This is a genomic window from Kribbella antiqua, from assembly GCF_004345665.1.
Lineage (GTDB): Bacteria > Actinomycetota > Actinomycetes > Propionibacteriales > Kribbellaceae > Kribbella > Kribbella antiqua.
Window position 1 is genome coordinate 224931 of record NZ_SLWR01000008.1, and the last position, 55839, is coordinate 280769.

Below are 55839 nucleotides of genomic sequence, written 5' to 3' on the forward strand. Positions count from 1 at the left end.
GGCGCGCATCACATCGGTCGCGGTCAGGCCGGTCCGGAGCTCCGCTCCGGCTTCCACTGCGGCATCCGCGAGCAGACTGTCGAGCACCTGCCGGCGTGGTGCGACCAGATTGTCGACGCCCGCGCGCGGCTTGATCCGCCGTACTTTCGGCTCACCCTCGAGGTCGAACCTGACGTGCGTGACGGCGGGCGCGCCGCTGGCCAGGACCTTGTCGAGCAGTCCCCAGCGAGACAGCTGGACGACGCCGCCGCGAATGAGCCCGTGCGTCGAGAGCGTGTCGCTCGGCAGCCGCGCCTTGTCGACCATGACGACGTCGTGGCCCATCCTGGCCAGCAACATCGCGGTTGCCGCTCCTGCGCACCGTGCCCCGACCACTACTACGTCGTACATGTCCCCGCCCCCATTTCTCCTGCGACGACTCTGCGCCGGGTACTGCGGTCGATGCTTGGAGGTGGGGTGGAGATCGACCTCCACGATTTCTCCACATTTCCGCCGCCTGCTCGCCAAGCCTGTTTGAAGCGGGCGGCTGACCTTTGGGGCATGAGGTCTCTTCTGGAGCGAACGGCTCCATCAGTCTTGGCGCTGCGCGACACCGCCTCGGTCGCGCTGGGTTTGGTCGCGTTCGGAGTGACGCTGGGGATAACGATTTCGGCGCTCGGTTTCGGCGCTCTGCCTGGCGTGGCCGGCGCGCCGCTTGTGTACGGCGGGAGCGCGCAGCTCACTGCGGTGACGCTGATCCATCAGGGCGCCGGGTTGGTCGCCGTCGTCGCGTCGGCAGCAATCGTCAATTCGCGGCTTCTCTTGTACAGCGCGTCGTTGTCGGAGCGGTTTCGTGATCAGCCGGTCTGGTTCCGCTGGCTGGCTCCGCATTTCATCATTGATCAGACCTACTTGCTGTCGAACGCACGACCCTCGCTCGACGCGCGTTCGTTCCGGCGCTACTGGCTCAGCCTCGGTTCGTTTGTTCTGGTCGTCTGGACTTTGGCTGTCGCCGTCGGCGTACTCGCGGGGCCCGCGCTGCCTGATCTGCCATACCTGGTCTTCGTCGGAACGGCCATGTTCCTGGGCATGCTGGCGCCGCGGTTGGTCAGCCGTCCGGCCGTCGCAGCCGCTGTGGCCGGAGGATTGGTGGCGGCCGTTGTCGGCTTCATCAGCCCAGAGCTCGGCATCGTCTGCGGAGCTGTGGCGGGCGTCCTGGCCGGATCGGCGGAACGACGATGATCGCGATGCTGCTTCTCGGAGCGGTCAGCTGGGTACTGCGGATCGCTTTCATCACGCTGCTGCCGGCTGATCGCTTGCCTGCCCGACTGAAGAGCGGCCTGGAGTACCTGGCGCCCGCGGTGCTCGCGTCGATCGTGGCGGTGGAACTCGTCGCGCTCGTTCGCGACGCTCAGCCCGCGGATGCCGGCGTACTCCTGGCAGCCGGCGCCGCGATCGGCATAGTTGCCTACCGCACCCGCAACGTCTCCATCGCCTGTGCTCTCGGCGTCGGAGTTGTACTCATCTTGGGATTGTGAGGGCCTCGTCTGCCCGGGGCCGGACCGCCAGGCCATCACAATTGTCAGCTGAGGCTGGCCCGGCGCGGAGCGGGTGGACGGATGGTTCGATTGTGATGGCCTGGCGGTCCGGAACTACCGACCACGCTGCCGCTGAGCCAGGTCGCGCAGGTACAGCGCGCTCGCTTTGGGGATGCGGGCCTGGGTTTCGTAGTCGACTCGGATGAGGCCGAAGCGTTTGGTGTAGCCGTAGGACCATTCGAAGTTGTCGAGGAGGGACCAGGCCAAGTAGCCGCGGATGTCGGCGCCTTGGGCGATGGCGGTGGCTACGGCGGTGAGGTGGGTGGTGAAGTAGGCGATGCGGTCTTGATCGTTGACGTAGCCGTGGTCGTCGGGAACGTCGTGGAAGGCGGAGCCGTTTTCGGTGATGACGAGGGGGAGGCCTGGGTACTCGCGGGTGATGGTCAGCAGGAGGTCGGTGAAGCCTTCGGGGACGATCTCCCAGTTCATCGCCGTACAGGGCTTGCCGAGGGGGATGGTGCGGGTGATGGGGAGGCCGGCGTCGTCGGTGGTGCGGCCGTCTTCGGTGTAGCCGGTGAACTTCTGGGAGAAGTAGTAATTGATGCCGAGGACATCGATCGGGGTGGAGATGACGGCCAGATCGCCTTGCAGGACTGGGAGTTCGACACCCTCCAAGGCCAGGTCGGCGATGACGTCGGCGGGGTAGCGGCCGAACTCGATCGGGTCCAGGTACAGCCGCCGGCCCATGCCGTCGGCGCGACGGGCGGCTTCGATGTCGACGGGGTCGTCGCTTGCCGGGTACGCCGTTGCGGCGTTGATGGTGATGCCGATGTCGATCTTGCGGGGTGCCGCCTCGCGCATCCGGAGAGTGGCGAGTCCGTGGCCGAGGAGCAGGTGGTGGACCGCCGCGATTGCTGCCGGGTACTCGCGCCGCCCGGGAGCGTGAGCGCCGTACGCGTAACCGAGCATGGCGGAGCACCACGGTTCGTTGAGGGTGGTCCAGGTGTCGACGCGGTCGCTGAGTGCGTCGAAGACGAGCATCGCGTAGTCGGCGAAGCGGTACGCCGTGTCGCGCAGCGGCCAGCCGCCGGCGTCCTCGAGCTCCTGCGGGAGATCCCAGTGGTACAGGGTCACCCATGGGTCGATGTCGTGGGCAAGTAGTTCATCGACGAGGCGGTCGTAAAAGCCGATACCTGCCGGGTTGACCGGGCCCTTGCCGTGCGGCTGTACGCGCGGCCAGGCGACGGAGAACCGGTAGGTGTCGAGGCCGAGTTCCTTGATCAGGGCAACATCCGACGGCATCCGGCGATAGTGATCGCAGGCAACGTCTCCGGTGTCGCCGTTGTCGATCGCCCCGGGCACCTTGCAGAAGGTGTCCCAGATCGACGGCGTCCGCCCGTCGGCGTCGACCGCACCTTCGATCTGGTACGCCGAGGTCGCCACACCCCAGCGAAATCCGTCCGGCAGCGAGCTGATGTCCATGAGGCTCCTTCAGTGATGCCCCGTTACGTCCGAAGAACTGAGGGCTAGGGCCACACTTCTTCGGACGCAAGGGGTCAAGCGACGGGGGTGCGGCCGGGGAGCCAGCAGGCTACTGAGCGGGTGGGGTCGTTGCGGGAGGACGGGGTGGCCAGCAACGGGATGTCCGTCGAGCAGCGGTCGAAGGCGTGGGGGCAGCGGGGGTGGAAGGAGCAGCCGGTGGGCATGCCGCGGAGGTCTGGGGGTGAGCCGGGGATGCCGGACAGTTCGCGGCGGGGACCACGCAGGGCGGGGAAGGACTTCAGGAGACCTTCGCTGTAGGGGTGGAGGGAGTCCTTGTAGAGGTCCGACGACCGGGCTTCCTCGACGATGCGACCGCCGTACATGATGGCGATGCGGTCGGAGAACTCGACCAGCAAAGACAGGTCGTGGGTGATGAAGAGGACCGAGAAGCCGAGGCGTTCGCGCAATTCGACCAACTGGGCCAGAATCTGCCGCTGCATCACGACGTCGAGCGCGGTCGTCGGTTCGTCCATGATGACGATCTGCGGTTGGAGTACGAGCGCCATCCCGATCATCACCCGCTGCCGCATCCCGCCGGAGAGTTGGTGCGGATATGCGTCCATCCGGTCGGCGGAGATCCCGACCAGCTTGAGCATCTCGGCAGCCCGCGCTGTCCGGGCCTGGGGGCTGAGGTCGGGCTCATGCGCTTTGATCACATCGAGCATCTGAGTGGAGATCTTGTGCACCGGGTTCAGCGAGTTCATCGCGCCCTGGAACACGATCGAGGTTTCCGCCCAGCGGAACTTCCGCAACTCGGCGTCCGTCAGCGTCATCACGTCGTACGAGCCGCCCGGCGAGTGGTAGACGACCGAGCCGCCGCTGATCACTCCGGGCGGCGGGAGCAGCCGGGTGACGCCGTACGCGAGGGTCGACTTCCCGCTGCCGCTCTCGCCGGCCAGCCCAAGTACCTCACCGCGGTGCAACGTCAGGGTCACATCGCGCACGGCCTGTACGGCGTCCGCACCGAGACCGTAGTCGACGTGGAAGTTCTTGATCTCCAGCACCGGCTCTCTCATGCCGCCTCCTCCTTGCGACGACGACGTACGACGGGAGTCGCGGGGACATCTGCAGCCCCGAGAACCGGGGTGAAACCGACCCGCATCCGGACCGAGCGGCCGTCAACCGTCTTGACGCGGGTGTGGCCGCTGCTGCGCAACCGCGGGCTGACGAACTCGTCGATGCCGAAGTTGATCAGTGATAACGCCGTCCCGAGGATCGCGATCGCAAGCCCGGCCGGAACGAACCACCACCAGGCGCCCTGGGCCAACGCCTGCTGGCTCTGCGCCCAGAACAGGATCGTGCCCCAGTTCCACTCGGAGATGGTCGAGATGCCGATGAACGCGAGCGTGATCTCGGACATCACCGCGAAGATCACCGTGCCGACGAAACCGGAGGCGATGATCGCGGTGAGGTTCGGCATGATCTCGAAGGTGATGATTCGCCAGGTGCTCTCACCGGTCGCTCGCGCGGCCTCGACGTAGTCGCGACGCCGTAGCGACAACGTCTGGGCTCGCAGTACTCGCGCACCCCACGCCCACGAGGTGAATCCGATGACCAGGGCAACCATCAGGTCACCGGCCGAAGGGATGGTGGAGGCAACGATGATGATCAACGGCAGCGCCGGGATCACCAGGAAGACGTTCGACAACGCCGACAGACTCTCGTCCGCGGCTCCGCCCAGGAAACCCGCGCTCACTCCGATGAGGACCGACAGAGCCGTCGCCACGATCCCGGCCAGCAGGCCGACGAACATGACGCCGCGGGTGCCGACGAGCACCTGACTGAAGATGTCCTGCCCGAGGTGCGTCGTACCGAACCAGTGCCTGCCCGACGGTGCCTGGATCAGGTCGCTGCTCCGGGCCGACGGGTCGTACGGCGCGATCCACGGGCCGATGATCGCGATCAGGCAGAAGAACCCGAGCACGATCAAGCCGGTCGCGGCCTTGGGGTTGGCGACGAACCGGAGCCGGCGGCGCTTGGCCGGAGTGGCCTCGACCTCGGGACCTTCCGGAGTGACCGCGGTGATGGTGCTGGCTGGTGCTGACATCAGCCTTCCTTCCGGGTGCGCGGGTCGAGGAGCAGATAGGCGATGTCCGCGAGCAGGTTGGCCACCAGCACCGACAGCGTGATGACGAGGAAGACGCCCTGCATCAGCGGGTAGTCCTTGGCGCCGACCGCCTGGAAGAGGTTGTAGCCGATGCCGGGGTAGGAGAAAACGATCTCTACCAGCAGCGTGCCGCCGACGATGAAGCCGAGGGAGAGGGCGAAGCCGGAGACATTCGGCAACAAGGCGTTCCGGGCGGCGTAGCTGACCATCACCCGGCGTACGGGCAGACCCTTGGCATGGGCAACGGTGATGTAGTCCTCGGAGGCAACGGTCACCATCATGTTCCGCATGCTGAGGATCCAGCCGCTGACCGACGAGATCAGGATGGTGATTGCCGGCAGCAAGCTGTGCTGGATCGCGCTGCCAAAGAACGCTCCGTTCCACGACGGCACCAACCCCGGCTCGTACCCGCCGGATGACGGGAAGAAGCTGCCCGGGCCGGCCAGCAGCGTGATCGCCAGCAGCCCGAGCCAGAAGTACGGGATCGACGACAGGAAGGTTGTCACCGGCAACAACCCGTCGAGCCAGGAGCCACGACGCCAGCCGGCCAGGACGCCGAGCGACGTACCGATCATGAAGCTGGCGAACGTGGTGATGCCGACCAGGGCGATCGTCCACGGCAGGCTCTGGCTGAGGATCTCCGACACCGGCGTCGGGAAAAAGGTGAACGATAACCCCAGGTCACCACGGAAGACCTGGCCCCAGTAGTCGACGTACTGGCTCCAGAGCGAAGCGTTCTTGTCCAGGCCGAAGAGAACGTAGAGCGAGTTGATCGCGTCGGTGCTCAGTTGGCCCTGGAACTTGTTGATCAACGACGTCACCGGGTCGCCGGGGATCAGCCGCGGGATGAAGAAGTTGATGGTCAGCGCGGCCCACGCGGTGAAGAGGTAGAACGCGATCCGCTGCAGCAGGAACTTCACCGGGCGGCCTCCTCATAGAGCCAGCACGCCGCCCACTGGTTTGACGACAGCTCGAAGCGAGGCGGTAGCTCGGTCGAGCACTTTGGCATCGCGTGAATGCAGCGCGGGTGGAACCGGCAGCCCGAAGGCGGTGCGATCAGGCTCGGCGGCTCACCGCCGGCCTCGTCCTCGGGCGCTTCGCGAGGATCGCCCACCCGGTCGAGCCGATCGGGGTCGGGTGCGCTCTCGATCAGCAAGCGGGTGTAGGGATGAGCCGGATTCTGCGTCACGGTTTCGGATGAGCCGCCCTCGACCATCCGGCCGGCGTACATCACCAGGGTCTCGTCGGCGAAGTACCGCGCGGAGGCGATGTCGTGCGTGATGTAGAGGATCGCGAGGTTCAGCCGCTCCTTCAGATCGCGCAGCAGATTCAGTACGCCGAGCCGGATCGACACGTCCAGCATCGACACCGGCTCGTCCGCCAGCAGCGCTTCCGGGTCGGCCCCGAGCGCACGAGCGATCGATACTCGTTGCCTTTGGCCACCAGACAACTCGTGCGGGAACTTGTCCAGGTACCGCTCGGGCGGCGTGAGCTGCACTCGGAGCAGCAGATCCCGAAGGTTCTCCTCGAGCTCGGCAGCAGAAGTGCCGGCCCGACCGTGGATCTTCAGCGCGCGGGTCAGGTGATACCGCACCGTGTGCGTCGGGTTCAGCGAGGCGAAGGGATCCTGGAAGATCATCTGCACCCGGCGGCAGTACGCGCGGAACCGCCGGCCGCCGCGGACGGTGACCGAATCTCCATGCAGCCGGATGTCACCCGACGTACGCCCGTACAACTGGGCCAGCAGCCGGGCGACGGTCGACTTGCCGGAACCGGATTCGCCGACCAGCGCGGTGACCCGCCCCCGGCGCAGCGTGAGCTGGATGTCGTCGACCGCGTGCACCACCTTGCGGTCCTTGCTGAGCAGGTCGCGGACTCCCCGTCGTACCGGGAAATGCTTGGTGAGGCCCTCAGCCTCGAGGACCACCTCGGTGTCGGTCACCGTCATACAACTCCAATCACGGCTCGCTGCGCTCGCCGGCTGTGGAAGGCGGCTGTGGTTGGTGGCGCCGCGGCGCCGGGGGCTTGGGGGACTCCCGGCGCCGCGGGCCGGCTCACTGGCTGCCGGCGGGCTTGAGGTTGAGGACGATCTGCAGGGCGTTCTGCTGGGTCGGCTGGGCCGGCCCGTACTGGTTCTGCTCGTCCGGCCAGCCGACCCAGTTCTTGGTGCTGTAGAGACCGCCGACGTTCGACGCCGAGGTGGGGATCACCGGCATCTGCTCGACCATGATCTTCTGCAGCGTGTTCAGCGCCGCGGTCCGCGTCGCGCCGTCGGTCGCGTTGGCGTACTGGTCCAGCGCCTTGGTCGCCTCCGGGCTGTTGAAGCGGCCGTAGTTGCCGCTCACCCCACCCTTGCCGACCGGCTTGAGGATCTTGCCGTCCATGATGTTCTGGTAGATGTCGTACGGCGTCGCGCCGCCGTTGGTCCAGTGCATCGCGGCGTCGAAGTTGCCTTCGTCAATGTTCTTGAACCACGCGTCCTGGTTGGCCTTGTCGACCGTTGCCTTGATCCCGATCGTGGACAGGTTGTCCTTGATGATCTCCAGGTCGGTGATGTAGTCGGACCAGCCGGCCGGGTCGGTCAGCGTGATCGTCACCGGCTTGCCGGCCGGGTCCTTGAGTGTGTCGCCCTCGAGCTTGAACCCGGCGTGGGTCAGCTCCTTCTTCGCGCCGTCGACATCGACCGAGTGCAACTTGTCCTTGTAATCCGGCGCGATGAACGACTCACCCGCCGGCGTCGGGATACCGGTGATCGACTCGACCTTCGGGTAGAAGTAGCCGGCCTCACCCTGCAGGAAGATGTCGTCGCGGTTGATCACCTTGTCCATCGCCCGCCGCAGCGCCGGGTTGTCGAACGGCTTGCGGGTGGTGTTGATCCACAGCCCGTGGATGCCCAGGTTCGCCGGGAACCACAGCTTGTGGTGCTCCGGGTCCTTGGCCTGGTAGACCGCCTTCACGTTCGGGACGAAGACGAAGCTCCACTCCGACGCACCGTTCGCCAGCGCGGTGGTCTGCGCGTTGTTGTCGTTGTACGACGTGTAGCGCAGCTCCTTCACCTTCGGCAGGTCCTGCCAGTACGAGTCACGCAGTACGAGCGTCGTCGTCTGCGGCGTGAACGACTTGACCGTGTACGGCCCGGTGCCGATCGGGTTCTTCAGCGTGTCCTGGCTCGGGTCCTTGAGCGTCGACCACTGGTGCTTCGGTACGACGAACGCCGTCAGGATCTTGTTCTGGTTGACGAACTGGGATCGCGTGAAGGTGAGGTCGACCTTGTTGCCGCTTACCGTGATGGCGCCGTACGGGATCGCGTCGGAGTTCAGGCCCTCGTTGTCCTTGCGCAGCTGGAACGAGTAGGCGACGTCCTCGGCCGTCATCGGCTTGCCGTCGGACCAGGTGACGCCGTCGCGGATGGTGAACGACAGCTTGGTGTAGTTGCCGGCCCACTTCCACTCGGTCGCCAGCCAGGGCTTGCCGGGCTCGGTCGGCTTGATCCCGTTGATCATCACCAGCGGCTCGAAGATCATCCACCGGTACCCCAGCGAGGCACCCGATGAGGAGCCGAGGAACGGATTGTGGTTCTCGGTCTGCGGGCCGTTCGGCATGCCGATGTTCAGTACCGTCGCGGCGCTGCCGTTGCCGCCGGTCGTGGTGTTCCCGTCCCCGCTACTACAGGCAGCCAAGGTGGCTGCCGCGAGCAAGCCCGTCAGGGCCAGCGCGACAGTGCGTCGTGCTCGCATGTGGGTTCCTCCTGTGAATCTGTACGGCGCTCGGTGGCGCCGCGGTGGCGGTCGATTCCACGAACCCTGAGCCGGTCGTGGAGTCCGTGCATCCTGGCGTGAAAGCGCTCTCATGGGAAGAGCATGTGCCCAGTTGGATCGGAAATCGGGTGTTCGCCGGCGGCGGGACAGGGGCAGCTGCCCCGCCGCCGGAGCCTGTCAGAGCGGCAACTGGCCTCTTGCGTCCGAAGAAGTGAGGCCCATAGCCCTCACTTCTTCGGACGCAAGGTGTGGTGGGCGGGTTTGGGGGCGGTGGAACTGCGGACGATGAGGGTGGTCGGCAGAACTTGGGGGTCTTCGGGGAGTGGCGTGCCGGCGAAGTAGGCCATCAGCATCCGGGCTGCTGCCTGGCCCATCTGGCGCATCGGCTGGTGCACCGTGGTCAGCGGCGGCTCGGTGTGTTCGGCGTACGGGATGTCGTCGAACCCGATCACCGAGACGTCGTTCGGCACGTTCCGCCCGGTCTCCCGGACGGCCTGGATGGCGCCGCCGGCGGACAGGTCGTTGTGGGCGAAGATCGCGTCGAACTCGAGTCGTTGGTCGAGTGCGTACTGGACGCCGCGGCGTCCGCTCTCGTGGGTGAAGTCGCCCTCGAACACGAGCCGTGGGTCGAGCTCGAGGCCGGCTTCGGCGTAGGTGTCGCGGAAGCCGTCCAGGCGTTCGTGGGTGCAGCCGAATCGCTCGACGCCGGTGATCACCAGTGGCCGGTGGCGGCCGAGCTCGAGCAGGTGCCGGGCGGCGGACTCACCGCCGGCCTTGTTGGTGGTGGCGACGGACGGGAACTGCGGGCGCTTGGCTCGGTCGTCGATCAGGACCACCGGTAGCCCGCGCGCGTGCAGCTGTTCGATGTAGGTGAGGGTGCCTTCGGGCTCGATCACCAGCAGGCCGTCGAACGACTGCGCCGAGACCTGCGAGGCGAACTGCTGCATGGACTCCTCGCCTCGGTTGAAAGTGAAGAGCAGCAGTCCGTAGCCCTCGGTCTCGACCACATCGACGGCGCCCTGCAGCACCTCGCCCATCCAGGGCCAGGTGAGCGACGGCACCAGCATGCCGACGATCCGGGTCCGGCCGCGGGCCAGTCCGACGGCGCGGGCGCTGGGGACGTAGCCGAGTTCGGCGATCACCTGGCGGACCCGCTCGGCGGTGCGCAGGTCGAGCTCGCCCTTGCCGTTGAGGACGCGCGAGACCGTCGTCTTGCTGACTCCGGCGCGCGCCGCGACATCGGCGATCGTGATCGACACTGCACTGCTCCCCTCGGGCGGGTGGGGCTCCGGTGTCGTGGCCGGAACCGGTTTCGGAAGCGGTTCCGTAGAGCTTCACGTAGGCCGCGTACGTCGTCAATCACGAAACGGTAACGACTCACGGCTTAATTCACGACCTGGAAGAAGGTGCCCCTTCCAGGTCGCCGGGACGGCGTGATGAACTCTGGGCGAGCGGCCCACGGGAGGCCAGGACTGAGGGGCACGGCATGGATGTTCGGCGGACCACGGTGCGGGACATGCGGCGGTCCAACCGGTCCGTGATCCTGAGCAGCATCTATCGCGACGGCCCCTTGAGCCGGCACGAGTTGAGCGCCCGTACGTCGCTGAGCGCCGCAAGCGTGAGCAACTTGGTCAGCGAGCTGATCGAGGAAGGTGTGGTCGAGGAGGCCGGGTCGGTCGAGTCCGAGGGCGGCCGGCCGCGGGTGTTGTTGCGGGTGGCACCGACTTTCCGGTACGTCGTCGGCGCGGAGGTCGGCGAGACGCGGATCCGGGTGGAGCTGTTCGATCTCGCGATGACGGTACTCGCGCGAGCCGACTACCCCATCGACGTTCCGCAGCCCGCAGTGGTGGTCAAGCATGTGCTGGAAGGGCTCGCGGCCGTGATCGCCGAGGCCGGCGTGCAGCCTTCGTTGGTGCTCGGGTTGGGGGTTGGCGTCGCCGGGACGGTGGACAGCGATGCCGTTGTCCATGCCCAGACGCTTGGCTGGGACGCCGTACCGCTGGGGGAGATGCTTGCCGAGGGCACCGAGATCCCGATCCATCTGGACAACGGGGCGAACATGCTCGGCCAGGCGGAGATGTGGTTCGGCGCCGGGCGCGGTGCGAGCGATGCGGTGATCGCATTGGTCGGATCAGGTGTCGGCGCCGCGTTGGTCGCCGATGGGTCGACGTACCGCGGCACCCGCAGCAGCGCGGGCGAGTGGGGCCACATGACGATCGCCTACGGCGGTCTGCGGTGCCGCTGCGGCGCCGAGGGATGCCTGGAGGCGTACGTCGGTGCGGAGGGTGTGCTCGAGCGATACCGGCAGGCCGGTGGATCCGGTTCCGCGGTCGACGAAGAAGCGGCTTTCGTGGAGTTGCTCGACGCAGTCGGTACGTCGGGGGTCGCGGCAACCATCGTGGACGACACGATCGGGTATCTGGCCGCCGGGTTCGCGAATCTGGTGAACCTGGTCAACCCCGAGCGGATCGTGCTCGGCGGCTGGGCCGGGTTGCTGCTGGGGGAGCGGTATCTGCCTCAGCTACGCGAGGCCGTCGGCAAGCATGCGTTGCGCCAGCCGTATGCCCAGGTGTCGATCGAGTTGTGCGAGCTCGGCCGGGATGCGGTCGCGCTCGGTGCGGCGACATTGCCGGTACTGCGGTTGCTCCGCGACGGCGGCGTTGTGCCGCCGCGGAGCAACCGTTAGCCGCTTGCCGGAACTAAGTTTGCGCCTGGCGCAGATTTGTTTCCGAAGAGGTGGTCAGACGGTCCACTTCTGGTTGGCGGCGCCGGTGCAGGTCCAGGTTTGGAGTGGGGTTGCGTTGGCGGAGTTGTTGCCGGTGACATCGAGGCACTTGTTGGCCTGCGGGTTCACCAGGTCGCGGCCGGAGGTGTAAACCCATTGCTGGGCAGGGGTTCCGTTACAGGTCCAGAGTTGGACTTTGGCGCCGTCGGCAACCGATCCGGCGTTCACGTCGAGACACTTGCCCAGGGCACGGATCGTGCCGTCGCCGGGTCGGGTCCACTGCTGCGCGTTCGTACCGTTGCAGTCGTACAGCTGGACCTGGGTCCCGTCGGCGGTGTTCGCCGCGGCGACGTCGACGCACTTGCCGGCCAGTCCGGTGATCGCCGTACCGCCTGAGCTGCTGCCGAGGGTGGAGACCCGGACGTAGTCGACGGTCATCGTTTGCGGCATCACCGTCGTACCGTCGGGATAGCCCGGCCAGTTGCCGCCGACGGCGACGTTCATGATCATGAAGAACGGGTGGTTGAAGACCCAGGTGTTGCCGCCGAGGTCGGCCGGCGTGCGGCGCTGGTATTGGATGCCGTCGACGTACCAGGTGATGGAGTCCGGTGCCCAGTCCACCGTGAAGGTGTGGAACGCGTCGGCGAACTGCTGGCCGCCGGACAAGGTGTAGGCGGCGCCGATACCGGCGCCGCCGGAGTAGCCCGGGCCGTGGATGGTCCCGTGCACCGTGGACGGCTCGCGGCCGATGTTCTCCATGATGTCGATCTCGCCGTCGTTCGGCCAGTTACCGCCGCCAAGCATCCAGAACGCGGGCCAGATCCCTTGTGTCCTGGGGATCTTGATGCGTGCCTCGAAGCGCCCGTAGGTCTGGGTGAAGGTCTGTGCCGTGAGCAACCGTGCCGAGGTGTACTCGCAGGTGCCGTAGTGGCACTGGAATCCGCCGCTCTCGCGACGGGCGGTGATGACCAGATTGCCGTTGCCGTCGAGGGCTGAGTTGCGCGTGCTGTTGGTGTAGTACTGGCGTTCGTTGTTGCCCCAGCCGGAGCCGCCGATGTCGTACTTCCACTTGTTCGGGTCAGGGGCCTGGCCGGCCGGGCCGTCGAAGTTGTCCTCCCAGATCGTCGCCGTTGGCGCGGCGGCGGTGTCTGGGACGGCCCTGGCTGGGGCTTGCAGGAGGGCGGCGCCGAGCAGGATGGCGCCGGCTGCCATGAGGGAGCGCTTCATGGATGCCTCGTTTCTCACGGGGGCGGTCGGAGATGGCCCGCAGCTTGGTGTGAGAACGCTTTCACGTCAAGGCCGCGACTAAATAAAAGACGTGAAAAAAGTCTGGGTACGCCGTTGACACGGCTGTATACGGATGGTTACCTCTTGCTGACCACCTGTTGCGGCGCGGGCAGACGCCGGCAACGTCCGCTGTCCCCGAAAAACCCTTCCATACAAGGGAGATCCGCCCATGCCCGCGAACAGGACCCTTCGTCGCGCCCGCCCCTGGCGACAACGCCTCCTGCCGGCCGCGGTTGCCGCTGCGTGCGTCGCCGCCGGACTGAGTGTCGGCAATCCGCCACCTGCCCAGGCCGCCGGTGAGCAGGTGAACATCTGGCTGACCACCACGAACGACTCGGCCGGTCGCAACGTCACCCGCGGCCTGCAACAGCAGACCCCGGTGAACTTCGGTCCGGCCGGAGGTACGGCGAACCAGACGATCACGGTCAACGAGAACACGACGTACCAGTCCTTCGAAGGCGGTGGAGCGTCGTTCACCGACAGCGCCGCCTGGTTGCTGAACAGCAGCAACACGATCAGCGCCGCGACCCGCGACCAGGTGATGCGCGACCTGTTCGACCCGGTGAACGGAATCGGCTTGGCGTTCGTCCGCAACCCGATGGGCGCGTCGGACCTGGCCCGCTTCAACTACTCGTACGACGACACGTGCTGCGACCTCAACGACTTCAGCATCGGCCATGACCTGGCGGACGTCGTACCGCTGACCAAGCAGGCGCGGCAGCTGAACCCGGCGCTGAAGGTGAAGGGGGCGCCGTGGAGCTCGCCGGCCTGGATGAAGGACAACAACAAATTCACCAACCGGGGCTGGTTGAAGTGGGAGTACTACCCGATGTACGCGCAGTACTTCGTGAAGTACATCCAGCAGAACGAGGCCCAGGGCAACCACATCGACTACGTGTCGGTGCAGAACGAGCCGACCTGCTGCGGCACCGACGACACCGGCTACGCGTCGATGAACTGGAACGGATCAGGGCTGCTCGAGTTCACCAAGAACCACCTGCTGCCCGCGTTCCGCGCCGCCGGGATCACCACGAAGGTGCTGATCCTCGACTACAACTGGGGCAACTACAACGACCTCGGCTCGGTGCCGTTGGCGGACAGTGCCTTGCGCAACGATCCGCTCTTCGGCGGGATCGCCTGGCACGGGTACGGCGGTGACGTCAACCTGCAGACGCAGATCCACAACCAGTATCCGCCGGTCAACCACTACATGACCGAGCACTCCGGCGGGACCTGGATCTCGAACCAGCAGGTCGAGGACATGAACAACCTGATCGACTACACCCGCAACTGGAGCAAGTCCTGGGTGAAGTGGAGTCTCGCGCTCGACCAGAACCATCTGCCGTACGTCGGTGCCGGGTGCAACGTCTGCACGGGCCTCGTGACGGTGCATCGCGGCGACAGCCGGGCCGGTCAGGTGGACAAGACGATCGAGTACTACACCATGGGTCACCTGACCAAGTTCGTGAAGCCGGGCGCGGTCCGGATCGACTCGACCGCGAACAGCTCGGTGAAGAACGTGGCATGGAAGAACCCGGACGGGTCGAAGTCGCTGATCGCGTTCAACACCACCGGGAGCTCGCAATCGGTGCGGGTGAACTGGGGCTCACAGTCGTTCGTCTACACGCTGCCGACGAAGACCTCCGCGACCTTCACCTGGTCCGGCTCGCAGAGCGGCGGCGGCTCCGGTACGCCGATCACCGGTCTGGCCGGCAAGTGCATCGATGTTGCCGGAGCCAACAGTGCCGACGGAACCGCCGTACAGCTGTATGACTGCAACGGTACGACGGCTCAGCAGTGGAACCGGCCTGGTGACGGAACGATCCGTGCCCTCGGCAAATGTCTCGACGTGAGCGGGGGATCCGTCTCCGACGGTGCTCGCGTGCAGCTGTATTCGTGCAACGGCAGTGCCGCCCAGCAATGGACATACACGAGTGGGAGAGATCTGGTGAACCCTGCCGCCAACAAGTGTCTTGATGTCACGGGCAACAATTCGGCGAACGCGACGCCGTTGCAGATCTGGACCTGCACGGGCGCGGCGAACCAGAAGTGGACCGTCTGATGCGCCGGGCAGCGGCGGTTGCCGCGGCGGTGCTGGTTGCCGCTGGGTACTTGGTGACGGCGCCGCCGGCTCAGGCAGCGACGGGCACGATCACGGGACTCGCCGGGAAATGCGCGGATGTTGCCGGAGCCAACAATGCGGACGGGACCGTCGTGCAGCTGTACGACTGCAACGGGACAGCCGCCCAGTCGTGGACCCGGTCGACGGACGGCACGTTGCGTGCTCTGGGCAAATGTCTTGACGTCAGCGGCGGCTCGACTGCTGACGGTGCTCGCGTCCAGCTGTGGACCTGCAACGGGACGGCGGCGCAGCAGTGGACCTATACGTCTGGTCGCGACCTGGTGAACCCTGCTGCCAACAAGTGTCTTGATGTCACGGGCAACAATTCGGCCAATGCCACTCCGTTGCAGTTGTGGACCTGCACCGGTGGGGCGAATCAGAAGTGGAACGTGCCGGCTGCCGACGGGCCGCCGCCGACCGGTGGTGCGCCGATGGCGGCAGCGCCGTACCTCTATCAAGGGTGGGGGAGTCCGCCGAACCCGGCGACGGTGATGAGCGCGACCGGGGTGAAGTGGTTCACGATGGCGTTCATCCTGTCCAACGGATACTGCAACCCGATGTGGGACGGGTCGCGGCCGTTGACTGGCGGCGTTGATCAGCAGGCGATCAACACGATCCGGTCGAACGGCGGGGACGTTGTCGTGTCGGTCGGTGGATGGTCCGGCAACAAACTCGGTGAGAGTTGCGGGAGTGCCGGCGAGTTGGCGGCGGCGTACCAGAAGGTGATCAACGCGCTGTCGCTGAAGGCGTTCGACGTCGACATCGAGGCGGCCGAGTTCAGCAACGCGACCGTGCGGCAGCGGGTGATCGACGCGCTCAAGATCGTCGAGGAGAACAATCCGGGGATCGCGACGTACCTGACCTTCGGTACGACGACCTCCGGGCCGGACGGGAACGGGCAGGACCTGATCCGGCGGGGTGCGGCATCGGGGCTGAACCTGGACGGCTGGGTGATCATGCCGTTCGACTTCGGTGGCGGGTCGACGAACATGGGTACGCTGACGCGGCAGGCGGCGGACGGGTTGAAGAACCAGGTGAAGGCCGCGTACGGGTTGAGCGACGACGCGGCGTACCGGAAGATCGGCATCTCGTCGATGAACGGGATCACCGACGTCGCCGGGGAGCGGGTCAACCTGTCCGACTTCGAGTCGATGCTGTCGTACGCCTCGGAGCACCACCTGGCGCGGTTCACGTTCTGGTCGGTGAACCGGGACCGCCCGTGCACCGGTGGTCCGGCGGACAGTTGCAGCGGTGTCGCCCAGCAACCCTGGGACTACACCAAGGTCATCGCTCGCTACCGCGGCTGACCTCTGTCGCGGCACGGCAGCCCGGCTGCCGTGCCGTTTGACCCTCCGGTTACCGGAGGGTGGAAGCTTGTCGCATGACGGCAACGGTGACGGTCGGTGAGTTCTCCCGCCTGACACATCTCAGTGTGAAGACTCTGCATCATTACCACGAGATCGGTCTGCTGGCACCGGCTTCCATCGACCCGTCGTCCGGGTATCGGCGCTACTCGACCTCGCAGGTCGAGACCGCGCAACTCATCAGGCGGCTGCGGGAGCTCCGGATGCCGTTGCCGGAGGTCCGCGAACTGGTGGAGACGACCGACGGCGGCAAACGTGAAGAGACGCTGCGGGCGCACCTCGAGCGGATGGAGCAGGAGCTCGCGCACACCCGCGAGGTCGTCGCCTCCCTGCGCGAACTGCTGACGCCTGGTCAACCGGTGGTGGACGTCGAGTACCGGTTCATTCCGCCGTTCCGTGCGTACGGCGTGCGCGACCGGGTGGAACGATCCGGGATCGGGCCGTGGTGCGGGTACGCCTTCGGGAAGCTCAACGCGGTCGCCGGCGACATCCGGGCCACGGCTGGAGCGACGTACAGTGACGAGTTCTTCGCTGAGGACGCCGGTGAGGTGGTGGCCTTTCTACCGGTCGCACCCGATCAACCGCCGGCCGACGGAGTCGAGCTGGTCGATCTTCCGGGTGGCTTCTTCGCGATCGCCGTACACACCGGGCCGTTGACCGACTTCGACCGCAGCTACGGCGCTCTCGGCAGTCATGTCGCCGAGCACTGCGAGGTCGCGCCAGGGCCGATCCGTGAGTTGTACGTCGTCAGCCCGGGCGACGACGCCGATCCCTCCGCTTACCGAACCGAGATCTGCTGGCCGATCCGGCAGATTCCTACGCTGAAAGGCTGAACCGATGTCGATCACCCTCGAGCACGTCACCTTCGACTGCGCCGACGCGACCGCCCTGGCGACCTTCTGGGCCGGCGTACTGCAACAGCAGGTCGATGCTGGCGGCAACCAGTTCTTCGCGACCGTGAACAAGGGCGGCGACGGGCCGGCGCTGATGTTCATCCAGGTACCGGAAGGCCGGAACGGAAAGAACCGGCTGCACCTCGACCTGGCCACCGCCGACTGGGCCGCCGAGATCGACCGGCTCGTCGGCCTGGGCGCGAAGCGCCTCGACGAGTACGACGAGTACGGCGCTCACTGGGTCACCCTCGCCGACCCAGAAGGCAACGTTTTCGATCTCGCCGAGATCCGCTAGCTCTTGCGGTACTGACGTCCGTCGTACGTCGCCTGACCTGCGTCGACCAGGTCATCCAGGCGGGCTCGTGCCTGTGCCACCGGCCAGCGGTAGGTGCGGGCGAGCTCGCCTGGCGTGGTGACGAGCATGGTGTCCAGGAACCGGCCGGTCGCGAACGTGTGGTCCGTCGTACCGCCGACGTCGAACTGACTGCACGTCAGTGCGATCAGCGCCGCCGGCCAGCCCGAGCCGGTCTCCTGAACACCGGCCGTGGTGACGAGCAGGTTGCGCTGGAGCTCGACGATCGCGCGCTGGTAGCGGCTCCGGTCGCCGATCAGTGCGCGGAGGGTCGCACTCGGCAACGGTTCGTTGGTGATGGCGCCCGCGATCTCGTGTGCTGCGGGCGACAGATCCAAGAACTTGTGGTCGGTGGGTTCGCCCGCGGCCGGGTAGAGCGCCTTGAGCAGGGTGGGCGAGAGGAAGGAGCCGCGGCCACCGAGATAGGCGCCGTACCAGGCAAGGCCGCGACGGGGCAGCTCGTCCTTCCAGGTCCAGACGCGTTGCTCATTCTTGCCCATGCCGGTGCCGAACGGTTCCTCGTCCTCGCCGGCGACGGCCTCCCACAGTGACGGTACGACGGCTCGCGGTGCCGGAAAGAGCAACGCGAAACCGACGTCGTCGACGAAGGCGGCGGCGCGCTCGATCGAACCGATCCGCCGGCCGCGGACCCACCAGCGGGTGGCGCGGGCCTGGCCCAGCTCTGCGTCCATCGGGTCAGTCAATCATTGGTTATTGCCTGGGTGCGGACGGCGGAGGAATGTGGGAAGCGACCGGTGGCGCCACCGGGGCGCTGCCTCAAGCCAAGGGGGTGTGGATCGTGTACGCGCGTTCCACCACGATCATGGCTAGGCCGGAGTCGATCGACTCCGGTATCGCGCAGGTACGAGACGAAGTGATGCCCAGGCTCCTGGAGATGGACGGCTGTATCGGGCTGTCCATGATCGTCGACCGGGAGTCCGGCCGGTGCATCGCCACGAGTGCCTGGCAGTCGGAGGAGGCGATGCGGGCCACCGACGAAGCGCTCCGCCCCGACCGCGAGCGGGTCGCGCGGTCGATCGGTGATGGCAGCCCCAAGGTGGAGGAGTGGGAGATCGCCGTACTGCACCGCGACCACCGCTCGGCCGAGGGCGCCTGCGTCCGGGCGACCTGGGTGAAGGTCGACCCCGCGGGGCTGGACCGGGCGATCGACGTCTACAAGATGGCGTCGTTGCCGAGGCTCGAGGACCTGGCCGGCTTCTGCAGCGCCAGCCTGCTGGTCGACCGGGCCTCCGGCCGGGCGGTCTCGTCCGTGACGTACGACAGCCAGGAGGCGATGGACGAGAATCGCGAGGCCGCCGCATCGATGCGGTCCGCGACCGCTAAGGACGCCGGTGCCGAAGTCCTCGACGTCTGCGAGTTCGAACTCGCCATCGCGCACCTGCGTGTCCCTGAACTCACCTGAGGCTTCATCGGAGGAATGACGGCCCGTTGTCGCGGGCCGTCACTCCATTTGGTCGAGGTGGGCTTCGAGGGCGTCGAGGCGGGTGCGCCAGAGGTCGCGGTAGGGCTCGAGCCAGGCGTCGATCTCGGCCAGGGGTGCGGGGCGGAGGCGGTACCACCGGCGCTGGGCGTCCTGACGGACCTCCACCAGGCCGGCGTCCCGCAGTACTTTCAGATGCTTCGAGACGGCCGGCTGGCTCAGCTCGAGCTGCTCGACCAACTCCCCGACCGGGCGCTCACCGGCCCGCAGCAGGTCGAGAATCTCCCGCCGCCGCGGCTCGGCAAGCACCTCGAACGTAGTTGCCATACCAGGAATATACGTCGTCGCCGGGGGCTTTCCGTAGGTCTGTACTGTGGACAATCCCACCCCGAAGACGGCGGTTTGCCCCAATGTGTGGAGAGGGTTCGCGGGCCTAGCGTCGTCGCCATGTTGACGACGAAGCAGGTGATGATGACCGCGCTGCAAGCGACGCAGGAGCCGACCGGTGGAGTGGCCGGCTGGGCGATCGGGCTGATGGAGAAGCTCGGTGCACCAGGGGCCGGACTGGCGGTGGCGCTGGAGAACCTGTTTCCACCGCTGCCGAGTGAGGTGATCCTGCCGCTGGCCGGGTTCGCCGCCAGTCGCGGCGACCTCGGGCTGATCAGCGCGATCGTCTTCACCACTCTCGGCTCGATCGTCGGCGCGCTTGCCTTGTACGGCGTGGGCGCAGGGCTCGGGCGTGATCGGACCAGGGCGGTCGCCGGGCGGCTGCCGTTGGTCAAGGTCGAGGATGTCGACAAGGCCGAGTCCTGGTTCACCCGGCACGGGCCGAAGGCGGTGCTGATCGGGCGCCTGGTGCCGGTGGTGCGCAGTTTGATCTCGGTGCCAGCTGGGGTGGAGCGGATGCCAGTGGCGCTGTTCCTGATGCTGACGGCGGTGGGCAGCCTGATCTGGAACTCGCTGCTGATCGTCGCCGGCTATCAGCTCGGTGAGCGATGGCATGTGGTGGAGTCGTCGGTGGGCGTCTTCCAGTGGGCTGTCGTCGCGGGTGCGCTGGCCGCGGTGGTGTGGTTCGTCGTGGTCAAGATCCGGGCCCGGCGATCGGGGGCTGGGCGGCGGGATCCGGAGGGGTGTTCGGATTCTGAGAAAGTGAAGTGAGGCGCTCGACTTTGATTACGCTCGACCCATCACTGCCGAACTCAGGAGATGGGTCAGATGCCCTCAGTTGCCTTCGAACCGCAGATCGTGCCGGATCCGCCGGTCTGGCCGCAGTCTGTCGTCACCGTGGTGGGCAACCCGAAGGCGGGTTCCCGGACGGCCGCGGCGGCCGCGTCCGTCGCGGAACTGCTTGCCTCTGAGCTCGGTACGCCGTACCGGATCGACGAGCTGGTCGACCTGGTGACGCTGGCGCCGGCGATCTTCCAAGGCGACCAGGCCGGCGAGGAGGACCAAGCGGCGCTGGAGCACGCGATCGACCTGGTCTCGTCGGCGTCCGTGATCGTGGTCGCGACCCCTGTCTACAAGGGGAGTTACACGGGATTGCTGAAGAGCTTCCTGGACATTCTGCGTCCGCAGGCGATGGGTGGGGCAGTGGTGGTCCCGGTGACGGTGTCCGCCGCTCCGAGCCACAAGCTGCTTGCGGACCAGCACCTGCGCCCGGTCCTCGCGGAGCTCGGCGCCAGCGTGCCAGTCCCCGGCGTCATCCTGGAGGAACGCGACCTCGAGGATCTCCAGGTCGTCCTCTCCACCTGGATCCGCAACAACGCCGGCATAGTCCAAGCCACCACCATCGCCCTCCAACCAGTAGCCGAACCCACCCCGGCGAAGTAGGTATGGCCCCGCCCGGTATCGGTAAAGCTTGGCGGGCGAGTCACGGGCGTCCGGCGAGGCAGGTCAGCAGCAACTGGATCGGATCGCCGGGGATCCGCCACAAGCCGTCCGAACCCTCCACCACGCGCGGATGCCGCCCGCGGAGATCCACCGGCAACTCGGCCAAGCGCTCGACCCGCAGCCCCGCCAGCCGATTCCCCGCCATCCGCCCCACGTCGCGCGGCTCCATGCCGCGACCATACGAGTCCGGCTGCTTTGCGGAAACTAACTTGTGCCCACTGGCAGTGATGTTCCCGAAACCGTCAGCGGACTGGGCAGGAAGCGCCACAGGGCTTGGCGGTCAGGACGGGCTGGCGCCGCCGTAGTACGTGGAGAACCTGTACGGCGGCCTGACACGGCCGGCCGGTGACGTCGAGCCACCCATATCGGAGCGTCGACTCCGCGCGCAGCGTGGCGCAGTTGTCGCGGTCGAGATCGCGCCAGCGCTGATCCGGGACGAGATGAAGGCGGCCGTCGAGCTCGACGATCAGATCGAACCCTTTGTAGAAGACATCCGTGAACTCGCTGTCCACGGCGCGTTGCCGCAGGCCGGCCGGCAGTCCATGCCGGCGCTCGACGTCTCGCAGGTAGCGCAGCTCAAGGAGTGAGTGTGACCCAGCGGCGACATCGCCGAGGATCGGACGCAATGACGCGCGGTGCCGGAGCCGGGGCCGATCCGCCAGCGCTGTCGCCAGGCCAGCGGGGCTGACCCGGCCGCTTTGGCACGCCTCAGCGATGACCGCTGCGGCCTGGTCGAGCGAGGAGGTGATACCGATGATGTCCAGAACGGCGTCGGCCGGAGTTCGCCGCGGCGGGATCCCGGGGGCGAGGCGGTCGGCCCAGTGCTCGTCGCGGTGAATGACGAGGTTCGGCCGAGCCTTGACTCGGCGGAGTCTGGGAATTGTCACGTACACCGGACGGTTGTGGCGGGGCTTGAGCAGCCCAAGCTGCTCTGCTGCGGTGTAATGGCTCCAGGCGGCGTCGGGTCCGGCGTACAAGAGGGCCGCCAGCAACTGCTCGTCGTACCCGATCGGTCCGGTGTGGGTGGCGTAGACGCCGGGGTGAACGATCTGCCAGCGTCTGTTGCGCAGATGGCGCCTGATCTGGGGCTCTGACCAGCCGGCGGCCTGCAGTTGCGCGCGGGACACGATTTGCTGCTGGTCGTGGATGAGTACGGCGATACCTTCGTCGGCAAGCTGCCGCTTCCACCACCAATCCATCCGAACAAGGATCCCGGATTTCCGCGCCCTCCGCCGGATGCCCTGTGGATAACCCCAGCCCCGCCTCGGCAGGTCTGCTTTGTGGAACTTCATTTGCGCACAGAGCAAATTAAGTTCCACAAATGCCCGAGACGGTAAGCCGGAGGTCCTGGGTGGTGCGTGGAGGGCTAGTCGGTGTGGGTGGGTTGGGTGGGGGAGTGGCGGAGGGTGGTGGTGGCGGGGAGGAGGGTTGAGGTGAAGGTCAGGAGGGTGGCGGTGGTGATGATGACCAGGTAGATCCAGAGGGGGCCGGTGGGGAGGGCCGTGGTGGAGACGGTGGCGGCGTAGGGGAGTAGGCAGGCTAGGGCTACCAAGGTTCCTAGGAGGATGCCGGTGAGGGCGATCAGGGTGCTTTCGGTGGTTAGCATGCGGAGGACTTGGGTGCGGGTGGAGCCGGTGAGGCGTTGGAGGGCGAACTCGCGGCGGCGGCGGAGGGTGGTCGAGACGAGGGTGTTGACGACCGAGACCGCGGTGTAGGCGATCAGCATGCCGACGAGCATGTAGTTGATCCAGGCCTGGGTTTGCAGGTCTTCGATGTTGGAGGCAACGAGTGCGTCGCGATCAGCTACCTGTACGCCGGGATGTGCGGCGGCCAGTTTGGTGAGGGCCGGGCGTACGTCGGTTCCGGGATCGGAGCGGACCAGGATCTGCTTGGTCAACCCGTCGGTGGTGTGCGCGGCAACGAGTTCGGCCGGCAGGATGATGGTTTCGTAGCCGCGTTCGGCCGCGAAGGTCGCGACCACGCGCAGCTTGACCGCGGTTCCGTCGCCCAACGTCATGGTGATCTCCGAGCCGATACGCCGGCCGATCTTCGAGGCGACGTAGTCCGGCAATGCGACCGTCGATCCGGTGAGGCCGGTCAGCGAGCCGCCAGTCAGCCGGACCGGCGCCGTACCGTCATGGCCTTGTGCGTTCACGCCGAGCAGAGGCGCGCCTTCCTCGTCGAAGGGAGCGTTGCGCGGTTCGTCGATGACGCCAGTACTGCGGACAAACGCCGAGGCGCTGGCGACACCAGGCACGGATCGCACCTGATCGAGCAGCTTCAAAGACAGGCCTGCAGGCGAGACCAGTACGGCGTCCGCACGGAGATCTCTGGTGAATGCCTCGGAGGCGGCGTGGACTTGCGTGGTCTGCATGTAGAGGTTCGCGGTCGAGATGCCGACGGCAAGCATCACCGGCATCGCCGCGGCCGACATCGCCACCGAACGCGCCGACACATTGAGGATCGCGAGCCGTCCGTTGACGCCGGTCAGTGCCTGAACAGGCCAGCGAAGAACCAGGAGCACGGCCTTGGTCCAGAACGGGCCAAGCAGTGCAACGCCAATTGCCCAGCAGAGCACCGACGGCCCGGCGGTCGCGCCGGCAAGCGGGCCACTCATCACAGTAGCGGTGACGATCAGCAGCGCGAGGCCGCCGCCGAGGAACAGCAGCCCGAACAGCAACCGCACCCAGCTGAACCACTTCCGCTGCAGCGAAGCCTCCATCAGCGCCTCGAGCGGCCGGATCTTCGCAGACTTGCGAGCCGCGATCAGCGCGGCGCCGATGGCAGCCAGTACGGCGGCTCCCGCGCCGGCCGCGAACGGGATCGGGCCCTGGCTGAACTCGACCACGGGTGACGCGACGCCGTGCGAGCCGAGCTGGTCGAAGAGGAACCGGCCGAGGAAGATGCCCGGTACGCAGCCGAGCAGGACGGCCGGGATCGAGACGAGCAGCGATTCGCCGAGGATCATCCGCCGGACCTGGCCGGGCGTCGTACCGATGCCGCGCAGCAGCGCGAACTCGCGCTCGCGGTGCTGAGCCGACAACGCCAGCGTCGAGGCGACGACGAACATCATCGTCATGGTGGCGATACCGCCGAAGGAGCCGGCGATCGCGATCAGCGCGGTCCGTTGCGCCTCGGTGCCAGGGTGCTCGGCCGTCCCGCGGTCGACCCCGGTGCTGACGGTGATGTTTGCGTCGAGCGCCTGCAGACGGTCCTTCACGGCGTCGATATCGGTGCCGGAAGCAACGAGTACGCCGATGTCCGCGAAGCGGCCCGGACGACCGGCGAGCTGTGCGGCATCCCGGTCGGAGAAGAAGGCGTGACCGGCCGGCCCGGCGGCCACTCCGCTGACGACGAGGTGAGCAGGTTCGCCGTTGATCAGGAAGGTGACGCGATCGCCGGGACGGTGCCCAGGACCAGTGACGACCTGACCGTCGGCCGGTGCGTGCCCTGAAGTCAGCCGGTACGGCGCCAGCCGCGCACTCGACCAGTTGTGGCCTTCAGCAACATCGGGCGCAATCGCCGGAAACGTGAGATCGCCGATCGCGGCCGAAACACCTTCTACAGAACGGATCTTGGCGACCAGCGAAGCCGGTACGCCGACACGCTCAGGCAACGGTGTCGCGTCCTCCGCGCCCGGGCGGAGGTGCGACTGCTTGCCGGTGACAACGATCGGAGCACCGGCGAGGCGGGAAGGTTCGACGTTGGAGCGGATGCCGGTCTCCATCAGGCCGCCGCAGGCCATCACGATCGCCGTACCGAAGACGACCGCGACGAACGTGGCGATGAAGCCGCCCTTGCGGAAGCGCAACGTGCGGACAGCCAGGCGCATCATCGGGCCACCGCCATGGAAAGCTTGGAGCGCGCGCCGAGGTGGGTCATCCGGTCGGCGACCTGTTCCGCGGTCGGGGCGGTGAGGCTGCCGGCCAGTACTCCGTCGGCGAGGAAGACGACCTGGTCGGCGTACGACGCGGCGACCGGATCGTGGGTGACCATCACGACCGTCTGGCCCTGGCTGCGGACCGGCTCGCGGAGCAGCTCGAGGACGTCGGCCGCGGTCTGGGTGTCGAGGGCGCCGGTGGGCTCGTCGGCGAAGATGACCGCCGGACGGGCGACGAGGGCGCGGGCGATGGCGACCCGCTGTTGCTGGCCGCCGGAGAGTTCACCCGGGCGGTTCTTGTGACGGTCGCCGAGGCCGACACGGTCGAGGACCGCGCGTACGGCGGCTCGCTGCGGGCGGCGGCCGTCGAGTTCCTGCGGCAGGCAGACGTTCTGCCAGACCGTCAACGCAGGAAGGAGATTGAACGACTGGAAGACGAAGCCGATGCGCTCGCGGCGGAGCTCGGTGAGCCGGCGTTCGTTGAGCTCGGCAAGCGGTTGGTCGTCGATGGTGACACTGCCTGAGGTCGGGCGGTCGAGACCGGCGGCGCAGTGCAGGAAGGTGCTCTTGCCGGAGCCGGACGGGCCCATGATCGCGGTGAACGTGCCGCGGGCGAAGGCGATGCTGATGCCGTCGAGGGCGGTGACGGCGTTGGAGCCGCGGCCGTAGACCCGTCGTACGTCGTGCAGGACGACTGAATGCTCGGTCCTGCTGACAATTTCCTGCTTGCGCCTCATGGCGTGGCTCCTCGGCGTCTTCAAGTGGGGACGTGAATGACGCTACGGAGCTGAAGCCCCGGCTCCCATGGTGCTGGGACGCCGATGAAGGTGGGGGTAAGTCCCCTACGAACGGAACAGGGCCTTGAGGCCGGCGAGGTAGGTCTCGGGGGTGACGTCGCCGAGGATCAGGCGCTGAAGGATGAAGCCGGGCAGGAAGCCGAAGAGGACCTGGCCGATGTAGCGAGGGTCGGCGTCGGGGTCCACCGTGCCGTCGGCCTGGGCGCGGCGGGCCACCGCCTCGAAGTTGTCCCGGAGCTGGTGGTACTTGCCTTGAGCCGTCGCCATGATCGCCGGGTTGCGGAGGGCTTCGGCCCAGGCCTGGATGGCGACCCGGGTCACGTCACCATCGGGGCGTTCGGCGACCGTGACGACGTGGTTGAGCGCCATCTCCAGCGCGGCCACCGGCGTCAGCGGCGCCTCGGTCGCGAGGACCTTCTGGAAGAGCTCGTCGACCGCGCTGAGTGCGTCGTCGGCGATGGCCGCGACGATCTCCTCCTTGCTCTTGAAGTAGCCGTACACCGCGCCCGCGGACAGGCCGGACTCGCGGATCACCTCGGCCATCGTCGTCTTGTGGAAACCCTGCTCGATCACGCACCGCCGCGCCGCCGCGACGATCTGCTGGCGGCGGGCGAGTCGATGTTCCTCGGTGACCTTCGGCATGACTGGAACATAAAACGAATGTCCGTTCTTGACAAGCCGGGCAGTCGTGACGCAGTCTCGAGGTGATAAAGAACGGTCATTCGGTTTTCTCGCCAAGGAGTCCCCATCATGTCCGCTCAGGTGTCCGAGCATCCCACCGAACACGTTGCGGAACACCGCGCCGATGCCGCTGCCCGCGAGCGCCGGCGGCCGCCGCTGCTGGTTGTCGTCACCCTGCTCACCGCGATCCTCACGGTGTTGCTGATCGCCTTCGCCTGGCCGGCCGCGCGGTCGGAACCACGCGACGTTCCCTTGGCTGTCGTCGGTCCCGAGCAGGCCGTTGCCCAGGTCAAGGCCGGTCTGGAGCAGGCGATGCCCGGCGGTTTCGAGCTGACCGCCGTACCGGATCGGGCTGCCGCCGAGCAGCGGATCAAGGATCGGGATGCGTACGGCGCGATCGTGCTCGGCCCGCAGCAGCCTGAGGTGCTGACCGCCTCGGCCGGTGGCCCCGCGGTTGCGCAGATCCTCACCCAGCTGTCGGCTCGGTTGTCCCCCGAGAACCCGGCGAAGGTGACGGACGTCGTACCGCTGCCGAAGGATGACCCGCGAGGTGCCGGGCTTGCCGCCGGCGCATTGCCACTGGTGCTCGGCGGAATCATGGCCGCCGGACTGCTGACGCAACTGGTGAAGTCCGGGTCGAAACGGATGATCGGCGCGATCACCTTCGCGGTCACCGGTGGTCTGGCGCTGGCCGCCGTACTGCAGTTCTGGCTCGGCTCGTTCGAGGGCAGCTACCTGGGCAACGCCGGCGTGATCGCGATGTCGATCGCGGCGATCAGTCTCACGCTGCTCGGCCTGGAGTGGTTGCTCGGTACGGCGGGACTCGCGCTCGGCGCGGCTGTGATGATGCTGCTCGGCAACCCGCTGTCCGGCCTGACGAGTGCGCCCGAGATGCTGCCAAGCGGTTGGGGTGCGCTGGGTCAGCTGCTGCCGCCGGGAGCAGCCGGTACGGCGCTCCGGTCGGTGAGCTTCTTCGACGGAGCCGGAGCCGGCCGCCCACTCGTCGTACTCACCTGCTGGCTCGTCGCCGGCCTGGCCCTCTGTGCACTGGGAGCGATCAAGTCGCAGCGCGTCGTACACCCCCGTCACGAGGCGCAGGCCGCTACTGTCTGAATGTCATGACAACGCGGTGACCGGATCGTTACGTGCCGGTCACCGCGTAACCACGTACCAGCGGGGACAACGTTGTCTGTCAAGCATTGACTTCGGCGGCCTGGGACTCCTACGGTCGCGGGAGACCCGCCGGGATCGGGTCGGAGTACCGGGATGACAACGATTGCCCGAAGGTGGACGTGATGGTGAAGAGGAAACGTTTCCAAGCAGTGGCCGCGGCAGCCGCGCTGCTGCTGGCGGTCTCGGCCTGCAGCCAGGGGTCGACGACCAAGCAGCCCGACGCCGGCGGCTCGCAGAGCTCCGGTCCGGCAAACATCAAGATCGCCTACCAGCAGTGGGGCCCGGGCACGGTGATGAAGAACTTCCTCACCGGCGTGAAGGCCGAGTACGAGGCGGCCAACCCCGGCTCGAAGGTCGAGATCCTGCCGATCGTGGCCAGTGAGAACGACTACTACACCAAGCTCCAGCTGATGATGCGGTCGCCGAACACCGCGCCGGACGTGGTCTACGAGGACACCTTCCTGATCAACTCCGACATCACCGCCGGCTACCTGCGGCCGCTCGACGACTACATCAAGAACTGGGACCAGTGGAGCCAGTTCGAGGAGACCGCGAAGGGCGCGGCGAAGGCGCTGGACGGCAAGACGTACGGCGTTCCGGACGGAACCGACACCCGTGCGCTGTGGTACAACAAGCAGCTGTTCGCCAAGGCCGGACTGCCGGCCGACTGGCAGCCGAAGACCTGGGACGACGTACTCAACGCTGCTCGCACCATCAAGCAGAAGCTCCCCGGCGTCACCCCGCTGAACGTGTACTCCGGCAAGCCGATGGGTGAAGCCTCGGCCATGCAGGGCTTCGAGATGCTGCTCTACGGCACCAAGGACACGCTCTACAACTACGACCAGCAGAAGTGGGTCGTCGGCAGCCAGGGCTTCAAGGACTCGCTGAACTTCATCAAGACCATCTACTCCGACGGCCTGGCGCCGTCGCCGAAGCAGGCGCTGGACCCGAATATGGGCAGCAAGGTCAGCACCGAACTGCTGCCCGGCGGCAAGCTGGCGATCGCGCTGGACGGCTCCTGGAAATACGGGGACTGGCAGAAGACCGGTGCGAAGCCGTGGCCGCAGTGGAGCGAGGTGATGGGCCAGACCGCGATGCCGACGCAGGACGGCAGCGGCAAGGGCAAGGTGAGCCTCTCCGGCGGCTGGACCTGGGCGATCCCGGCCAAGTCGAAGAACCCGGACGCCGCCTGGAACCTGATCAAGACCCTGCAGACGCAGAAGAACGCGACCAAGTACGCCACCGAGGGTGCGCAGATCGCGGTCCGCAAGGACGTCGCCGCCGACCCGACCTACAAGAACTCCGCGAAGAGCACCCAGTTCTTCACCGACCTGGTCTCCGTCACCGTGTACCGGCCGGCGTTCGCCGAGTACCCGAAGGTCTCCAACGAGATCATCACCGCGATGGAAGCGGTGATGACCGGGCAGGCGGCACCGGACAAGGCGGCGAAGAACTACGACGAAGCGGTCGAAGGGATCGTCGGCAAGGACAAGACGACCACGGCCAGCACCGGGCAGTAGCCTCCGACTCCCCAGTCACGTAGCCCCCTGCTGACGAAGGAACTGCCCCTGTGACCTCGACTGTCGCTCCTACCGCGGCCGCTCCCGCTCCGTCCGGCAAGTCAACCGGACGGAGCGGGAAACCGCGCGCTGCCAAGCTGGTCCGGATGCTGCCGCTCTCGCCGGCGATCGGACTGATGCTGGTCTTCCTGGCCGGCCCGATCCTCTACTGCCTGTACGCCGCGTTCACCAACATGGCGCTGACCGGAACCGGCGCCGCGAACGTGCAGTTCGTCGGCCTGGACAACTTCCGCAAGGCGTTCAGCAGCGGTGCGTTCACCAACGCGATCTGGCTGACCCTGGTGTTCACGCTGATCTCCGCGATCATCGGCCAGAACACCCTCGGCCTCGGCCTGGCGCTGCTGATGCGCCGCTCCACCAAGGTGGTCCGCAACTTCGTCGGCACCGCGGTGATCGGTGCCTGGGTGCTGCCCGAGGTGGTGGCGGCGTACCTGCTGAGCGCGTTCTTCAACGACGACGGCACGCTGAACGTGATGCTGCGCGCCGTCGGCCTGCCCGGCCAGGATTGGTTGTACGGGGCACCGATCATCGCGGTGTCGCTGGCCAACATCTGGCGCGGTACGGCATTCTCGATGCTGGTCTACTCGGCCGCGCTGAGCGAGATCCCGAAGGAGATCGAGGAGTCGGCCGAGATGGACGGCGCGAGCGGCGGCCGGCGGCTGCTGTTCGTGACGGTGCCAATGATCAGCCGGGCGATCATGACCAACCTGATGCTGATCACGCTGCAGACGCTGAGCGTGTTCGGCCTGATCTTCGCGATGACCCGCGGCGGACCGGGCACCAAGAGCCAGACGCTGCCGCTGTACATGTACGAGCAGGCGTTCAGCTTCTCCCAGATCGGCTACGGCACGGCGATCGCGCTGGTGATGCTGGCGATCGGCGCGATCTTCTCGCTGATCTACCTGCGTGGACTGAACTCGGAGGCCGCCGCATGATTGCTCGCGACCGGATCAGCAAGCTGACCGCCAACCTCATCTTGCTGGCGATCGGTGTGCTGTTCGTGCTGCCGCTGCTGTGGGTGCTGTTCGCGTCGATCAACCGGACGGCCGGTCTGCGGGTGGAGTTCCCGACGCATCCGACGCTGGGCAACTTCAAGGCGGTGCTGAACACCGATACGACGTACCGGCCGGTGCTGAACGGCGTCATCCTGTGTGGTGGTTCGGCGCTGCTGACGATGGTGTGCGCCGTACTCGCGGCGTACCCGCTGTCGCGGTTCCGGTCGAAGTTCAACCGGCCGTTCCTGCTGACCGTGCTGTTCTGCACCGGGTTGCCGATCACCGCGGTCATGGTGCCGGTGTACGGCCTGTTCGTGCAGCTCAACCTGGTCGACACGATCGGCGGCACGATCATGTTCATGGCGACCAGCGCGCTGCCGTTCGCGATCTGGCTGACCAAGACGTTCATGGACGGCGTGCCGATCTCGCTCGAGGAGGCCGCCTGGGTGGACGGCGCCGGCAACATGCAGGCGCTGCGGCGGATCGTGCTGCCGCTGATGTGGCCGGGGATCGCGGTGGTGCTGATCTTCACCTTCATCGGCATGTGGGGCAACTTCTTCGTCCCGTTCATGCTGCTGCTGTCACCGGAGCGGCTGCCGGCCTCGGTCAGCATCTTCACGTTCTTCGGCCAGTACGGCGAGCCGAACTACGGCCAACTGGCGGCGTACTCGCTCATCTACACGACGCCGGTGCTGCTGCTCTACCTGTTGCTGAGCCGGAAACTAGGCGGTGCCTTCGCCCTCGGCGGCGCGATCAAGGGCTGACAGAGTACGGCGGGACTCCTGCCAGAACTCGAGCTTTCGGTCGAACGTCCAGTCCCACTGGAAGTCGGGCTCGGCCCTGGCGAACCGATCCAGAGCGATCGGCGCCAGGGCCGCAGTCGCCTCCGGGACGCTGTCGACCACCACGGCGAGCCGGACGACGAAGGTGACCAACCGGGTGAGCCGCGAGTGGTCGTGGGAGGTCTCGAGCTCCTTCAGCTGACCGTGGAGCTCCTTGATCGTCCGCAGCGCCGTACGGCGTTCGCCCCTGCCTGACGGCGGGTTGTCGCTTGGGATCCCGAGCAGCTCCGCCACGTCGCCGAACGAAGCGTCGGCCGGTGCCGCGCTGGACCTGCGCAGTAGGCGCGGTTTGCCGGCTTGGAGCTGGTCGGCGACCAGGTCGAGCAGTTCTCCCAGGCCGTGGACGAGGTCGGGGAGAACGAGGTCCGCGGTCTTGCGGCGGTTGGCGGAGAGCGCGGTGACGCGTTGGTGGTCGGCCTCGATCACCGCCCGCAGCGGCTGCGGCCAGTCGTCGAGTCCGGTGAGCTGCACCTGCCGCGGCGCCGACGGGTTGAGGTCCCCCACACTGAGCGGCTTACCACCCGCGCGAGCCGCGCTGATCTCTTCCTCAAGCTTCTTCCGCGGACCCGGAACAATAGAACTCACCCACCCACCCTACGCAGGTCGGCGAGACCCGGGTGAGCAAGTCGTGCGGCTCGCGTGGGGAAGAACTGGTTGGTGAGGGCAGCGTCCCTCCTCGCTGCCCTCGCCCAACTGCTGCCCCGAGAGCCTTTGGCCGCCGCCCCGCGAGCCTCAGGCTGCCAGTCACGCTATGTAGCGGGCGGCGGTCGTCGCTAGGGACCAAAGTCCTTTGTCTGAGTACTCAAGTACTGGCGTTCGTTGTCAGGCGAGAGCGGTCTGCCGCAACGGCGCGGTTTTCGCTACCTTTGGGTATTGGTTCTCCGACTTGCAGGAGGCTCCGTGAAGATCAACGACGTACTGCGCGGCAAGGGCAACCAGGTCGTCACCATCTCCCCAGAAGCCACTGTCACCGAATTACTCAGCCTGCTCGCCGAACACAACATCGGCGCGGTAGTGGTCAGTCCCGATGGGTCATCCGTGGCCGGCATCGTCTCAGAGCGTGACATCGTCCGGCTCTGGAACGGCACCCCGGACGCGGGAGAGGTCCGGGTCAGCTCGATCATGACGTCCGAGGTCGCCACCTGCAGTCCGGACGAGCACATCGACGACCTGATGCGGCTGATGACGGATCGCCGGATCCGGCACGTCCCGGTGGTCGTCGACGGCGCCCTGTCCGGCCTGGTCAGCATCGGGGACGTGGTCAAGTCCCGGATCGGCGAGCTCGAGTTCGAGCGCGAGCAGCTGTCGAACTACATCACGCGCTGACGTTCCAGAGGACGCCGGCGTACGGCAGGATCATCGCGCCGATGAACAAAATGGCGAGCGCGAGCAGGATCGTGCGACAGCATCAGCAGGCGGCCGTTCCGGGAACGACATGGTGCTGCTCCTCTGCTCAGTCCCGCGGGATCCTGAGCAGAGGATGGCAGACCTCAGCTCAGTTCGATCAGTTCGCCCAGGTCGAGTGCGGTGAGCTGGTCGCGGACGTCCTTGGCTTCCCCTACGACGACGACGAGGAGGCCGTTGATTCCGACGTACCGGCGATAGGCCTCGGAGGCGGCCTCGGCCGTGGTGGCGGCGATCTGGGTGAGGTACGTGTCGGCGAAGTCGACCGGCACGCCGTTGGCGATGTTGCTGCCGACCTGCTGGGCGACCGAGTCGGCCTGCTCGTACCGCAGCGGTGCCGTCCGGATCAGGCTGTCCTTCGCCTCCTGAACCTCCTGCTCGGTCAGGCCGTCCCGCGCCTCCCGGAGGATCCGCAGCGCGTCCCCGATCGCGGCCCCGGTCACTTCCGTGCGTACGGCGCCGCCGAGGCTGAAGGTGCCGCCCTTGCGCGGAGCAGTGAAGCTGGTGCGGGTGCCGTACGTGTAGCCCTTCTCCTCGCGCAGCACGGTGTCCACGCGGGAGGTGATCGTCCCGCCGACGACGTGGTTCGCGACCGCGGCCGCACCCCAGGCGGGATCGCGCCGGTCCGGCCCCGCGCACCCGATCAGCAGCTGGCTCTGAACCGAACCCGGTCGATCCACCAGTACGACGCGATCACCCGGAACGTACAGCGGCTCGGGCGTCTCGAGCGCCGGCCCGGCGGCGGACGTCCAGCCACCGAAGGCGTCGTCGATGATGCCGGCGACATCCACGCCGGTCGCATCACCCGCGAACAGGATCTGCGCCCGGCCCGGACCGATGTTGTCCCGGTAAAACGAAGCCACCTGCACGTTGGTCAACGGGCGGATCGTGTCTGGCGTCCCGGCGGTCGGGCGGGAGCGCCGCGTCGACGGGTCGAACAGGTGCGCCGCGAACGCCTCGCGCGCCCGGTAGCCGGCGTTGGCGCGCTCCTGGTTGATCTCGCCGAGCCGGATCGTCACGTGCCGGCCGACGTCGGCCTGGTTGAACGCGGGCTGGGTGACGGCCTCCGCGAGCAGCTTCACCGCGGGAGCCAGGTGCGACACCGGGACCGAGATCTCCACGTGCAACGCGTCCGAGCTGACGTCCACGCCGTACGCCGCTCCGTGTCGCTCCAAGGCGGCCGCGAACTCGTTGGCGGAGCGGAGCTGGGTGCCCTCGTCGAGCGTCCGCGACATGATCGTCGCGACGCCTTCGAGCTCACGCGGCTCGGCGATCAGCGGCATCGCGATCGTCACCCGGACCGTGGCGACGTACTGGCCTGGCCGGTCGAAGACGTGCACCGGCGTACCAGCGCTGGTCGTCGTGGTCGTCGCGGCGGGGAAGGACCACGGGCGGGGAGCGCCGACGGCCGGTGGGGTGGTCAGAACCTGGTTCATGCCTGCTCTCCTGCCGTTTCGGTACGGCGGTAGGTCACCTGGACCCGGCCTTCGGCGCGGATCCACTTGGCGGCGGCCGCCTGGACCTGCTCGGTGGTGATCGCGCGGACCTGGTCGATCCGGGTGTTGATCCGGTTCGGGTCGCCGAACAGCAGCGCGTGGTGGGAGATCTCGTCGGCCCGCCCGGCGCAGGTCGCCAGCTGCTCGAGCCAGTCCCGCTCGGCCTGCGCCTGTACGGTCGCCAGTTCGTCGTCGGTGATGCCGTCGACGGCCAGCTTCTCGACCTCCTCGACCAGGGCGTCCTCGACCTTCTGCAGGTCGAGGCCGTCCGAGGCGATGCCGGTCAGGGTGCCGAACGAGACCCCGCCGATCAGCGGCAGCGCGCCGCCGGACACCGACTGCGCGATCTGCTCGTCGCGGACCAGGCGGCGGTTCAGCCGGCCGCTCTGACCGGCCGCGAGGATGTCGAGCGCGAGCCCGGCCGCGTCCAGTTCCGGCGTACCGTCGACCGGCAGGCGGAACATCATCGTGATCAGGTCGGACGGTACGTCGGAGACGACGTCGTCGCGGAGCACCTCGGTCAGCGGCCCGATCGTGCCGTCCGCCGCGGGCGGCGGTGTGGGGATCGCCGGCAGGTGGCCGAAGTACCGCTTGGCCGCGTCGAACGCGTCCTCCTCGCCCACGTCACCGACGATCGTCAGTACGGCGTTGTTCGGGCCGTAGTACTTGCGGAAGAACGCGTGCACGTCCTCCACCGAGGCGGCGTCGAGGTCGGCCATCGAGCCGATCGTCATGTGCGCGTACGGGTGATCCGCGGGGAAGGCGAGCTTCACCAGTCGCTCGTACGAATCGCCGTACGGGCGGTTGTCGTAGGACTGCCGCTTCTCCTCCTTCACCACGTCCCGCTGGTTGTCGAGGTTCTCCTGGTTGACCGCGTCGAGCAGGTAGCCCATCCGGTCCGCCTCGAGCCACAGGGCCAGGTCGAGGCCGCCGCTGGGCAGCGACTCGAAGTAGTTGGTGCGGTCGAAGAACGTACTCGCGTTCAGGCTGGCACCGGCGGTCTCCAGCAGGCTGAAGTGCTGACCGGACGCGACGTTGCGCGACCCCTGGAACATCAAGTGCTCGAACAGGTGCGCGAACCCGGTCAGACCCGGCGGCTCGTGGCGCGACCCGACGTCGTACCAGAGGTTCACGGCGACGATCGGGACGGCGCGGTCCGAGCTGACGACAACCCGTAAGCCGTTGTCCAGCGTCTGCTCCGCGATGGGGTAGGTCAAGGGCATGCCAGCCACCCTACGTGGTCCCGAAATTCTTCGGGTGAGATGTCGATCTCGGCCCGGGTCGCGCATCGGAGTGGTGAATGCTGGAACAGGACCTGGACGAGAGAGGTGACATCAGTGGGCAAGTACCTGGTGATGATTTACGACAACGAGGCGGCGTGGGCGGCGGCGGATCCGTCGGTCGCCGAGACGAACCACAAGAACCATCAGGCGTTCGCCGAGGCGAACGGAGCGGCGCTGCGCGGCGGCGCACAGTTGGGCGAGAGCAGTACGGCGACCTCGATCCGCTCCGACGGCAGCGGCGGCTTCGTCGTCACCGACGGGACGTTCGTCGAGACCAAGGAAGTGATGGGTGGTTACTACCTGATCGAGGCGGCCGACCTGGACGAGGCGTTGTCCATCGCCAAGCAGGTGCCGTCGCCGATGGGTGGGGTCGAGGTACGGCCCATCATCAACGGTGGATGACGCAGTAGCCGCAGCGGTGGCGGAGGCTCACTCGTCGGAGTGGGCCTTCGTCCTCGCCGCCACGGCCCGGGTCGCGGCCGATCTGGACCTGGCCGAGGACTGCGTACAGGACGCGTATGCCAAGGCCCTGGTGCACTGGCGGGAGCAAGGCGTCCCACGACGTCCGGGCGCCTGGCTGACGACGGTCGCGACGCGACGCGCGCTCGAGCTTCGGCGCCGCGCCGATGTCGCACAGCGGAAGCTCCCGTTGCTCGTGCCGGAACCTGCGGAGGACTCGGTCGAGGTCTTCCCGGACGACCGGTTGCGGCTGGTGTTCACCTGCTGTCATCCGGCGCTCGCGCAGGAGGCACAGATCGCGCTGACGCTCCGGCTCGTCTGCGGGCTGTCGTCGGCGGAGATCGCGAAGGCCTTCCTGGTGAAGGAAGCCACCATGCAGGCGCGGATCACGCGGGCGAAACACAAGATCTCCCGCTCGGGGATCGCTTACCGGATCCCACGGCTGGCCGATCTCCCTGAGCGCATCGACGCTGTGCTGGACGTCGTGCACCTGGTCTACACGGCTGGGCACACGGCTGCGGATGGTGCGGAGCTCACTCGGCCGGATCTGGCGCGGCGTGGACTCGATCTCGCGAGGATGGTGCGGTTGTTGCTGCCTGACAGCGGGGAGGCGGCAGCCTTGCTCGCACTGCTTCTGCTGACGCAGGCGCGGCAGGCTGCACGGGTCGACGACGCTGGGCAGTTGGTGCTGATGGAGGACCAGGATCGTTCTGTGTGGGATCGGTCGCTGATCGACGAGGGCCTGGCGCTGATACATGAGGCCTTGGGATGGCCGGCCGGCCGGTTCGGCTTGATGGCGGCCATTGCCGCCGTACACGCCGAGGCGGAGCGCTGGGAGGACACCGACTGGTCCGAGATCCTCGGGCTGTACGACCTCCTGCTCGCCCGCTGGCCGTCGCCGGTGGTCGCGTTGAACCGCGTGGTGGCGCTCAGCTACGTCGAGGGTCCCTCGGCGGGCCTCGAGGCGTTGCGGTCGCTCGCCGACGACCCTGCGCTGGCGACCTATCCCTATCTCGCATCCACCCGGGCCGAGCTGCTTCGTCGAACCGGGCGCTGGGATGAGGCTGCGGCGGCGTACGAGGAGGCGTTGGCGTTTACCAGCAATGCGGTGGAGGCGGAGTTCCTCACGCGGCGGCTCAGACGAGGCGCTTGAGGACTTCGTCGTGGAGGCGGCCGTTGGTGGCTACGGCGTTCGGGCCGTTGGGGCCCGGGGTGCCGTCGACGGAGGTGAACTTGCCGCCGGCCTCGTCCACGATGATGGCGAGGGCGGCCATGTCGTACAGGTTGAGCTCCGGCTCGGCAGCGATGTCGACGGCGCCTTCGGCGACCAGCATGTAAGACCAGAAGTCGCCGTACGCGCGGGTGCGCCAGCAGGAGTCCATCAGGTCGGCCCACTGGTTCTTCTTGCCGATCTTCTCCCAGCCCTTGAGCGAGGCGTAGGACAGCGAGGCGTCCTCGATCTTGCTGACGTCGCTGACCCGGCAGGGCTGAGAGGAGTGCAGCGCACGGCCGGTCCAGGCGCCATCGCCGTACGACGCCCACCAGCGCTTGCCCAGCGCCGGAGCGGAGACGACGCCGACGACGACCTGGTCCTCGATCATCAGGCTGATCAGGGTCGCCCAGACGGGAACGCCGCGGATGTAGTTCTTGGTGCCGTCGATCGGGTCGACCACCCAGCGGCGGACGCCCCAGCCGGTGGTGCCTTCTTCCTCGCCGACGAACGCGTCCCGCGGCCGGGCCCGGGCCAGCGTTTTGCGCATCACGTCCTCGACCTTCTTGTCGGACTCGCTCACCGGGGTGAGGTCCGGCTTGGTGGCCACGTGCAGGTCGAGCGCCTTGTAGCGGTCCATCGTGGTCGAGTCCGCGTCATCGGCCAGGATGTGGGCGAGCCGCAGGTCATCCGTGTGCGAAGGCATGCCGGAAGGCTAGCCTGAACGGCCGCTCAGGTGACCAGGTGTCCCGAAACGTTGCGGATCGGTTGCGGCCGGGATTGAACCGAATCGGGTCGTTGAACGTGCAGTTAGTGTCTGACCACGATCTACGACCGCCATGGAGGCGTCAATGTTCGAGCGCTTCGGGGACCTCCCGTTGCACGTGCTGGTGATTCACGCCGCGGTGGTGGTGTTGCCGGTGTCCGCGCTCACCGCGATCGTCTTCGCCGTGTGGGCCCGGTCGCGCTGGCTGCTGCGCTGGCCGACGCTGCTGCTCGGCCTCGGGACGCTCGTACTCGCGTACGTCGCCAAGCAGAGCGGCGAGGCGTTCGTCGCCGCGGTTCCGTCGCTGGAGAAGGCGGTGCAGCTGCACGAGGACCGCGGCAACCTGCTGTTCTGGTATTGCCTGGTCTTCGCGGTGGTCGCCGTGGCCGCCTTCCTCCTTCTCGGCGGATCCTCCCCGCTGGCCACCGGCAAGGGTGCGAAGGCTACGAAGAGCAAGCCCCTTGAGCTGGTCACCAGCGCAGCCGTCGTGGTGATCGGCGTACTGGTGATCTGGCAGACCATCCGCACGGGTGACGCGGGCGCCAAGGCCGTGTGGGACGGGCAGCTGCCTAAGTAGGCTCCTGCTCCGCTACAGCGGTAGTGGTGCGACCTTCGCGGCTCGCCAGCAGGCGCCGGAAGGAGGCGACCCGGTCGGCGTCCGCCCGGCCCTCGCTGACTGCCTCGTCCAGAGCGCAGTCTGGTGCGCTTTCGGTGTGGGTGCAGCCGCGCGGACAGTCCTCGGAGATCTCGGCCAGGTCCGGGAACGCGTGGATCAGGTGGTCGGGGTCCACGTGGGCGAGGCCGAACGAGCGGATGCCGGGGGTGTCGATGATCCAGCCGCCGGCGGGCAAGCGCAGTACCAGGGCAGTGACCGACGTGTGACGCCCACGGCCTGTCACCTCGTTGACCACGCCGATCGCCCGGTCTGCGCCTGGGATAAGGCCGTTGACCAGAGTGGACTTGCCGACGCCGGAGTGGCCGACGAGGACGCTGGTGCGGTTGTCCAGCTGCTCGCGGAGTGCGCTGAGGTCGCCGCCTTGCTGGGTCGCGACCGACTCCACACCGAGCGGGCGATAGATCGACAGCAACGGGTCCGGGTCGGCGAGGTCGGTTTTGGTGAGGCAGAGCAGGGGGCGCATTCCGGCGTCGTACGCGGCGACGAGGAAGCGATCGATGAGGCCGGTCCGGGGCTCGGGGTTGGCGACGGCGACGACGATGACGAGCTGGTCCGCGTTCGCCACCAGGGGACGTTCGACCGGGTCGTCGTCATCGGCCGAGCGGCGCAGGAGCGTCGTACGGGGGAGGACTTCGACGATCCGGGCCAGGGTGCCTTCGTCGCCGCTCGCGTCTCCGTCGAGTTTGACCTGGTCGCCGACGATCACGCCCTTGCGGCCGAGCTGCCGGGCCTTCATCGCGGTGACGACCCGATCGCCGGGCTCGACCCAGCAGGTGTAGCGGCCGCGGTCGCGGGTGATGACGAACCCGGTGACGGCGTCGTCGTACGAGGGGCGGTCCTTGGTCCGTGGCCGGGTCCGGCGCTTGGGCCGGTCGTACCGGGCCTCCTCGTCGTACCGCGACATCAGCCGGCGAGCCCCGACCACATCTCGGGGAACTCCGGCAGTGTCTTCGCCGTGGTCCCGATGTTCTCGATCTCGAGGCCGTCGACGAGCAGCCCGAGTACGGCGGCCGCGTGCGCCATCCGGTGGTCGCCGTACGTGCCGAAAAGCCCACCGTGCAAAGGCTTTGGCCGAATCTCGAGACCGTCGTCCAGTTGTGTCACGTCTCCGCCGAGCGCGTTGAACTCGTGCTCCAACGCCGCCAACCGGTCCGTCTCGTGGAAGCGCAAGTGAGCGATCCCCCGCAAGTACGACGGACCGTCCGCGAACGCAGCCACTGCCGCGATGACCGGAGTCAGCTCGCCGACCTCGCTCAGGTCGAGGTCGACGCCCTGCACCCGGCCGGTCCCGCGCACGGTCAGACCGTCGTCGGTCCGGGTCACCTCGGCGCCGAAGCGGGTGAAGATGTCTTTCAGTTGGTCGCCGGGCTGGGTGGTCATGGCCGGCCAGCCCGTCACGGTGACCTCCCCGCCGGTGAGTACGGCAGCGGCCAGGAACGGTGCGGCGTTGGACAGGTCCGGCTCGATCGCGGTGTCCAGCGCCCGAATGGGGCCGGGGGCAACGACCCAGCGGTTCGGTTCGCTGTCGTCGACGTGGACGCCGCGCTCGCGCAGCATCGCCACCGACATGTCCAGGTGTGGCTGCGACGGCACCGGCTTCCCGTCGTGCCGGATGTCGACGCCTTCGTCGTACCGGGCACCGGCGAGCAGCAGCGCGGAGACGAACTGGCTGGAGCCGGACGCGTCCAGGGTGACCTTGCCGCCGCGGACCGAGCCCGCGCCGGAGACGGCGTACGGCATCCGCCCGGTGCCGTGGTCGTCGATCTGTACGCCGAGAGTGCGGAGGGCGCCGAGGATGACGTTCATCGGGCGCTCCCGGGCGTACGGGTCGCCGTCGAACTCGATCACGCCGTCGGCCAGCGCGGCGACCGGCGGGACGAACCGCATCACGGTCCCGGCCAAGCCACAGTCGACACTCGCCGGACCCTTGAGCGAGCCAGGGGTGACGGTGACTGTGTGCTGCTCGTTTTCGGTGATGCCGACTCCGAGTGCGGTGAGCGCCCCGCGCATCAGCGAGGTGTCGCGGGCGGCGAGCAGGCCGGTCAGGTGCGACGGACCGTCCGCGATCGCGGCAAGGATGAGCGCACGGTTACTGATCGACTTCGACCCAGGCACCGTGACCCGGCCATTGACCGGTCCTTGCGCCCGCGGTGCCGCCCAGCCCTGCTCCGTGCTCATCCCACTCCTTCAGCTCGTTTTCCAGCTCTGAGCCTAGGGCATGGGCGCTAGTGGACCTTCCAGCCTTGCGGGAGCGTGAGACTGTGCGTGTTGGGTGGTCACCTCACGGTCAGCCGATGTGTAGCTCGGCCTTCGCGAGTTTCGCCGCCTGCTTGGCCTCGTGGGCGAACTGCTTCGCCTCCCGCTTGGCCGCCTTGGCGCCGCGCTTGGTCTCCCGCTTCGCGGCCTTCGCGCCGTGCGAGGCCCGCCAGGCCAGACCAGGCTGACCCTCCGTGTCGACCGCTGCAAGCAGCAGTCCGCCGAGCAGGCCGAGGTTCTTCATGAACTGGATCCGCTGGACGGCCCGGGTCTCCTTGTCCTTCACCTGCCAGAACGGATGCCCGGCCACGGTCACCGGGACCAGCGTGGTCGCCAGCACCGCTGCGCCCAGCCGCCGGCCCTTGCCGGTCGCCAGCGCGAGGCCGCCGAGCACCTGGACGGCGCCGTTCAGCCGGACCAGGTTGACCGTGGTCTCCGGGATGCGGTCGCCGAGCTGCGGCGGCGCGACCTTCTTCACCATCGGCACCAGGCGGTCGGTCACCGGCTGGGCCTTGGGCACCAGCGGCTCCGGGTTCCGGATCGAATTCGCACCTTGTACGACGAAGATCATCGAGAGCAACGGCCTGGCCAGTGCGCGCACGACAGTCATGCCTCCTTCATACACCACGTTCCGTAAGACTCCCGGTACCCAGCCACGCAATCCTGCAACACCCACTCCCATCTCATGGGTGAGCCCACGAACCGGTGGGTTCCCCGTCCGCATGACGGCGGGGGACCCGCAAGCTGATGGGTGAACCCACCAAATGCGGGTGTCAGATGGGGCAGCCGTCGGGGCCGCAGGTGGGGTCCTCGGCCGAGGCGGTGGGTGGCGTGTTGACGAGGGTGATGGGCTTGCGGTCGGCGTTGGCGCGGCGGAGGGCCTCGCGGAAGACCTCGACCGGCTGGGCGCCGCTGACGCCGTACTTCTCGTCGATGACGAAGAACGGCACCCCGTTGGCGCCGTACGCCAGCGCCTGCGCCTGATCCGCCGCCACCTCGTCGGCGTACGTCGTACTCGCCAGAACCTCGGCGACACGGTCGGACGGCAGACCGACCTCAAGAGCCAGGCCCTGAAGCGTGGCGTGGTCGCCGACTGGGAGGCCGTCGGTGAAGTAGGCCTTGAGCAGGCGCTCCTTGAGCCGGTCCTGCGTGTCGGCCGGTACCTCACCGGCGTCGACCAGCGAGCGGGCCAGGTGCAGCAGCCGGTGTGCGTCGACGGTGTTGGCGGACTTCGCCTGGTCGAGGTGGTACTCGAGCCCGAGCTCGGCCGCGATCGACGTCACGTGCGCGTTCGCCTCCAGGCCCCACTCGCGGCCGCGGCCGTACTTCTCACCGAGCCGGGTCGGGAGGTCCCTCGGATCGTCGTTGGTGGAGGACGGGTCCAACTGGAAGCTGTGCCAGACGATCTCGGCCTGGTCGCCGGTCTCTGCCAGCGCCTGCTCCAGCCGGCGCTTGCCGATGTAGCACCACGGACAGACCACGTCGGACCACACATCAATACGCATGTACGTCGGCAACTCGCCGCTTCCTGGTGCTATTCCCAACCGGGCCCGGCTGTGACGCGTCTGACGCGACATGATCGACGACATGGACGAAGTCCTCGTACGGACCCTGTTGCAGGAGCAGCATCCCGATCTGGCGCACCTGGAGCTGAAGGAGGTCCCTGGCGGCTGGGGCAACCAGATGTGGCGGCTCGGCGACGAGCTGGCGGTCCGGATGCCCCGCTTCGACCAGGCCCTCGAACCGCTCCGCAGAGAGCACCGTTGGATGACCGAGCTCGCCGCCCGTTTTCCCGTCCCCGTCCCGACCCCACTGCGCCTCTGCGAACCGTCGGACCGCTTCCCGAGGACCTGGCTGATCACCACCTGGGTCGCCGGCGAACCCGCGGACCACGCACCGATCACGGACCCGGCCGCCGCTGACGTCCTGGCCGGCTTCCTCCAGGAGCTGCACACCGAGGCACCGGCGGACGCGCCCGTGAGCGACCGATCCGGTGTGCCGCGCGGCCTGGGGTTCGAAGATATTCACGAGTACGTCGGCCGCCTCGACGAGATCCGCGCGGTCTGGGAGGACGCGATCGCGGCGCCGGCCTGGGACGGGCCCCCGGTGTGGCTGCACGGCGACCTGCACCCGGCGAACGTGGTCGTTGCCGACGGCACGCTTGCCGGTGTCGTCGACTTCGAGGAGATCGGCACCGGCGATCCGGCCAGCGACCTCGCAGCCGCGTGGATCCTGCTCCCGGCAGGTGCCGCTGACCGGTTCTTCGAGCGCTATCCGGTGGACGAGGCAACGATCCGGCGAGCCCGCGGCTGGGCCGCGACCCGGGCACTGTTCCTGATCGCGATGGGAATCAGCGGCGAGAAGGGCCTGCCCGGCGGAAAGCCGCACTGGGGACCGATTGGGCAAGCGGCTCTCGATCGACTCTTGTAGTCCACGTCCGGCCGGTGGGCCGTGGTGGATTTCGATCACTCAGGCACAGCGGCGGAGGGCCAGGAGGGCGTAGGCGCGGGCAGCGTGGAGGACCTCCGCCAGTACGACGTGTTCGTCGGTGGCGTGGGCGTAGCGGACGTCACCGGGGCCGTACTGAAGGGTGGGGATGCCGGCAGCGGCGTACTGGCGGAGGTCCGAGCCGTAGGGAGCGCCCTTGACCGCCGGGGCGTCCGACTGGGCAGGGCTGGTGGTTGCGTCCGCGACGGCTTGGAGGGCGTCGTCGAGGAGCGGGTCGTCGGTGGGGAGGAGACCCGAAGCGAACGCGCCGCCGGGCCAGGTGACCTTGACAGGGTGCTCGCGCAGCCAGTCGTCCTTGGCGCAAGCCTCCGCGATCGCGCACTCGAACACGGCACGGGCGTCGTCGAGCGCTTCGCCCAGGCGTACGCCGTACCTGCCCTCGGCAACGAGTACGTCGGGAACGGTGCTGGCCCAGTCGCCGGACTGGACCGTGCCGACGGACAGTGGGTTCGCCAGGTCCAGGTGAGCGAGCAGTGGGTGCGGATCGCGGTTGCGCTCGGCCTCCAGCGCCTGCAACGCCGATTGAATGACGACGAACTTCTCGATCGCGCTGACCCCGCGGGACCGGGTCGAGCCGTGCGTCGCCAGCCCCGGGACCTCCAGCCGGAACGTCAGCGATCCCGCGTTGGCCGGGATGACACAGCCAGCGGTCGGCTCGGCGATCAGGCACGCCTCGCCGCTGTGACCACGCCGCAGCGTGGCGAAGGTGCCGACCCCGCCGTCCTCCTCGCCGATCACGGTGTGGACGGCCAGCGGCTTGCGCAATCGGATGCCCGAGGCAACGATCGCCGCGACCGCGCCGAAGATCGCCGCCACGCCACCCTTCATGTCGCAGGTCCCGCGACCCCACATGACCCCGTCCTCGATCCGCGCCGAGAACGGATCGCCGCCCGGCCACCCACCCGCCGGCACCACATCCACATGCCCGTTCAGGATCAGACCCGGGGTCGTGGAGCCGCCGAGCACGCCCACACATCCCCACGCCTCGTCTCGCTCGACCTCCATCCCCGGAAACTCCGGATCCGCCGTCACCGTCGGCAGGTCGATCTGCCAGTGATCAACAGCGAGGCCGAGCTCAGTCAGCCGCCGCGCACACCACTCCTGTACGTCGCTCTCCGCCGCCGTACCGTCGACGCTCGGTATCCGCACCAGCTCCCGCAGGTCCTCGATCACCCGCGCGTCGTCGATCGCTGTCATCACGGCCTGCTCGGTCTCGAAATCCACAGCACAGGGATATCACCGAACGGACGACAAAGACTGACCGTTCAGCCGACAGCGCGAACGTCGCGACGCTGTCAATCTTCCTGGAGACGGCCCGACCGGGGTCGTCAGGGGAGGGGAAACCACCATGCACATCAAGAAGAAGATCGTCATCGCCGCGGCAGCCGTCGTCGCCATCGGGGCCGGCACCGCGTTCGCGTACTGGAGCACCACGGGTTCCGGCACCGGCTCCGGCGCCAACGCGAGCTCGAACGGCACGGTCGTCCTGCACGCCAGCTTCGCCGACGGCCTGACGCCGGGCGCCAGTACGCCGGTCACCTTCAGCGCGGACAACGCCGGTACGTCGAGCCTGCAGGTCGGCACGGTCACCTCGGTCGTGTCCGCGTCGGGCACCTGTGACGCCTCCTGGTTCACCATCGCGCCGGTGGCCGAGAACCAGACCATCGCGGCCGGTGCGACCGGCGTCGAGCTGACGAACAAGGGCACGCTCGCCTTCGCCGACACCGCCACCAACCAGGACTCCTGCAAGGGCGCGACGATCACGCTGACGCTGTCCAGCAACTGATTCCGGTCGTGGTGGGTCCCCAGGTCCGGGCGGCTCGTCCGTCCGGACCGGGCCGGCCCATCGCACGCATTCGAAAGGAGTGAGCACCAGATGCCATCCAGGCGAGCTGCAACCCAACTGCTGATCGCAGGGCTTCTGCTGCTGCTCACCGCCGCCGGTCTGGCGTACGCCGCGCAGCCGCCGAAGCCAGGGATCACCCTCGGGGTGTCACCGGCCGGCCAGTCGGTCACGCGGGGGCAGTCGGCCGGCTACACCGTCACGGTGACGTCGACTGGGGGATTCACTGGCGCCGTGTCCCTGAGCGCCAGCGGCCTTCCGAGCGGCGCATCGGCGGCCTTCAGCCCTGCCTCCGTGACGCTCACCGCCGGCAGTACGGCGAGTACGGCGCTGACCGTGAGTACCTCGTCCACGACACCGATCGGCTCGGTGACGATCACCATCAAGGGCGTCAGCGGAAAGCTGAGCGAAACCGTGAATGCCGGCCTGACCGTGAACGCGCCGTTGTCGAGCACGCTGGCGATGACCGCGACGCCGGCCTCGGTGACGCTGGCGCCGGGATCGACCGCCGTCTTCACCGTCCAGCTGACCCGCACCAACTTCCCGGGGCCGGTCACCTTCGGCATCGTCGGCGGACTGCCGCCGGGTGCCACCGCCGCCTTCACGCCGAATCCGACCACGGGCAACTCGTCGACGCTGCAGATCACCACCTCAGCCACCACCAACGACGGGACCTACCCGCTCTCCCTGGTGGGATCGGGCCAGAATCCCGCAGGCGTGACCCAGTACGCCTACGCGAACGTCCAGCTCGTTCTGGTGACCAGCGGCAAACCGTTCAGCATCAGCGGCAACCTGTCCGGTCCGCTGGCACCTGGAGTCACCCGGCCACTGGACCTCATGCTGACCAACCCGAACAAGAAGCAGATCTCCGTGACGAACCTGACTGTCACCATCCAGTCCGTCGTACGTACGTCGTACGCGGTCAGCCACAACCAGCCCTGTGGCCTGGCGGACTACAAGGTCACGCAGTACGGCGGCTCGTATCCGCTGACCGTTCCCGGTAGCGGCAGTGCATCGCTGTCTGGTCTCGGCATCCCGTCGGCCGGCTGGCCGAAGGTCGCGATGCTCGACACGGCCACGAACCAGGACGGCTGCAAGGGCGCCACCCTCACGCTCGCCTACTCCGGCTCAGGACAGGGGAGCTGACCATGACCGCTCGACGCTTGCTTCTCATGTTCGGTGTCGTCGTACTCGCGCTGACCGCAGGTGGAGTCGCCTGGGGCTTCTGGACTGGAGCCGGCGCCGGCACTGCATCCGGGACCACGGGGACACTTGACCCGCCAAACCATGTCGCCGCAGTGGCAACACCCGGCAGCGGTACGGTCGCCATCAGCTGGACGGCCTCCGCGCAGGCCACCGGCTACTACGTCACCCGCGTCCGGAACGCCGACAGTACAACGGCAGCCGCTTGCGGACCGACTCCGACGACCAGCACCGCCTGCGACGACCTCAGCGTGGCAGACGGGACGTACCACTACCTGGTCACCGCGGTCTACGCCACCTGGACGGCCACGGGCTCTCCGAGCGCGAACGTGACGGTGAACAACCACCGGCCCTCGGTCACCGTCAACCAGGCCGCCGGCCAGGCTGACCCGACCGCTACGGCGCCGGTCAACTTCACCGCCGTCTTCAGCGACCCGGTCGCGGACTTCACCAGCACAGACGTGACTGTGTCTCCGGCTAGTGCGACTGTGGTCGTCACTGGCAGCGGTACGACGTACAACGTCGCCGTCAGCGGTCTGACGAACAGCGGCCCAGTCACTGCCTCAATCGCCGCGAACGCCGTGCACGACAGTGCGGGCGCGCCTAACACTGCTTCCACCAGCACGGACAACTCAGTGCTGTACGACGTGACCACGCCCACGGCACCGGCTCCGACTGCGACCGCGGCCGTGCAGTACCTGACCTACGTCAACAACGAGGTCGTCACGCTCACCGATGCCCCCACGGATGCGCACTCCGGTGTCGCGTCGGTCGGTTACTACTACTGCGCCGGCTCCACCGGAAGCTGCACCAGCGCGAACTGGACCGCGATCGGATCGTCGACAACCTCGGCAACCGGCTTCGCAGTCACCACCAACGCGCCACTCGCGGCGGACGGGCCCTACCGGATCGTGGCCGTCGCCACCGATGCCGCAGGCAACAACAGCGGACCGAGCGCGGCCACTCTCGTGACCGTGGACACCACACCACCGACCGTCTCCCGGCCGACTGTGAACGGACATTCCTGATGAGCACCTTACGATCCAAGCGCGCCTGGCTGATCGCGCTCGTCGCCCTGCTGATCGGCGTCGGCATCCTCGAAGGCCCCGCAGCCTTCGCGGCGTCGGGCGTCACGGGGGTCACCTTCAGTGGCTCCAACCAAGCGGGCGGGGCGCCGGCCAACTGGACTGTCGGGTTCACCACCACCAACGGTGCCTCCGGCCAACTGAGTGCCGGCGACAAGATCACGGTCACGTTCAACACCGGCTTCACCGTTCCGGCCGGCCCGGCCATTACCCTCGGCAGCGGATTCACCAGCTGTACGGCGACCGCGACAACCGCGTCGACCACTGTCACCATCACCCTCGCGGGCGCTGGTTGCGTGCACACGAAAGCCACCGCCGCCGTCCTCACTATCGCCGGAATCACCAACGCGCCGGTCGGCACGTACGGGGCGAGCACCTTCACTATCGCGACCACAGGTGACACCAATGCGGTCTCGCCAGGCAGCTCTGTCGTCCTAACGGCCGCGCGGTTGGTCTACACCACCCAGCCGCCGTCGACGGGCACAGCCGGTTCGCCGCTGGCCACTTTCCGCGTGGCTATCCAGGACGGCAACAGCAACACCGTCACCGGCTGGAACGACACCATCTCGCTCTCGATCGCGAGCGGGCCATCCGGCGGCACGTTCAGTTCGGCCCCCTCGACGTACACGAACGTCGCGACCTCAGCCGGCGTGGCGGCCTTCACCGGTGTCGCATTCGGGGCCGCGGGCACCTACACACTGACCGCCGCCGACACGACGGCCGGCCACACGGGCTTCGCGACCGCGACCAGTACCGCGATCGTCATCAGCGCGGGCGGGGCAAGCAAGCTGGCGTTCGTCCAAGGTCCGTCCAACGGCTTCGCCGGTACGGCGTTGACGCCGGCCATCACCGTGCAGGTCCAGGACCAGAACGGCAACGCGGTCGCAGCATCCGGAATCGGCGTCACGCTGACCCCATCCGCCGGGGTGATCAACTCCGGCGCCACCGCCACCACGAACAGCGCGGGCCGAGCCACCTTCAGCAGCGTCGTCATCGAGACGGCCGCTGTCGGTCTCACCCTCACCGCATCCGCGACCGGTCTGACGTCAACCGGCGCATCCTCGGCCTTCAACGTCACCGTCGCGGTCAGCACCGGAGCGACGCTCACGAACACCGCGACCGACGGCACCGGCTCTGGTGTGAAGACCGTCGCGTACTACTACTGCGCGGGCTACTCCGGTGCCTGCACCAGCTCCAACTGGACCGCGATCGGCTCGTCCACCGCGTCGGCAACCAACTATTCGGTCACCTGGAACAGCCAACCCGCGAACGGCGCCTACCGCCTCGTTGCCGCCGGCACCGACAACATCACCAACACCAGCCAGCCCAGCGCCTCGATACCGATCACCATCGCGAACTGAACAGGCCGGACTCGGGCAAACCCCTGTCTGGGCCCGGCGGGCGACCTCAGTCGCCCGCCGGACCCTTCTACGGGGTGAGCCGGTGCAGGTCGCGGGGGAACAGCGTGACCTCGCGGACGTTCTCCGCGCCGGTCAGCCGCGCGACGAACCGCTCCAGGCCGATCGCGAAGCCGCCGTGCGGCGGCATCCCGTGCTTGAAGGCCTGCAGGTAGGAGCTGTACGACTCCGGCGACTCGCCTCGGGCCTCGATGGCGGCGACGTAGTCGCTGTAGCGGTGCAGACGCTGCCCTCCGGTCACGAGCTCCACGCCCCTGAACAGCAGGTCGAACGAGTTGGACCAGCGCGGGTCCGACGGCTGCGGATGGGTGTAGAACGGCCGCTTCACCATCGGATAGCCCTCGACCGCGACGAAGTCGCTGCCGTGCTCCCGCAACGCCCACTCGCCGATCGTCCGTTCGTCGGCCGGCGCGAGGTCCGGCTCGTCCGGGTCCGCACCGGCGATTTTCAACGCCTCGCTGAAGTGCAGAACCGGTACGTCCAGAGGCATCTCGGGCAACCGTACGTCGAGCCGCTCCAGCGCCGGAGCCGCGCGCTCGCCCACCGACGACAGCATCCCGGCAATCGTCGTTCGCAGTACGGCGAGAACGTCGCGATGGTCCCGGATGAACCCGAACTCCGCGTCCAGCGAGACGTACTCGGCCAGGTGCCGAACGGTGTCGTGCGGCTCGGCCCGGAACACCGGCCCGACCTCGAAGACACGCTCGAACACGCCGACCATCGTTTGCTTGTAGAACTGCGGCGACTGCGCCAGATACGCCGGACCGCCGAAGTAGTCCAGCGCGAACACGTTGGCGCCCGACTCGGTCGCCGTACCGACGATCTTCGGCGTCTGGATCTCGGTGAACCCCTGACCGTCCAGCGCCGTACGGAACCCGTGCAGCGCGGCCGCCGCGATCTCCCAACCGGCCCGAACAGCCGGATGCCGCAGCGCGACAGGAGCGTTGTCCAGTACGACGGGCAGCCCGGCGCCGACCGACGGTCGCCAGAGCTCGATCGGCGGCGTCTGTGCCGGTTGGGTGAGCGGCTCGACGACCGGGTCGACGATCTCGGCACCGCCCGGCGCCTGCGGGTTGGCGGCGACCGTACCGGTCACCTGGACGACGGTCTCCTCACCGAGTTCGTCCAACTGGGCTTGGGCTTCCGGGCTCTTCACGACGATCTGGCTCAGGCCGGACCGGTCGCGCAGGATCAGGAAGCTGACGGCGGCGAGCCGGCGTCTTCGGTGCACCCAGCCGGCCACCGTGACGGTCTGGCCCACTGCTGAGGGGATCTCATGGCTGAGAATGCGCATTGCTGTTTCACCTCCAGGTCGTTTCTCGTACCCCGGAGGTGTGGGCGAAGGGGAATCTCGCGGTGCCACCACACCTTCACCGGGCCTGACGGCCCGGCCTCTTGCACAGCATTCGCTCGGGAGTGTCTTCGCCACCGCTCCACGCATCGCCTTCACAGCTGCCGGCGACTCTCTCGGACGTGGTGTACGGCGCTACTCGGTTCCGTCCACGCGAACAGTTCCAGGATACGGCAGCCGGCAACCCCATTTCAGCCGTGGGGCACAGTTCACCGGCGGGGATTCGACGGTGGGATCTGCGCGGTGTCCGTGTCCTCGCGGCCACCCACCTGCGCGTGCACTGTGATCTGGTTCGTCGCACCGGTGCCCGGCAGCGCGGCCCACTCGGAGTTGAACGGCTTGTGGTAGTTGTCTGTCCAGCAGGTCGCGCGGCGGACGTCGGTCGAGCGCGAACACGTCCAGCCGAAGTCCAGCACGTTGAGGAATAGCAGGTTGCGGCCCCACGAGATGTCCACGGTGACCCGCCGCCCGGCGTTCCCGTTGATCTTCAGGAAGCGGTTGTAGACCAGCGGGTTCGGGTCGGTCTGCCACGTCGGCGTGATGATCTGCAGCAGCGACTCGTCCTGCTGAATCCCGGCCAGAGTCTCCGAGTCGGTGTCACTCACCAGCCCGGCCGTCGCGGCCACGGTGTACGTCCGCGCCGCCGCCGATCCACCATCCGGTACGACGAAGTCGGCCGGCAGCGGAGCCGGATTAGCCGGGGCGTTCGCCGTACAGGTCTGGGTCTTCTCGGTGCACTTCCAGCCGGCCGGGTTCGCGGCGATCGGCCAGTCGAGCGCGGCGCCGTACGTGATCTTGAGGGTCACGCTCGGGCGGTCGGTGCCGGGGGCAACGGTCAGGATGCGGTGGTGGACGTCCGGGTCCGCCTTGCCGGCGACGAGTTTCAGCAGGTTCTCGTCAGGGCGCGGCGGAGCGGTCAGGGTTTCGGAGTCGTCGTCGTACAGCCGGCCGGTCTTCGCTGACACGGTGAAGGTCCGGTCGGCCGTGGAGCCGCCGTCCGGGGTCGAGAATGTCACCGGCATCGGCTCGGGCTTGGCCGGGTTCGTCGCCGTGCACTTGCCGGCTGCCTTGTCGCAGATCCAGCCCTTGGGGTTCCCGCTGAGCGGCCAGTCGAGGCCGGCGCCGTACTTCATGCCGATGACCACGGGATCCGGGTTCGCGGCCGGGACCTTGATCGTGATGATGAAGTTCACCCCTGCGTCGGCGTCGGCCTCCCGCGTGTGGACGCCCGGAATCGCGTACGCCGGAGCGCCGCCACCGGGCGGCATGGTGATCGTCACCAGGCCCTCGTCCAGGATCGGTGTCGTCGGCACCGGCGGCACCGGCGGCGCGGGCGTCGTCTGCGTCGGCGTCGGAGTCGGCGTGGGTGTCGGCACGGGCTCGGTCGTCGTGGTGGTCGGCGGCGGAACGGTCGGTGCCGTCGTCGGTTGCGTGGCCGTCGGCTTGACCGTCGGCGGCTTCACCGGGGGCACGGTCGGCGGCTGGGCAGGTGGCTGCGTCGGCTTCTGCGCCGGCGGCTTCTGGATCGCCGCCGGGGGAGTTTCGTTGCCGGTGAGCGCAATCGCCGCGAGTACGGCGGCCACTGCCACGACGACGACTGCTCCGGCGCCGACCGCCGTACGGGTGCTGTTCTCGGTGACCTTCTTCCAGCCGGTGACGACGAAGCCGACCAGACCGACCTTCGCTCCGGACGCAGCAGCGAGGTAGCCGAGGCCGGCGGTGCCGAGCAGGGCCGGGGCGAGCAGCGCCGGCAGAGCGCTGTTGACCTCGACCAGCTCGAGGTAGACCGCCGTGCACTTCGCGCAGTCGTCCAGGTGCTCGCGGACGTTGCGGTTCTCCCGCTTGGTCAGGCCACCGCGGACGTACGCACCCAGCCGCTCGGTGGTCCAACGGCAGCGGTCCCCGGCGACGTCGGCCAGGTGCTGCTGGAGGTAGGCCTGCCGCAGACCCTCACGGGCGCGGTAGGCGAGGGCGGAGACGCCGTTGGCGGTCAGACCGAGCAGGGGAGCGATGGCCGCCGGCTTCTCGCCTTCGACCTCGGTGTGCCAGAGCACCGCCTGCCAGCGCTCCGGCAGGCTCGCGAACGCCTTGGCCGCCGCACCGCTCTCGAATCCGGTGACAGTCGGGTCGTCGAAGCCCTCCGGCTCCCGCTCGTACGCCGCGATGTCGTCGGTCGTCTGCACCTTCCGCCCGGACCGGATCCGGTCGACGTGCACCCGCCGTACGGTCGTCAGCAGGTACGCGCGGAAGGAGATGTCCGGGCCGCCGCCGGAGCGCAGCGCGTCGAGGACCTTCGCGAAGGCGTCACTGGCCAGGTCGTCGGCGTCGTTGGCCGAAACCAGCTGACGGGCCATCCGCTCCGCGGCGTGGTGGTGCCGGCCGAACAGTTCGCCGTACGCCTCGAGATCGCCGTTGCGGACACGCGCGATGAGTTCGGCGTCGCTCGGTCCTTCCGGCGTCTCCATCTCTCTCCCCGTGGTGTGTACGGCCTGTGACAGTCCGTCACATCGTTGCCGGGAACAAGGTTCCCACGTGGGACGGCTGTGTGCATCTCCCTGACGCGGAACTGTGCTCCTTTCCTGACGACAACACCAGTGGAGAAGTTACGCGGAAAAAGTTCGGCGAATCCGCGTCATGAACTCTCCCGCCGCCTGTCTCACCTCCAGAACGACGCTTCCGGCCGCCCGGCCGGGAGACTGACGGGGCTATTCGAGGAGGGCCATGTCGCTGTTCGCGGAGTTCCGCCGACGGTTCGACCTGCGTCCGGCCAAGTCCCTGAACCTGGCGGGGTCGCCCGCCCGGACCCGGCCGGAAGCGTCGTCTTTTGATCAACCGTGCGGCGGGAGGGAGCCACACGGCACAGCTGGCATCGACCACAGCGCCTACCTCGCCATCGCCGAGGCGCTGCGGGACGGGGCCGATGTCGTGCCTGCGAGTGACGAGGTCGGGCGCCGGCTGGCGACCGACGGTGTCTCGTTGCTCGAGGCACTTGATGGGCTGAGTGCGCTGTACCGCTCGATCGCCGGGGGCGAGCCGGCTTTCGCCGCGGTACGCGCACTCAGTTCCAGCTGGGCCGAAGCGTCCCTGGTCTATCTCCATTCGCTGTCCTGCGAGGACCCGCTGACCGGGCTGTCCAGCCTGGCCCACCTGCGGTCCCGGCTGGGGGAGCTCTACCGAGAGGCGGAGTTCCGTGGAACTTCCGTACCGAAAACCCACGCACTGGTGGTTGTCGAGCCGCTCAATCCCCCGGGGACGACGCCGTTCGACCGCGAGCTCCGGCTGGTCGACGTGGCGGAATGCCTGCGGATCGTCTTCTACGGCGGTGACGTACTGGGCCGCGTCGGCTCACGCAAGGCGGCGGCGCTCGTCGGCCGCGAGCCGAACCTGCCGGAGCAGGTCGAGACGGTACGAGCCCTGATCACCCAGTGGCGGCTGGACACCGACATACCCCAGCTGGCCCGGATCTGGATCGAAGGCCTGCCGCACACCGACGCGATGGCCGGGCGGGTGCTCGACGAACTCGCCAGACCCTAGGACCTGCGTCCGGACGCCAACAGGGGGGTGCCCGGACGCATCAGCCGGTGAGTGGATCGCCCATCACGGGGTGGGCGATCCGCTCACCGCTTGTCCATGTAACTGTCCATGCTCCTGTCTAAGGTGGAGGCATGTGCGGTAGGTATGCATCGAGCCGGGACCCGTCCGACCTCGTCGTGGAGTTCGAGATCGAGGCCGGGAATGTGCGGGAGTCCGTGCAGGAGGTCGGTGAGAACTACAACGTCGCGCCAACCGACCAGGTGATCGCGGTGGTCGAGCGGAAGAACCGGGACGCGCCGGACGAGACCGTCCGCAAGCTGACCACGGTCAAGTGGGGGCTGGTGCCGTCCTGGGCGAAGGACACCTCGATCGGGTCGCGGCTGATCAACGCGCGGATGGAGACGGTCGCGGAGAAGCCCGCGTTCAAGAAGGCCTTCGCCACCCGCCGCTGCATCCTGCCGGCCGACGGCTATTACGAGTGGTACACCGCCGAGGAGAAGGTGAACGGCAAGCCGGTCAAGCAGCCGTACTTCATCCACCCGCCGGACGGCAGCGTCCTGGCGATGGCCGGCTTGTACGAGATCTGGCGGGACAAGTCCGTCGAGGACCCGGACAAGGACGAGGCGTGGCTGTGGACGTGCACCGTTCTGACCACGAGTGCCACCGACGACCTCGGGCGGATCCACGACCGGATGCCGCTGCTGGTCGAACGCGACCGGTACGACGCTTGGCTCGATCCGCTGAGCTCCGACCCGGACAACCTCCTCGAGCTACTGGTCCCGGCGTCACCCGGCCGACTGGAGGCGTACGCCGTATCGAAGGCGGTCAGCTCGGTGAAGAACAACGGCCCGCACCTGCTCGACCCACTCCCACCCGACGGCACCGACCCGATCGACAAGCCGGAACCGCCGGAAGAGACCACACTCTTCTGATCGTTGACCCACCGAGGGAACACCACAGTTCTGTTCACAGGTGATGACAGGATGGGGCGGTGACCGACGAACGGATTGTGGGGACGCCGCACGGTGAGGCCCGGATCGTGGCGCATCGGGCCCGGCGGCCGGTGGCGACATTGGCCCTCGGTCATGGTGCCGGGGGAGGGATCGAGGCCGGCGACCTGACCGCGCTGGCGGCCCGGCTGCCGAAGCAGGACATCAACGTGTTCCTGATCGAGCAGCCCTGGCGCCGGGCCGGGAAGAAGCTCGCGCCGAGTCCGAAGATCCTCGACGAGGCCTGGATCGCGATCATCGGCCAGCTCCGGATCCGCACCCCGCTGGTGATCGGTGGCCGCAGCGCCGGGGCCCGGGTCGCCTGCCGGACCGCCAGCAGCTTGGGTGCGTCCGGCGTACTGGCGCTGGCGTTTCCGCTGCACGCGCCGGGCAAGCCGGAGAAGTCGCGGGTGGGGGAGTTGCAGAGTGCGGGCTTGCCGACACTCGTCGTACAAGGTGAGCGGGATCCGTTCGGGACGCCCGAAGAATTCCCGCCGCTGACCGAGATGGCCGTCGTACCGGACGCCAATCACGAGTTCAAGGTGCCGAAGCGGGCGGAGCTGAGCCAGCCGGAGGCCTATGACCTGCTGATCGAAGCCGTGTTCGAATGGGTCAGCCGCGAGGTGTCCGGATAGTGGGCAGGCACCTCTAGGACGGCGGATCGCCCGCGCAGGCGGGAATGCCCCCGCGCCCGGGCGTGTTGTGGCGGACATGATGGCGACGAGAGAGGCTCCGGCGCGGGACCGCGGGAAGACCCCGGTATTCTCGATCACGATGCCGACTCCCACCACCACCGAGACACCCGAGCAGCGGACCGCGCGCTTCGAGCGCGAGGCGCTGCCGTTCCTCGACCAGATGTACGCCGCGGCGATGCGGATGACCCGTAATCCGTCGGACGCCGAAGACCTGGTCCAGGACACCTTCGCGAAGGCGTACAGCTCGTTCCACCAGTTCACGCCGGGCACCAACCTGAAGGCGTGGCTGTACCGGATCCTGACGAACACGTTCATCAACGGATACCGCAAGCGGCAGCGCCAGCCGACGCAGTCGCCGACCGAGGAGATCGAGGACTGGCAGCTGACCGCCGCCGAGTCGCACACTCCCGGCGGCCTGAAGTCGGCCGAGGCGGTTGCCCTCGAGCACCTGCCCGACTCCGACATCAAATCGGCCCTGCAGGCCATCCCGGAGGACTTCCGGCTGGCCGTCTACCTGGCCGATGTCGAGGGCTTTGCGTACAAGGAGATCGCGGACATCATGGGTACGCCGGTCGGCACCGTGATGTCGCGACTGCACCGGGGCCGGCGTCAGTTGCGCGAGCTGCTGGCCGACTACGCGCGCGACCGGGGCCTGCTCCCGGCCGACGAGAAGGAAACCGAGGAGGAGTCGTGAGCTGCGGCGAGCACCACGACGTC

General features: G+C 67.8%; 55 protein-coding genes (2 of these 55 running past the window's edge). 28 read left to right on the forward strand and 27 right to left on the reverse strand.

Annotated features, from left to right (window positions below; all coding sequences use genetic code 11):
- A protein-coding gene (locus EV646_RS23395; RefSeq protein ID WP_132151998.1) for an NAD(P)/FAD-dependent oxidoreductase crosses the window boundary here: on the reverse strand, nucleotides 1-390 show its beginning. Its footprint begins 783 nt before the window's first position; only the first 390 of its 1173 coding nucleotides appear in the window; its start codon is at nucleotides 388-390; its stop codon lies beyond the left edge, outside the window.
- 66 nt (nucleotides 391-456) lie between these two features.
- Here EV646_RS23395 and EV646_RS23400 point away from each other — a divergent pair, with 66 nt between their 5' ends.
- Nucleotides 457-1221 carry an AzlC family ABC transporter permease gene (locus EV646_RS23400; RefSeq protein WP_158291005.1) on the forward strand — a complete coding sequence of 255 codons (765 nt, stop codon included), beginning with the start codon at nucleotides 457-459 and terminating at the stop codon, nucleotides 1219-1221.
- A 5-nt stretch (nucleotides 1222-1226) separates the two neighbouring features.
- Nucleotides 1227-1517 carry an AzlD domain-containing protein gene (locus tag EV646_RS23405; protein ID WP_158291006.1) on the forward strand — a complete coding sequence of 97 codons (291 nt, stop codon included), beginning with the start codon at nucleotides 1227-1229 and terminating at the stop codon, nucleotides 1515-1517.
- Nucleotides 1518-1631: 114 nt separating this feature from the next.
- On the opposite strand, the gene EV646_RS23410 is transcribed toward EV646_RS23405, so the two are convergent.
- The 7 genes from EV646_RS23410 to EV646_RS23440 form a co-directional block, all read right to left on the reverse strand.
- A complete protein-coding gene (locus tag EV646_RS23410) occupies nucleotides 1632-2999 on the reverse strand; it encodes a GH1 family beta-glucosidase (protein ID WP_132152004.1) in 1368 nt (455 codons plus the stop codon).
- A 74-nt stretch (nucleotides 3000-3073) separates the two neighbouring features.
- A complete protein-coding gene (locus EV646_RS23415; RefSeq protein WP_132152005.1) occupies nucleotides 3074-4075 on the reverse strand; it encodes an ABC transporter ATP-binding protein in 1002 nt (333 codons plus the stop codon).
- On the reverse strand, nucleotides 4072-5106 hold the full coding sequence (locus EV646_RS23420; RefSeq protein WP_132152007.1) for an ABC transporter permease: 1035 nt from the start codon (nucleotides 5104-5106) through the stop codon (nucleotides 4072-4074). Before EV646_RS23420 ends, EV646_RS23415 begins: the two co-directional genes overlap by 4 nt.
- On the reverse strand, nucleotides 5106-6086 hold the full coding sequence (locus tag EV646_RS23425; RefSeq protein WP_132152009.1) for an ABC transporter permease: 981 nt from the start codon (nucleotides 6084-6086) through the stop codon (nucleotides 5106-5108). Before EV646_RS23425 ends, EV646_RS23420 begins: the two co-directional genes overlap by 1 nt.
- Entirely contained in the window at nucleotides 6083-7114 is a 1032-nt protein-coding gene (locus EV646_RS23430; RefSeq protein ID WP_132152011.1) for an ABC transporter ATP-binding protein, read from the reverse strand. Before EV646_RS23430 ends, EV646_RS23425 begins: the two co-directional genes overlap by 4 nt.
- 106 nt (nucleotides 7115-7220) lie before the next feature.
- The gene (locus tag EV646_RS23435; RefSeq protein ID WP_132152013.1) at nucleotides 7221-8903 is read right to left on the reverse strand and encodes an ABC transporter substrate-binding protein; all 1683 of its coding nucleotides are present in this window, start codon (nucleotides 8901-8903) and stop codon (nucleotides 7221-7223) included.
- Nucleotides 8904-9151: 248 nt separating this feature from the next.
- On the reverse strand, nucleotides 9152-10183 hold the full coding sequence (locus EV646_RS23440) for a LacI family DNA-binding transcriptional regulator (protein ID WP_132152015.1): 1032 nt from the start codon (nucleotides 10181-10183) through the stop codon (nucleotides 9152-9154).
- A 227-nt stretch (nucleotides 10184-10410) separates the two neighbouring features.
- On the opposite strand from EV646_RS23440, the gene EV646_RS23445 reads away from it, so the two are divergent.
- Nucleotides 10411-11610 carry an ROK family transcriptional regulator gene (locus EV646_RS23445; protein WP_132152017.1) on the forward strand — a complete coding sequence of 400 codons (1200 nt, stop codon included), beginning with the start codon at nucleotides 10411-10413 and terminating at the stop codon, nucleotides 11608-11610.
- 54 nt (nucleotides 11611-11664) lie between these two features.
- Here the strand turns inward: EV646_RS23445 and EV646_RS23450 are convergent, their stop codons facing one another.
- Nucleotides 11665-12876, reverse strand: coding sequence for a glycoside hydrolase family 16 protein (locus tag EV646_RS23450; protein ID WP_132152019.1), 1212 nt, complete (start codon nucleotides 12874-12876; stop codon nucleotides 11665-11667).
- Between the two features lie 229 nt (nucleotides 12877-13105).
- Here EV646_RS23450 and EV646_RS23455 point away from each other — a divergent pair, with 229 nt between their 5' ends.
- The 4 genes from EV646_RS23455 to EV646_RS23470 all read left to right on the forward strand — a co-directional run bounded on the left by EV646_RS23455 (nucleotide 13106) and on the right by EV646_RS23470 (nucleotide 17610).
- Entirely contained in the window at nucleotides 13106-14998 is a 1893-nt protein-coding gene (locus EV646_RS23455; protein ID WP_132152021.1) for a ricin-type beta-trefoil lectin domain protein, read from the forward strand.
- Nucleotides 14998-16365 (forward strand): chitinase, encoded by a 1368-nt coding sequence (locus tag EV646_RS40195; protein WP_132152023.1) that lies wholly within the window; start codon nucleotides 14998-15000, stop codon nucleotides 16363-16365. The genes EV646_RS23455 and EV646_RS40195 overlap by 1 nt, the downstream gene beginning before the upstream one ends.
- 74 nt (nucleotides 16366-16439) lie before the next feature.
- A complete protein-coding gene (locus EV646_RS23465; protein ID WP_132152025.1) occupies nucleotides 16440-17255 on the forward strand; it encodes a MerR family transcriptional regulator in 816 nt (271 codons plus the stop codon).
- A 4-nt stretch (nucleotides 17256-17259) separates the two neighbouring features.
- Nucleotides 17260-17610, forward strand: coding sequence for a VOC family protein (locus EV646_RS23470; RefSeq protein WP_132152027.1), 351 nt, complete (start codon nucleotides 17260-17262; stop codon nucleotides 17608-17610).
- On the opposite strand, the gene EV646_RS23475 is transcribed toward EV646_RS23470, so the two are convergent.
- Complete coding sequence (locus EV646_RS23475) at nucleotides 17607-18359, reverse strand: AlkZ-related protein (RefSeq protein ID WP_132152029.1); 753 nt, start codon at nucleotides 18357-18359, stop codon at nucleotides 17607-17609. The genes EV646_RS23470 and EV646_RS23475 overlap by 4 nt on opposite strands.
- 107 nt (nucleotides 18360-18466) lie before the next feature.
- Here EV646_RS23475 and EV646_RS23480 point away from each other — a divergent pair, with 107 nt between their 5' ends.
- Nucleotides 18467-19090 (forward strand): antibiotic biosynthesis monooxygenase, encoded by a 624-nt coding sequence (locus EV646_RS23480; RefSeq protein ID WP_199237140.1) that lies wholly within the window; start codon nucleotides 18467-18469, stop codon nucleotides 19088-19090.
- Nucleotides 19091-19129: 39 nt separating this feature from the next.
- Here the strand turns inward: EV646_RS23480 and EV646_RS23485 are convergent, their stop codons facing one another.
- The gene (locus EV646_RS23485) at nucleotides 19130-19435 is read right to left on the reverse strand and encodes an ArsR/SmtB family transcription factor (protein ID WP_132152033.1); all 306 of its coding nucleotides are present in this window, start codon (nucleotides 19433-19435) and stop codon (nucleotides 19130-19132) included.
- 120 nt (nucleotides 19436-19555) lie between these two features.
- On the opposite strand from EV646_RS23485, the gene EV646_RS23490 reads away from it, so the two are divergent.
- The gene (locus EV646_RS23490) at nucleotides 19556-20266 is read left to right on the forward strand and encodes a DedA family protein (protein ID WP_132152035.1); all 711 of its coding nucleotides are present in this window, start codon (nucleotides 19556-19558) and stop codon (nucleotides 20264-20266) included.
- 57 nt (nucleotides 20267-20323) lie between these two features.
- A complete protein-coding gene (locus tag EV646_RS23495; RefSeq protein ID WP_132152037.1) occupies nucleotides 20324-20938 on the forward strand; it encodes an NADPH-dependent FMN reductase in 615 nt (204 codons plus the stop codon).
- 40 nt (nucleotides 20939-20978) lie between these two features.
- Here EV646_RS23495 and EV646_RS23500 read toward each other — a convergent pair whose 3' ends face one another.
- From EV646_RS23500 to EV646_RS23520, 5 genes are all read right to left on the reverse strand, one after another.
- A complete protein-coding gene (locus EV646_RS23500) occupies nucleotides 20979-21167 on the reverse strand; it encodes a hypothetical protein (RefSeq protein WP_132152039.1) in 189 nt (62 codons plus the stop codon).
- A 73-nt stretch (nucleotides 21168-21240) separates the two neighbouring features.
- Nucleotides 21241-22197 carry a type IV toxin-antitoxin system AbiEi family antitoxin domain-containing protein gene (locus EV646_RS23505; RefSeq protein ID WP_132152041.1) on the reverse strand — a complete coding sequence of 319 codons (957 nt, stop codon included), beginning with the start codon at nucleotides 22195-22197 and terminating at the stop codon, nucleotides 21241-21243.
- 167 nt (nucleotides 22198-22364) lie between these two features.
- Entirely contained in the window at nucleotides 22365-24833 is a 2469-nt protein-coding gene (locus tag EV646_RS23510; protein WP_132152043.1) for an ABC transporter permease, read from the reverse strand.
- Nucleotides 24830-25615: an ABC transporter ATP-binding protein gene (locus EV646_RS23515; protein WP_132152045.1), complete on the reverse strand. Its 786-nt coding sequence runs from the start codon at nucleotides 25613-25615 to the stop codon at nucleotides 24830-24832. Before EV646_RS23515 ends, EV646_RS23510 begins: the two co-directional genes overlap by 4 nt.
- Before the next feature lie 105 nt (nucleotides 25616-25720).
- Nucleotides 25721-26317: a TetR/AcrR family transcriptional regulator gene (locus EV646_RS23520; RefSeq protein ID WP_132152047.1), complete on the reverse strand. Its 597-nt coding sequence runs from the start codon at nucleotides 26315-26317 to the stop codon at nucleotides 25721-25723.
- 108 nt (nucleotides 26318-26425) lie between these two features.
- On the opposite strand from EV646_RS23520, the gene EV646_RS23525 reads away from it, so the two are divergent.
- From EV646_RS23525 to EV646_RS23540, 4 genes are all read left to right on the forward strand, one after another.
- Nucleotides 26426-27469, forward strand: coding sequence for an ABC transporter permease (locus EV646_RS23525; RefSeq protein WP_241996275.1), 1044 nt, complete (start codon nucleotides 26426-26428; stop codon nucleotides 27467-27469).
- A gap of 182 nt (nucleotides 27470-27651) precedes the next feature.
- Nucleotides 27652-29049, forward strand: coding sequence for an extracellular solute-binding protein (locus tag EV646_RS23530; protein ID WP_132152049.1), 1398 nt, complete (start codon nucleotides 27652-27654; stop codon nucleotides 29047-29049).
- A gap of 50 nt (nucleotides 29050-29099) precedes the next feature.
- Nucleotides 29100-30044: a carbohydrate ABC transporter permease gene (locus EV646_RS23535; RefSeq protein ID WP_132152051.1), complete on the forward strand. Its 945-nt coding sequence runs from the start codon at nucleotides 29100-29102 to the stop codon at nucleotides 30042-30044.
- Entirely contained in the window at nucleotides 30041-30868 is an 828-nt protein-coding gene (locus EV646_RS23540; protein WP_132152053.1) for a carbohydrate ABC transporter permease, read from the forward strand. The genes EV646_RS23535 and EV646_RS23540 overlap by 4 nt, the downstream gene beginning before the upstream one ends.
- Here EV646_RS23540 and EV646_RS23545 read toward each other — a convergent pair.
- Nucleotides 30827-31531 carry a hypothetical protein gene (locus EV646_RS23545; protein WP_132152055.1) on the reverse strand — a complete coding sequence of 235 codons (705 nt, stop codon included), beginning with the start codon at nucleotides 31529-31531 and terminating at the stop codon, nucleotides 30827-30829. The genes EV646_RS23540 and EV646_RS23545 overlap by 42 nt on opposite strands.
- Nucleotides 31532-31846: 315 nt before the next feature.
- On the opposite strand from EV646_RS23545, the gene EV646_RS23550 reads away from it, so the two are divergent.
- Entirely contained in the window at nucleotides 31847-32272 is a 426-nt protein-coding gene (locus EV646_RS23550) for a CBS domain-containing protein (RefSeq protein WP_132152057.1), read from the forward strand.
- Between the two features lie 164 nt (nucleotides 32273-32436).
- Here EV646_RS23550 and EV646_RS23555 read toward each other — a convergent pair whose 3' ends face one another.
- Together EV646_RS23555 and EV646_RS23560 are read right to left on the reverse strand one after the other, a co-directional pair.
- Entirely contained in the window at nucleotides 32437-33786 is a 1350-nt protein-coding gene (locus EV646_RS23555; protein WP_132152059.1) for a M16 family metallopeptidase, read from the reverse strand.
- Nucleotides 33783-35069, reverse strand: a complete 1287-nt coding sequence (locus EV646_RS23560; protein ID WP_132152061.1) for a M16 family metallopeptidase — start codon at nucleotides 35067-35069, stop codon at nucleotides 33783-33785. The genes EV646_RS23555 and EV646_RS23560 overlap by 4 nt, the downstream gene beginning before the upstream one ends.
- Nucleotides 35070-35183: 114 nt before the next feature.
- Here EV646_RS23560 and EV646_RS23565 point away from each other — a divergent pair, with 114 nt between their 5' ends.
- Both EV646_RS23565 and EV646_RS23570 read left to right on the forward strand, forming a co-directional pair.
- On the forward strand, nucleotides 35184-35531 hold the full coding sequence (locus tag EV646_RS23565; protein ID WP_132152063.1) for a YciI family protein: 348 nt from the start codon (nucleotides 35184-35186) through the stop codon (nucleotides 35529-35531).
- The gene (locus tag EV646_RS23570; RefSeq protein ID WP_199237141.1) at nucleotides 35524-36741 is read left to right on the forward strand and encodes an RNA polymerase sigma factor; all 1218 of its coding nucleotides are present in this window, start codon (nucleotides 35524-35526) and stop codon (nucleotides 36739-36741) included. The genes EV646_RS23565 and EV646_RS23570 overlap by 8 nt, the downstream gene beginning before the upstream one ends.
- Here the strand turns inward: EV646_RS23570 and hisN are convergent.
- Nucleotides 36725-37504: a histidinol-phosphatase gene (gene hisN / locus EV646_RS23575; RefSeq protein WP_132152067.1), complete on the reverse strand. Its 780-nt coding sequence runs from the start codon at nucleotides 37502-37504 to the stop codon at nucleotides 36725-36727. The genes EV646_RS23570 and hisN overlap by 17 nt on opposite strands.
- A 145-nt stretch (nucleotides 37505-37649) precedes the next feature.
- Between hisN and EV646_RS23580 the strand changes: the two genes are divergently transcribed.
- Complete coding sequence (locus EV646_RS23580) at nucleotides 37650-38141, forward strand: DUF2231 domain-containing protein (RefSeq protein ID WP_132152069.1); 492 nt, start codon at nucleotides 37650-37652, stop codon at nucleotides 38139-38141.
- Here EV646_RS23580 and rsgA read toward each other — a convergent pair.
- From rsgA to EV646_RS23600, 4 genes are all read right to left on the reverse strand, one after another.
- Nucleotides 38134-39144 (reverse strand): ribosome small subunit-dependent GTPase A, encoded by a 1011-nt coding sequence (gene rsgA, locus EV646_RS23585; protein ID WP_132152071.1) that lies wholly within the window; start codon nucleotides 39142-39144, stop codon nucleotides 38134-38136. The two genes, EV646_RS23580 and rsgA, sit on opposite strands and share 8 nt — an antisense overlap.
- Nucleotides 39144-40418, reverse strand: a complete 1275-nt coding sequence (gene aroA, locus EV646_RS23590; RefSeq protein ID WP_132152073.1) for a 3-phosphoshikimate 1-carboxyvinyltransferase — start codon at nucleotides 40416-40418, stop codon at nucleotides 39144-39146. Before aroA ends, rsgA begins: the two co-directional genes overlap by 1 nt.
- 109 nt (nucleotides 40419-40527) lie before the next feature.
- Complete coding sequence (locus tag EV646_RS23595) at nucleotides 40528-41106, reverse strand: DoxX family protein (RefSeq protein WP_132152075.1); 579 nt, start codon at nucleotides 41104-41106, stop codon at nucleotides 40528-40530.
- A gap of 163 nt (nucleotides 41107-41269) precedes the next feature.
- Entirely contained in the window at nucleotides 41270-42001 is a 732-nt protein-coding gene (locus tag EV646_RS23600; RefSeq protein WP_132152077.1) for a DsbA family oxidoreductase, read from the reverse strand.
- Between the two features lie 82 nt (nucleotides 42002-42083).
- Between EV646_RS23600 and EV646_RS23605 the strand changes: the two genes are divergently transcribed.
- The gene (locus EV646_RS23605; RefSeq protein WP_199237142.1) at nucleotides 42084-42926 is read left to right on the forward strand and encodes an aminoglycoside phosphotransferase family protein; all 843 of its coding nucleotides are present in this window, start codon (nucleotides 42084-42086) and stop codon (nucleotides 42924-42926) included.
- A gap of 39 nt (nucleotides 42927-42965) precedes the next feature.
- Here EV646_RS23605 and EV646_RS23610 read toward each other — a convergent pair whose 3' ends face one another.
- Nucleotides 42966-44228, reverse strand: a complete 1263-nt coding sequence (locus EV646_RS23610; protein WP_132152081.1) for an ArgE/DapE family deacylase — start codon at nucleotides 44226-44228, stop codon at nucleotides 42966-42968.
- Nucleotides 44229-44352: 124 nt separating this feature from the next.
- Here EV646_RS23610 and EV646_RS23615 point away from each other — a divergent pair, with 124 nt between their 5' ends.
- The 4 genes from EV646_RS23615 (at nucleotide 44353) to EV646_RS23630 (ending at nucleotide 48496) form a co-directional block, all read left to right on the forward strand.
- Nucleotides 44353-44790, forward strand: a complete 438-nt coding sequence (locus EV646_RS23615) for a hypothetical protein (protein WP_132152083.1) — start codon at nucleotides 44353-44355, stop codon at nucleotides 44788-44790.
- Between the two features lie 90 nt (nucleotides 44791-44880).
- Entirely contained in the window at nucleotides 44881-45993 is a 1113-nt protein-coding gene (locus tag EV646_RS23620) for a COG1470 family protein (RefSeq protein WP_132152085.1), read from the forward strand.
- A 2-nt stretch (nucleotides 45994-45995) separates the two neighbouring features.
- Nucleotides 45996-47078, forward strand: coding sequence for a hypothetical protein (locus EV646_RS23625; RefSeq protein ID WP_132152087.1), 1083 nt, complete (start codon nucleotides 45996-45998; stop codon nucleotides 47076-47078).
- The gene (locus tag EV646_RS23630) at nucleotides 47078-48496 is read left to right on the forward strand and encodes a beta strand repeat-containing protein (protein ID WP_132152089.1); all 1419 of its coding nucleotides are present in this window, start codon (nucleotides 47078-47080) and stop codon (nucleotides 48494-48496) included. Before EV646_RS23625 ends, EV646_RS23630 begins: the two co-directional genes overlap by 1 nt.
- 67 nt (nucleotides 48497-48563) lie before the next feature.
- On the opposite strand, the gene aspS is transcribed toward EV646_RS23630, so the two are convergent.
- Together aspS and EV646_RS39450 are read right to left on the reverse strand one after the other, a co-directional pair.
- Nucleotides 48564-49847, reverse strand: a complete 1284-nt coding sequence (gene aspS / locus EV646_RS23635) for an aspartate--tRNA(Asn) ligase (protein WP_132152091.1) — start codon at nucleotides 49845-49847, stop codon at nucleotides 48564-48566.
- Nucleotides 49848-50113: 266 nt separating this feature from the next.
- Complete coding sequence (locus EV646_RS39450; RefSeq protein ID WP_199237143.1) at nucleotides 50114-52369, reverse strand: sigma-70 family RNA polymerase sigma factor; 2256 nt, start codon at nucleotides 52367-52369, stop codon at nucleotides 50114-50116.
- A gap of 256 nt (nucleotides 52370-52625) precedes the next feature.
- Between EV646_RS39450 and EV646_RS23645 the strand changes: the two genes are divergently transcribed.
- From EV646_RS23645 to rsrA, 5 genes are all read left to right on the forward strand, one after another.
- Nucleotides 52626-53438, forward strand: a complete 813-nt coding sequence (locus EV646_RS23645) for a hypothetical protein (protein ID WP_132152093.1) — start codon at nucleotides 52626-52628, stop codon at nucleotides 53436-53438.
- 131 nt (nucleotides 53439-53569) lie between these two features.
- The gene (locus tag EV646_RS23650; protein ID WP_132152095.1) at nucleotides 53570-54370 is read left to right on the forward strand and encodes an SOS response-associated peptidase; all 801 of its coding nucleotides are present in this window, start codon (nucleotides 53570-53572) and stop codon (nucleotides 54368-54370) included.
- Nucleotides 54371-54429: 59 nt separating this feature from the next.
- Nucleotides 54430-55062: an alpha/beta hydrolase family protein gene (locus EV646_RS23655; RefSeq protein ID WP_132152097.1), complete on the forward strand. Its 633-nt coding sequence runs from the start codon at nucleotides 54430-54432 to the stop codon at nucleotides 55060-55062.
- Between the two features lie 139 nt (nucleotides 55063-55201).
- On the forward strand, nucleotides 55202-55816 hold the full coding sequence (locus EV646_RS23660; RefSeq protein ID WP_132152099.1) for a sigma-70 family RNA polymerase sigma factor: 615 nt from the start codon (nucleotides 55202-55204) through the stop codon (nucleotides 55814-55816).
- Nucleotides 55813-55839: the 5' portion of a mycothiol system anti-sigma-R factor gene (gene rsrA / locus EV646_RS23665; protein ID WP_132152101.1), read on the forward strand. The gene runs 249 nt beyond the window's last position; 27 of the gene's 276 nt are visible here — the first part of the coding sequence; its start codon is at nucleotides 55813-55815; the stop codon falls past the right edge of the window. The genes EV646_RS23660 and rsrA overlap by 4 nt, the downstream gene beginning before the upstream one ends.

Bases quoted from the DNA above. Each gene is read 5' to 3' on its own strand.
- EV646_RS23405 (WP_158291006.1), top strand. From the start codon at position 1,227: ATGCTGCTTCTCGGAGCGGTCAGCTGGGTACTGCGGATCGCTTTCATC.
- EV646_RS23410 (WP_132152004.1), bottom strand. From the start codon at position 2,999: ATGGACATCAGCTCGCTGCCGGACGGATTTCGCTGGGGTGTGGCGACC.
- EV646_RS23415 (WP_132152005.1), bottom strand. From the start codon at position 4,075: ATGAGAGAGCCGGTGCTGGAGATCAAGAACTTCCACGTCGACTACGGT.
- EV646_RS23420 (WP_132152007.1), bottom strand. From the start codon at position 5,106: ATGTCAGCACCAGCCAGCACCATCACCGCGGTCACTCCGGAAGGTCCC.
- EV646_RS23430 (WP_132152011.1), bottom strand. From the start codon at position 7,114: ATGACGGTGACCGACACCGAGGTGGTCCTCGAGGCTGAGGGCCTCACC.
- EV646_RS23435 (WP_132152013.1), bottom strand. From the start codon at position 8,903: ATGCGAGCACGACGCACTGTCGCGCTGGCCCTGACGGGCTTGCTCGCG.
- EV646_RS23445 (WP_132152017.1), top strand. From the start codon at position 10,411: ATGGATGTTCGGCGGACCACGGTGCGGGACATGCGGCGGTCCAACCGG.
- EV646_RS23450 (WP_132152019.1), bottom strand. From the start codon at position 12,876: ATGAAGCGCTCCCTCATGGCAGCCGGCGCCATCCTGCTCGGCGCCGCC.
- EV646_RS23455 (WP_132152021.1), top strand. From the start codon at position 13,106: ATGCCCGCGAACAGGACCCTTCGTCGCGCCCGCCCCTGGCGACAACGC.
- EV646_RS40195 (WP_132152023.1), top strand. From the start codon at position 14,998: ATGCGCCGGGCAGCGGCGGTTGCCGCGGCGGTGCTGGTTGCCGCTGGG.
- EV646_RS23465 (WP_132152025.1), top strand. From the start codon at position 16,440: ATGACGGCAACGGTGACGGTCGGTGAGTTCTCCCGCCTGACACATCTC.
- EV646_RS23470 (WP_132152027.1), top strand. From the start codon at position 17,260: ATGTCGATCACCCTCGAGCACGTCACCTTCGACTGCGCCGACGCGACC.
- EV646_RS23475 (WP_132152029.1), bottom strand. From the start codon at position 18,359: ATGGACGCAGAGCTGGGCCAGGCCCGCGCCACCCGCTGGTGGGTCCGC.
- EV646_RS23485 (WP_132152033.1), bottom strand. From the start codon at position 19,435: ATGGCAACTACGTTCGAGGTGCTTGCCGAGCCGCGGCGGCGGGAGATT.
- EV646_RS23490 (WP_132152035.1), top strand. From the start codon at position 19,556: ATGTTGACGACGAAGCAGGTGATGATGACCGCGCTGCAAGCGACGCAG.
- EV646_RS23495 (WP_132152037.1), top strand. From the start codon at position 20,324: ATGCCCTCAGTTGCCTTCGAACCGCAGATCGTGCCGGATCCGCCGGTC.
- EV646_RS23500 (WP_132152039.1), bottom strand. From the start codon at position 21,167: ATGGAGCCGCGCGACGTGGGGCGGATGGCGGGGAATCGGCTGGCGGGG.
- EV646_RS23505 (WP_132152041.1), bottom strand. From the start codon at position 22,197: ATGGATTGGTGGTGGAAGCGGCAGCTTGCCGACGAAGGTATCGCCGTA.
- EV646_RS23510 (WP_132152043.1), bottom strand. From the start codon at position 24,833: ATGATGCGCCTGGCTGTCCGCACGTTGCGCTTCCGCAAGGGCGGCTTC.
- EV646_RS23515 (WP_132152045.1), bottom strand. From the start codon at position 25,615: ATGAGGCGCAAGCAGGAAATTGTCAGCAGGACCGAGCATTCAGTCGTC.
- EV646_RS23520 (WP_132152047.1), bottom strand. From the start codon at position 26,317: ATGCCGAAGGTCACCGAGGAACATCGACTCGCCCGCCGCCAGCAGATC.
- EV646_RS23525 (WP_241996275.1), top strand. From the start codon at position 26,426: ATGTCCGCTCAGGTGTCCGAGCATCCCACCGAACACGTTGCGGAACAC.
- EV646_RS23530 (WP_132152049.1), top strand. From the start codon at position 27,652: ATGGTGAAGAGGAAACGTTTCCAAGCAGTGGCCGCGGCAGCCGCGCTG.
- EV646_RS23540 (WP_132152053.1), top strand. From the start codon at position 30,041: ATGATTGCTCGCGACCGGATCAGCAAGCTGACCGCCAACCTCATCTTG.
- EV646_RS23555 (WP_132152059.1), bottom strand. From the start codon at position 33,786: ATGAACCAGGTTCTGACCACCCCACCGGCCGTCGGCGCTCCCCGCCCG.
- EV646_RS23560 (WP_132152061.1), bottom strand. From the start codon at position 35,069: ATGCCCTTGACCTACCCCATCGCGGAGCAGACGCTGGACAACGGCTTA.
- hisN (WP_132152067.1), bottom strand. From the start codon at position 37,504: ATGCCTTCGCACACGGATGACCTGCGGCTCGCCCACATCCTGGCCGAT.
- EV646_RS23580 (WP_132152069.1), top strand. From the start codon at position 37,650: ATGTTCGAGCGCTTCGGGGACCTCCCGTTGCACGTGCTGGTGATTCAC.
- rsgA (WP_132152071.1), bottom strand. From the start codon at position 39,144: ATGTCGCGGTACGACGAGGAGGCCCGGTACGACCGGCCCAAGCGCCGG.
- aroA (WP_132152073.1), bottom strand. From the start codon at position 40,418: ATGAGCACGGAGCAGGGCTGGGCGGCACCGCGGGCGCAAGGACCGGTC.
- EV646_RS23595 (WP_132152075.1), bottom strand. From the start codon at position 41,106: ATGACTGTCGTGCGCGCACTGGCCAGGCCGTTGCTCTCGATGATCTTC.
- EV646_RS23600 (WP_132152077.1), bottom strand. From the start codon at position 42,001: ATGCGTATTGATGTGTGGTCCGACGTGGTCTGTCCGTGGTGCTACATC.
- EV646_RS23605 (WP_199237142.1), top strand. From the start codon at position 42,084: ATGGACGAAGTCCTCGTACGGACCCTGTTGCAGGAGCAGCATCCCGAT.
- EV646_RS23615 (WP_132152083.1), top strand. From the start codon at position 44,353: ATGCACATCAAGAAGAAGATCGTCATCGCCGCGGCAGCCGTCGTCGCC.
- EV646_RS23620 (WP_132152085.1), top strand. From the start codon at position 44,881: ATGCCATCCAGGCGAGCTGCAACCCAACTGCTGATCGCAGGGCTTCTG.
- EV646_RS23625 (WP_132152087.1), top strand. From the start codon at position 45,996: ATGACCGCTCGACGCTTGCTTCTCATGTTCGGTGTCGTCGTACTCGCG.
- EV646_RS23630 (WP_132152089.1), top strand. From the start codon at position 47,078: ATGAGCACCTTACGATCCAAGCGCGCCTGGCTGATCGCGCTCGTCGCC.
- aspS (WP_132152091.1), bottom strand. From the start codon at position 49,847: ATGCGCATTCTCAGCCATGAGATCCCCTCAGCAGTGGGCCAGACCGTC.
- EV646_RS39450 (WP_199237143.1), bottom strand. From the start codon at position 52,369: ATGGAGACGCCGGAAGGACCGAGCGACGCCGAACTCATCGCGCGTGTC.
- EV646_RS23645 (WP_132152093.1), top strand. From the start codon at position 52,626: ATGTCGCTGTTCGCGGAGTTCCGCCGACGGTTCGACCTGCGTCCGGCC.
- EV646_RS23650 (WP_132152095.1), top strand. From the start codon at position 53,570: ATGTGCGGTAGGTATGCATCGAGCCGGGACCCGTCCGACCTCGTCGTG.
- EV646_RS23660 (WP_132152099.1), top strand. From the start codon at position 55,202: ATGCCGACTCCCACCACCACCGAGACACCCGAGCAGCGGACCGCGCGC.